Source organism: Psychrobacter sp. ASPA161_6 (assembly GCF_051970285.1).
In the GTDB taxonomy this organism is placed as follows: domain Bacteria; phylum Pseudomonadota; class Gammaproteobacteria; order Pseudomonadales; family Moraxellaceae; genus Psychrobacter; species Psychrobacter glaciei.
Window position 1 is genome coordinate 865074 of record NZ_JBEFNJ010000001.1, and the last position, 57671, is coordinate 922744.

A 57671-nucleotide genomic window follows, 5' to 3' on the forward strand; every position below is an offset into this window, starting at 1 on the left:
GCCGTACAGCACTACTGCCCAATTGATACTGTCCGTATTCATTTGTACGTAAAAACCCAAGCGTGGTCAACGTATGGATAAGGCGAGTAACGGTCGCTTTTGGCAGATTTGTCATCTGACACAATTGCTGATGGGTGAGTCGTTCATGATGCTCAAAAGCGGTCAGCAATATCAATCCGCGACCCAGTGCCATCACAAATTGTCGGTCATTATCCTCCTTACTCTGGCTCATGATTCCATGTATGCGTTCGAGTAGCGGAGTAGCTGTTGATAAGGGTTTCGTCATTTTATACTCATCTTTTTTTTATAAAGGTTTACAGCGTGGCTAAATTTTGCTTAAATGGTTTTAAATTATGAAACTAAGTTTCGCACAGCGGAATAACGAAGTCAATGACTTGTTAGACCAAACGATGTATCAATCACTACTCGTCAGTCAGGATGACTGATACCAAGGAGATCCACATGGCAACATCTACTAGCCCACGCTTTGATTGGGAAGATCCTTTTTTATTACGCGACCAGCTCACTGAAGAAGAGCGCATGGTCACGGACAGCGCCCGTCAGTTTTTTCAAAAAGAGCTGATGCCGGGCATCGTTGAGGCCAATCGTAATGAAAATTTCGATCGTAATATCATGCGTCAAATGGGTGAAATGGGCTTACTTGGCGTGACTATCGAAGGTTACGGCTGTGCTGGTTTATCCAGTGTCGCCTATGGTCTGATTGCCAAGGAAGTGGAAGCCGTTGACTCCGGATACCGCTCTGCGATGAGCGTGCAGTCAAGCCTAGTGATGCATCCTATTTGGGCATATGGCACCGAAGAACAAAGAGAGCGTTATTTGCCTAAGCTTGCTTCAGGCGAATATGTCGGTTGCTTCGGTCTGACTGAGCCAGATTCGGGTTCTGATCCGTCATCGATGTCGACGCGTGCACGTACAGTCGATGGTGGTTACGAGTTGACGGGCAATAAAATGTGGATTACCAACAGTCCTATCGCCGATGTATTTGTCGTTTGGGCAAAAGATGATGCAGGCGAGATTCGCGGTTTTGTTTTAGACAAAGGTATGAAAGGATTATCTGCACCCAAAATTGAAGGCAAATTCTCATTACGTGCCTCAGTCACGGGCGAGATTGTCATGGACAAAGTATTCGTCCCTGAAGCCAATGCTTTCCCAGATATCCGTGGTTTAAAAGGGCCATTTGGCTGCTTAAATAAAGCCCGTTATGGTATCGCTTGGGGTTCAATGGGTGCGGCTGAGTTCTGCTGGAAAGCGGCTCGTCAGTACACGCTAGATCGTAAGCAGTTTGGTCGTCCGCTAGCGGCAACGCAGCTGGTACAGTTGAAGCTTGCCAATATGCAGACTGAAATCACCTTAGGTCTACAAGCTGCGCTACGTGTTGGCCGTTTGATGGATGAAGACAACGCAGCGCCTGAGATGATTTCACTCATTAAGCGTAATAATTGTGGTAAAGCATTGGATATCGCTCGTATCGCGCGTGATATGCATGGCGGTAACGGTATCTCTGATGAGTTCCATATCATTCGTCATGTGATGAACTTGGAAGCTGTCAACACTTATGAGGGCACGCATGACATCCATGCGCTTATCCTAGGCCGTGCACAGACAGGCATTCAAGCGTTCTTCTAAGAGTTTTTAGCTAATAATTTTTGGTACAACTGTATTTTATGACGTACGTTACTGCTTGGCTTTTTATCAAAAGAGCATTAACAGTAGCGTACGTTTTTCAGTTGTTCTTCATGATTTAACTGCTTTGTAATTACATCCTGAAGAACAATTTTATAATTAGAAAATCAAAAAATACGCGACAGAGTAAGGGAATCTCATGACAGATATGACAGATATGACTGATATGGCTAATATGCCAGAGGGCGCATTGCATGGTATCAAGGTGCTCGATTTATCGAGAGTACTGGCAGGGCCTTCTTGTACGCAAGTGTTAGCTGATCTTGGTGCCGAAGTCATTAAAGTTGAGCGTCCACATATCGGTGATGAAACGCGTCATTGGGCACCGCCAACATTCAGTGATGACACCTCCGCTTATTACGCCACTATTAACCGCAATAAAAAATCACTGACGGTAGATATCACTACGCCAGCAGGGCAGACCATTATCAAGCAGCTGATCGCTGACAGTGATATTTTGGTCGAAAACTTCAAAGTCGGTGGTCTGAAAAAATATGGCTTGGATTACGACAGTCTCAAACAAGATCATCCACGTCTGGTTTATGCGTCATTGACGGGTTTTGGTCAGACAGGTCCCGATGCTGCGCGGCCTGGTTATGACTATATTATCCAAGGGTTGTCAGGGCTGATGAGTATCACGGGTCCAAGCGATGGCGAACCGCACAAAGTTGGCGTGGCAGTGGTCGATTTGTTTGCAGGCTTGCAGCTGACGATTGGTATTCAAGCAGCACTATTGGCGCGTCAAAACACTGGTGTTGGTCAACACGTTGATGTAGCACTGCTTGACAGTGCGCTGGCGATGTTAGCTAATGTCGGTATGAATCATTTGGCCTCCGATAAGATACCACCGAGATTGGGTAATCAGCATCCCAATATCGTGCCTTATCAAGTGTTTGCAGGTCGGGGCGAGCAGCATTTCATTTTAGCTTGCGGCAATGACAGCCAGTTTGCCAAATTGTGTGAGGTGCTAGGTGTCGATTGGCATACCGACGAGCGTTTTGCGACCAATCCCCAACGTGTTGCCAATCGTACGCTGCTATGTGATGAGCTGGTTAATAAGTTTGCTGAGCAACCACGCAACTATTGGTTAGAGGTTTTAGATCAAGCAGGCATTCCATGCGGTGCGATTCATAACGTGGCTGAAGCTTTGGCCATGCCGCAAGCACTGGCACGTGAAATGATAGTTGATTTCACCGCGCAAGGCAGTCCTGTGCGCGCACTGGGCAATCCTATCAAACTATCCGCATCGCCGGTCACTTATCGTACGCCACCACCACAATTGAGCGAGCATACCGATAGTACGCTTGCTGATTTGGGCTATGACAGTGAGATGATTGCTAAGCTAAAAGCGGATGGGATTGTTTAGGGCATATCCTCAATTTAAACGGCATCGATCAAATGCCAAGTTAGCTTTTTGATTTTTTGCTCAAAAAGCTAAGCCAAATTCTCCGCCTTAAAACCCAAACGCTGTTCAATTTGTTCAGCCAATTCAATCAGCACAGCACTCACCTCAGCATACTTAGACTCGTATTCTGCCTGCAAAAAGCTAACCGCCATACCTGCAACGGCATTGCCTGAAGCATTGCGGATATAAGTTCCCAAACAGTACATACCTTCGCGTAATTGCCCGTCATCGAGTGAAATACGACTGTCATGAATGGCGCTTAACTCAGCAGATAAGCTTACAAAGTTATCGACACCATTTGGTGTGAGCGGCTGAGGAAAGATACCTTCATACAAAGATTCGATGGTTTGCATTGAGAGCGTAGATAACAGCGCTTTACCAGTCGCTGAAAATACTGCCGGTACGCGCACACCAGCACGGAAGGTAAAACCAAGCGGGGCAGGCGTTTCGTGACAAGCTAAAAAAACAACTTCGCCCAAGTCCAATTTAGACAAGGTTACAGTATGTTGTAGCAAAACAGGATGTTGGACGATGAGGTCTTTAAATAACTGTATGACACCTTGCTGCTGCTCATACTTGCCAGCCCAATACATCAAATAGGAGCCTAAGTGAAAGCGGCTGTCACTATCTTTATAGATGACATGCTTGCCCAATAAGCTTTGCAATATATTGTGGGTTGAGCTACGCGGCAGTTTTAATTGCTTAGCGATATGAGCGGCAGTCAAGGGTTGTTGACTTGCCGTAATTAAATCTAAGATTTGAAAAGTTTTGTCCAATGCTGGAACGGCTGTTGTGCTCATAAGTTGCCTATCAGAAAGTAAAAATAGAAATAGTGAAGATAATATTCAAAATAATCTTAATAAAGGTTGCAAAGAGTGGCGCATCATTCTTATAATGATGTCTCATATATAGAATTAACGTTCAGTATATTGAACAAATTACAGATGAGCAATAATTATTACTGACTGACCGTTTTGATTTTATTCTCCTGTAATGAGCTGCTTAACAATGGATGGTGTTGCCGTATTTTTAAAATGGCATCGTTTTTAGTTTTCACTTTGAATCGCCACATTGTTCAATAGCTTACTCATAATAAATGCGCAAATCACGACCAACATGGAGTGTTACGATGCCAAAAAATACGCTAACCCTATCAAATCCAGATTTACTCAAACAATCTTGCTTCATTAAAGACGGCTGGCATGCTGCTAGTGATGACGCTGTGCTTGATGTAAACAATCCTTTTAACGGCGACCTCATCGGTACCGTACCAAGTCTCACCACAGAAGATGTCAACGAAGCCGTTGCTTATGCTCATGACGTCCAAGCGGATTGGGCAGCAAAAACAGCCAAAGAGCGTGCAGAGTTATTGCAAAAGTGGGCTGATCTAATCGATGCCAATAAAGAAGATTTGGCCATCATTATGACCGCTGAGCAAGGCAAGCCGCTGACTGAGTCACGCGGTGAAGTGGGTTATGCCAACAGCTTTATCCGCTGGTTTGCCGAAGAAGGCAAACGTGTCTATGGCGATGTGATTCCTGCCAATAGCACACAGCTACGTCACGTCGTCCTTAAGCAGCCAGTCGGTGTTTGTGCCGCTATCACGCCTTGGAACTTCCCAGCGGCGATGATCACGCGCAAAGTTGCTCCTGCACTAGCAGCAGGCTGTACGATTATCGTCAAACCTGCTACTGAGACACCATATTCTGCATTGGCGCTAGGCGTATTGGCTGAGCAAGCGGGTATTCCAGCTGGCGTCATTCAAGTAGTGACTGGCAAATCTTCGGTCATTGGTGAGATCTTAACGGGTGATGCCCGCATTCATAAATTGTCATTTACAGGCTCTACAGAAGTAGGCCGTACGCTGATGGCACAATGTGCACCGACTATCAAAAAGCTATCGTTAGAGTTAGGTGGCAACGCGCCATTTATCGTCTTTGATGATGCCGATCTCGAAAAAGCTGCTACCGGCTTAATCGCTTCTAAATATCGTAATGCTGGTCAGACCTGTGTCTGCGCCAACCGCGTATACGTGCAAGACAGCATCAAAGATAAATTTTTAGACGTCTTTGTCAAAAAAGTCGCTGAGTTGAAGGTCGGTAACGGTTTAGAAGAAGGCGTCGATATCGGCCCTCTTATCAACAAAAAAGCGTTAGATAAAGTACAAGCCTTGCTCAAAGATGCGCTGGATAAAGGGGCAAAACTGGTCACTGGCGGTAGTGTCAACGCCGCTTCAGAACTGACTTATAACCCAACGGTTATTACAGATATCAGTAGTGATATGGATATCGCCTCTGAAGAAATCTTTGGACCGATTGCGACCATCTTTACGTTCAAGGATGAAGCAGAAGTTATTCGTGCTGCTAACGATACTATTTATGGCTTGGCCGCTTACTTCTACAGTAGCGACTATGCACGCTCATGGCGCGTTACCGAAGGTCTGGAGTATGGCATCATCGGTCACAATACTGGTTTGATTTCTACCGAAGTTGCCCCATTTGGCGGCGTCAAGCAGTCTGGATTTGGCCGCGAAGGTTCAAAATACGGTATCGAAGACTATGTCACGACCAAATACTGGTGTTCTGATATCAGCTAATAACATTGGGATGTTTTTGGTGCTTTGAGAGAAGTGCTCTTTGATATCCCTCGCATATTTATTAAATCGCCCATTATTACAAACCGCCAATCCCTAAATGGCACTTATGTTACGAACAAAGAAAAGGACATTTCTATGACGACTACCAATCAATCATTACTTGAGCGCCGCAAAGCTGTTTTACCAACAGGGTTGGGTGTTGCCTTTCCTATCTTTGCAGAAAGAGCAAAGAACTCAGAAGTTTGGGACGTGGAAGGCAATCGTTATATCGATTTTGTTGGTGGTATTTCAGTATTGAACACCGGTCACAGCCATCCAAAAATCACCCAGCGTGTCCATGAGCAGCTCGACAAATTTACCCATACTGCTGCACAAATGATTAACTATGAATGCTATGTTGATTTGGCTGAAAAGCTGTGTGAAAAATCCCCTATTAGCGGTGATACCAAAGCTTTCTTTTTAACCACTGGCGCAGAAGCGGTAGAAAACTGTATCAAGATTGCTCGTGCTAAAACCCGTCGTCCAGGCATCATCTCTTTCGTTGGTGGTTGGCATGGTCGCACCATGATGTGTATGAGCTTGACTGGTAAAGTCTTGCCATACAAAAAGAATTTTGGCCCGATGCCAGGTCCTGTGTTTCATGCGTTGTTTCCAGCAGAAGAGTTGAACGTCACCGAAGCACAAGCGCTACATAGTCTTGAGATGATTTTTCAAGCAGATATCGATCCTAGTGAAGTGGCTGCGATGATTATCGAGCCAGTACAAGGTGAGGGTGGTTTCCATCAAGTGACACCATCATTTGCCAAGTCTTTACGTGATATCTGTGACGAGCATGGCATCGTCTTGATTTTTGATGAAGTACAGTGTGGTTTTGCCCGTACGGGTACGTTGTTTGCCACTGAGCAATTAGGCGTTGAGCCTGATTTGATGACTGCTGCCAAGAGCTTGGCAGGTGGTTATCCTATCTCTGCGGTCATCGGCCGTGCTGACATCATGGATGCTCCGCAAGTAGGCGGCTTGGGCGGTACTTATTCTGGCAATCCACTTGCTTGTGTAGCAGCGCTTGCGGTCATGGAAGTCATCGAAGAAGAAAACTTGCTTGAGCGAAGCATTGAGATTGGTGACAAAATCGAAGCTTTCTTAAAGGATTTAAACTTAAGCAGTATCGGTCATATTCGTCATAAAGGTGCAATGCTAGCATTTGAATTGATCGATAGTGAAGGCAAGCCTGATGCCGCAGCCGCAAACAATCTGAAAGCAAAATCATTTGAGCAAGGTTTGCTACTAGCGTCTTGTGGTATGTATGGTAATGCCATTCGTGTGATGGTGCCATTGACGGTTGAAGATGAAGTATTGCAAGAAGGCCTTGATATCATTGGCGGTATATTAACGGCTTAATAAGTATTGAGCCAATAGTTGATAGAGCAGCAAGATTGCCCCTATGGCACTCGCTTTGAGTACATTTTTTACAACGGCGCCTTGCAAGTCAAGACGCCGTTGCTGTCTCTGCTATTTGAATATCGAACAAATAGTGTAGTCAAGGAATTTTAGAATCGCTACAAGGCGACCGACCGCAGATAGTACACTGAGTACATCTAGGGCGGGTAACACCGTAGCGGTTTAAAAGTGCTCTGACTATACGTAACAGCTTGGATCAAAAGGTATATATGATAATTATGATGGGTGCTATCCCACTAAACAAAACATAGTGTGGCCGTAAAGGGTTAACACGGATGACACACAGACAAGGAGCAAGTTATGTCTGAATTAAAAAAAACGTTAGGGACGCTAGATATTATCGCCTTAGCATTTGGTGCTATGGTTGGCTGGGGCTGGGTGGTTTTAGCTGGCGGCTGGATTTTATCTGCCGGTACGTGGGGCGCAATGCTGGCGTTCTTTATCGGTGGTTTGGCAGTGATACTGATTGGTGTGACTTATGCTGAGCTGGCGGCCTCCATGCCGATTACGGGCGGTGAGCATACTTATACCCATCGAGCGCTTGGGGTAAATGTGTCCTTTATTTGCTCATGGAGTATTCTATTTGGGTATTTCTCAGTGGTCGCCTTTGAGGCGGTTGCCTTGCCGACAGTCGTAGAGTATTTTATCCCCAACTATAACCAAGGCTATCTCTGGACGATTGCAGGTTGGGATGTCTATGCTACTTGGGTAGGCGTCGGGATGTTGGGTTCAATCATTGTAACTTGGCTCAATATTCGTGGTATGGAAGTCAGTGCGTGGTTCCAAAAAACGGCGGTATTGGGCATTTTATTCGTTGGTACGTTACTGTTCATCGGTGCCGTCTTATTCAATCCTGAGAGTTCAAATTCGATACAAGCGCCAGCCTTTATTGGCGGTGCCGCAGGGGTCATGGCTGTTATCGTGATGGTACCCTTTATGTTTGTGGGCTTTGACGTCATTCCACAAGCAGCAGAAGAGATTGATTTGACTCGTCCTAATATTGGCAAGTTTTTGATTCTCTCTATCGTTGTTGCAGTGATGTGGTATGTGGGTATCGCTTGGAGTGTGGGCACGACTTTACCACTTGTACAAGCAGAAAACTCAACCCTCGCTACTGCTGATGCGATGACCAATGCATGGCAAGGAAAATGGGCAGGTATCTTGTTGGTTATTGGCGGTGTACTGGGTATCTTGTCAAGCTGGAATGCTTTCTTGATCGGTGGTAGTCGTCTGCTTTATGCCATGTCAAAAGCACGTATGTTGCCAGCCTTCTTAAGCAAGCTGCATCCAAAATATAATACGCCATCAAATGCAATCTTATTAATCGGTGGTTTGGCGACACTAGCGCCATTGTTCGGTCGTAAAATGCTGGTGTGGATCGTAGATGCAGGTGGTTTTGGTATCGTTATTGCTTATACCTGTGTGGCGATATCATTCTTAGTTCTACGCTACCGCGAGCCTGATATGGTACGTCCATTCAAAATACCCGCAGGCAAGCTTGTCGGTATGGTCACGATTGCGCTCAGCATTGGTATGTTGATGTTGTATATGCCAGGTATGCCATCGGCACTAACCGCTATTGAGTGGTGGATTTTCTTTGGTTGGACTGTTTTAGGTATTGCATTATATGGCTATGCAAGAGTGAAATATCCAGGCATTAGTGAGTCGATTATGGCAGAAGAGCTGCGTGAATTAAAAATTGTCAATCAATTGTGGTTAAAAGACAATCCACCTAAGCGCTAAGTTTTTCGATAAGATGTTTTTTCATCAATGATCACTTAACAAAAAGCCTAACATTAAATGTTAGGCTTTTTTATGCTGTCCCATCCTAGAATGAGTTGATATATTTAGGACAGTATAAATTAGCTTAAAGTCGTTTTCTCTTCTTTATTAATTAGATAGTAGTCTTAGTTATTTTTTTGTAAATAATGAGCTATAGCCAATGAAAAGCAATATCGATACATCATGCACTGCTGATATCAATTTTTCTTGCTTGCTGTGCCTGCGCAGACAGAGGCTACGAAAAATTGATATCAGCAGTGCCGTAGCGTTTTTAGGGTGTTTTGACTATAGCGTAATATTCGTATATTGACATCTAATGATAAATAAGTAAAATAGCTTACTCTTGTTTACTTTTATCATTGTCATGGAGGTTAACTATATGATCAGAAGTGGAGATAAACTAAAATGTACCTGTGGTAACGATTTTTTTGTAGAAGGTTCGGTTTATACTGTCGGTAATATTATAAGCGATAGGTTTTTCCAAATAAATATTGGTGCGAATGATGAGCATTGGTATGCAACAAAAGACAGTGAAGGGATATACGTTCGCTTTAATGAAGAAGGCCATCTAGTAAATGATGCTTTTTTCGCTTTAGAAAAATATCAGTACTAGCTTTTTATTGGGAAAGCTATGAGATTCAAGCGTCAGACGATTGATCGAAGTATTGCTACTGGCTGACACCATAACTAATGAGCAACAAGACATTTTTCTAGTTTTTGGCAGTGTGCTCGACATCGCATCATCTAGCTATGTAGAGACAATTTAGCATAGAAATAATGAATAAAAGTTTTCCAACAAAAAAGGCCTAATATCGAATATTAGGCCTTTTTTTGGAATAAATTACTCTGTCGATTAAGACTTATCACGAATCAACTTATAGTTTAAAAATTCAGTGATACCAAGGGTACCAAGCTCGCGACCAAATCCAGAGCGTTTAACGCCGCCGAATGGGGTATTGGCCTCACTACCAGAAGGCGCGTTGATAGTCACCATACCGACATCTAATTGCTCAGCAATCTCTGCTGCCAATGCTGCGTCCTGAGTTTGAATGGAAGCACCTAGACCAAATGGTACGTCATTGGCAATTTTGATAGCATGCGCAATGTCATTCGCTTTGTAGATAACGGCGACAGGACCGAATAGTTCCTGACGATAGACATCCATTGAGTCATCAACATCTGCCAATACCGCAGGGGCAAACCAAGCACCTGGCTTGTCTTTAACGATGCCACCCTCGACTAATACCGTTGCGCCGGCTTTGACAGCACTGTCTAACTGCTCTTGCAAATTGTTTGCTGCCGCCTTCGAAGACATCGGGCCAATGAAAGTATCTTCATTTTGTGGATCAGCTAGGGTCATGCCACGTACGGCGTCGGTAAAGCCTTTAACAAACTGGTCGTACACGCTTTCGACGATGATTAAGCGTTTAGCAGCATTACAAGCCTGTCCAGTGTTACCAAAACGACCTACGATTGCACCTTGTACGGCCTGCTCGATGTCAGCATCCGCCGCAACGATAAAGGCATCAGAGCCACCAAGCTCTAAAACGACCTTTTTGAGGGCGCCACCAGCTACTTTTGCAACCGCTTGTCCTGCACGTTCAGAACCTGTCAACGAGACGCCTTGCACTCTGGTGTCTTCAATAATAGTCGCTGCTTGATCGTTGGTAGCGAAGACATTGTTATACACGCCATTAGGTAAGCCGGCGTCTTTTAGAATATCAACGATAACTTCTGCGGTGTTAGGGCACTGCGGCGCATGTTTTAGGATAATGGTGTTACCTGCCATCACGTTTGGTGCCACAAAACGAGCTACCTGATAATGCGGGTAGTTCCATGGCATGATGCCAAGTAAAACGCCAACTGGGAGCTTTTCTACTGAGGCTGAACCGTCTGCAACATCAATTGTATTTGGTGCTAATAGTTGCTCACCGTTATCCGCATAATAGCGATAAATTTCAGCAACCAGTTGGAGCTCACCCTTTGCTTGTGCGAGAGGCTTGCCCATTTCGTTGGCAACGATACGTGCTAGCTCATCTTGGCGCTCAATATAGATGTCAGCTATTTTATTCAATAGTGCACTACGTTCGCTAAGCGAGGTCTTTTGCCAGTCTTGATAAGCATTATTTGCTTGCTCAATAGCGTTTTGGATATCTTGTTCAGTGGCGGTAGGGTAAGTGGCTTCTACTTCACCAGTGGCTGGGTTATTGACTTGATAATCGCTCATAGTTATGTCCTTTTTTAAAATATTATTGGGTTCAAAATCCATTTGGGTCTATATTTTTATGCGAGTGCTTTTGGTTAATACTTTTAGTTGCTACTTCTAATTGATGGTTTTGGTTGCTGCTGCGTAATGCAATGAATATTGCCGCCACCAAAAACAATCTCTTTCGTTCGTACTCCCACTACCTGATGTTGAGGAAAGACTTTTTCAAGCTGCTCGATGGCGAGTGCATCATTTATATCATCATATTGCGGTACGATGACAGCGTCATTACAAATTAAAAAATTGGCATATGAGGCAATACAGACGTCACCCGTTAAGCGTGGTTTGGCATCATCAGATTGTTCAATATCATAATGTTCAGGCAAGGTGACAGAGTTCTTGGTACAGCATAGCTTATGGATTTTTAAACGTCTGCTTTTTGCATCAGTCATATTAGATAGCTGCTCATAGGCCTTTTGCGTGGCTTCATAAAACGGATGCTTAGGGTCGTCAGTAAACAAGCAAACCACTTCACCAGGGCGCGCAAAGCAAGCGATATCGTCAATGTGACCTGTAGTCTCATCAGGATCAATACCGTCATCAATCCACAGCACTTTTTGTATATTAAGATAAGCTTTTAGCTTATCTTCAATTTGAGCTTCGGTTAGGTGCGGGTTACGCCCTGGGCTTAGCAGACACATGCGCGTAGTCAGAACGGTGCCTTCACCATCGACGTGAAATGCGCCGCCTTCCATGACAAAGTCATCCGTTCGATAGCGTTTGATATCTAGATGGTCACATAAGCGTTCAGCCAGCTTATCATCGTCATCCCACGGCGAGTATAGTCCATCATAGTCGCCGCCCCATGCATTAAATGTCCAATCACAAGCGCGTAGCTCACCTGCTTCATTGATTAAAAATGTCGGGACAGTATCACGCGCCCAAGCATCATTGCTGGGTATGGATATGACGTCGATATCAGCAGGTAGACTATCGCGGCATGATTGATAATCATCAGGATTGACCAATATGCCAACCTCACAAAATCTGTTGATTGCCAGTGCAACATCAGCATAAGCTTTCTGAGCAGGAATGGCTTGCTGTCGCCAGTTATCAGCACGGTAAGGCCACACCATCCATATTTTTTGTATCGGCTCAAATTCTGCTGGCATGTAAAAGCCGTCTTGTTGTGGTGTTGAGCCAGTGATTAATCGGTTCGGTAATAATGACATATAGAGCACCTTATTTGACGATAGCGCGAGTGAGCTTGCTTGTTAACAAACCTTATCCATGAGTCAACAACGTGCCATACATCGATGGACGACGATCACGAAAAACGCCCCATTGCTGACGTTCGATAGCCAGTTGATCTAAGTCAAAAGTTGTACTAAGCATCTCTTCTTTATCTTTAGATGCTTCTTGTATAATCTCGCCACGACCGTCGGTAATAAATGAGCTACCGTAGAACGCCATGACGCTATCGTTTCCGTTATCGTTTCCATTTTGAGTAATCGTCTCAGTGCCAATACGATTGGCTGCTACGACTGGCATGAGGTTAGCGGCAGCATGACCTTGCATACAGCGCTGCCAATGACCTTTTGAGTCGATGTCCAATGTTGGCTCATCACCAATCGCAGTCGGATAAAACAGTATTTCTGCACCCATCAATGCCATGCTACGAGCGCATTCAGGGAACCATTGATCCCAGCAAATACCGACACCGATTTTGGCATACTTGGTTTGCCAAACCTTAAATCCTGTATCGCCGGGGGTAAAGTAAAATTTTTCGGCATAAGGAATGCCATCTGGTATATGCGTTTTACGATAAGTGCCAAGTATCTCGCCATCGGCATCAATCACGGTCACGCTATTAAAAAAGGTATTGCCTGATTTTTCATAGAAGCTAATCGGTAATACCACTTCTAATTCTTTAGCCAACTGTTTGAAGTGATTGATGGCCGCATTATCCGCAACTGAAGTCGCCAGCTTAAAGTAATCAAAGTCATGAATTTGGCAGAAGTAGGGCGTCTCAAATAACTCTTGTAGCAAGATGATATTGGCACCCGCTTTGGCGGCTTTAGTGACCAACTCAGTTGCAGTGGCGATATTTTGTTGTATATCCCAACCACATGCCATTTGAGTCGTAGCAACGGTAACATTTCGCATGATCTAAATCCTTATCGTATTTATTAATGAGTACCATATAAAAGGCTTGTTTTGACTGATTAACGAACCATCTCTCATTGCCCGCTAATCAATGATTACAATAATAGTGCTAAGGTTGGCTTAAGCCATCATATAACCCAAGCCTAAGAAGGTGACGACGGATAAGCCCGCACCGAGCATGGCATAGGGGAACTGGGTAAAAGCGTGCTGCATGGGGGAGCAGCCAGCCCCTTGCGCGGCAAGTAGCGATGAATCACTAAAGAAACAAGCATGACTACCAAATGAAGAAGCAGATAACAATGCGCCAATCATAAGTGGGGTGCTAACGCCTAGAGCGAGCGATATTGGAAAGACAATGGGCATAGCAAGGACATATAAACCCCAGCTTGATGACGTGGCAAAAGTTAAGAAAGCCATGACGGCAAAGATGACGGCAGGGAAAATAATAATCGTCATATAAGGCGTGATAGCCTCAATCACATATGAAGTCATACCAAGCTCATCATTGATGGCTTTTAAGAAAAAACCACCGATGACAGTTGAGAGTGGATAAAGCATGACTTTGAAGCCTTTGAAAATGGCTTCAACTTGCGTCTCAAAACTTAAAATTCCTTGCATCCAATAGACAACGACGGTCACAAAACAGGTCAGTAATGCACCGCGTAATAGATCGACTTCGAAGTAGACCGTAGAGACAATCAGTAAGATCATTGGGAAAGCAAAGTTTGCGATATTGGCTTTGAACGATAGCTTACGTTTGGCTTGGACGTTTGAGATCAGTTGCTCTTCGACAAAAGCTTCAGGAACAGGATTACCGGCTTTGGCACGTGCCTCGGCTTTTTTCATCGGACCCCAGTCACCCAAAATGCCATACGCCACCAAGAATACAATCAAAAGTGCAAACCAAGCATACGCCATATAAGGAATCGCGCTGATATAAAGCCCGATACCTTCACCATCGCCAGCCACGCCGTTTTCTTCTAAAAGACCTGCAAAGTAGACTGCCCAAGTAGAAATAGGCACGATAATACACATCGGTGCGGCGGTTGAATCGACGATATAAGCAAGCTTTTCACGAGAAACGTTATAGACGTCAGTGAGTTTTTTGACGGAGGTAGATACTGCTAAGCAATTCAAATAGTCATCGATAAAAACCACCACGCCCAAAGCAAAGGTGGCCAATAATGACTGACGGCGCGACTTAATGATTTTTTGTAGCCATTCACTAAAGCCATCTAGACACCCACTAATCTCCAGCAGTTGAATAAGACCACCCATCAGACCACAGACGAGAACAATCCAAATAATGGTCTCATTACCCAGCACCATCGACATGTTGTCTGCAAAAGGGGAGACCAAATCAAAAGGATTGAGCATTACGAGGCCCGCGACACAGCCTGCGATCATGGATTCAAATGGTCGCCTAGAGACAATAGCAGTGACTAATACCAATAAGGTTGGTAGTAAAGATAAGGCACCCCAAGATTGGTCTGGGGCACGGCTGGTAGATAGCCAAGCAAAAGCCAGATAGATAACGACGGCTACTATGACGGTGAGAAATACTCGCTTATTATGATACTGTCCTTCGACCGCATCATTGAGCTTCATGTTCATATTTACGCTCCCTGTAAAACCTCATTGTTTTTTAAACAAGCTCTATTCTATGGTTGACGTGCGACAGACAGTAACGAATCAACTTTCTATCGCGCCCCATCACAACAATCCGTTGCTATGATAGGTCAATGTAACGACCGCTTTTAAAATAAAAACACTCTGTTCAATGTTTATCATTCAAGGCTTTTATGCGTTTACATGCCAGTGGTATCTTTTAGCGCATACCACCATGAGCCCATAACCGAGTAAGGGACTCGCAGCGCTCGACCACCTGGGAACGGAATCCAAGGAATTTGGGCAAAAGCATCGAACTCTTTGGTTTTACCATTGATGGCATCAGCCAAGATTTGGCCAAATAAGTGCGAGCCTGTCACGCCATGACCACTATAACCATGGGCGAAATATACTCGCTCATGTAGTTTGCCCATTTGTGGTACGCGAGAAAAAGACAAAGCAAAGTTCCCACTCCACGCATAGTCGATTTTGACATCGCGTAACTCTGGAAAAATCTTATTCATGTTTGGTCTGATTTTAGCTGTGATATCAGCGGGGTCTTGACCACCGTATACCGTACCGCCGCCAAATAACATGCGCTTGTCTACTGAGAGACGATAGTAATCAAGAATATAGCGAACATCTTCGACACAAACATCAGTTGGGAGTAGCTGGTCTGCTAAATTACCCAGCGGCTCGGTGGCGATAATCTGAGTCGATACAGGCATGACACGGTCAGTCAGTTTAGGGATAACTTTATTGAGATAGGCATTGCCGCATAGCACCGCTTGCTTACAAGTCACGGTGCCAAACTCGGTAATGACTTTGATAGCATCGTCAGCATACTCAATATCGACCACTAAGGTGTTCTCATAAATGGTGCCGCCGCCTTGCTCAATGGCCGCCGCTTCACCCAATGCAAGGTTTAGTGGATGAAAGTGTCCACCGGAGTGATCGATTACGCCGCCTACATAAGCATCTGATTTTATATGCTCTTGGATACCATGCTTATCGAGCATTTCCCGATCATGCATACCGTGGCTTTCCCACAGTGCATGCGTCTCTTGCAAGTCTTTTAGCTGTCCATTATTTAATGCCGCAAAAATATTTTTTTCTTTGAGATCGCAGCTGATATCGTAGTCGCGGACAAAACGGCGAATGATTTTGCCACCACGGGTCACGAGCTGACCGACGAAGTTTGCATTTTCTTGACCATAAGATTTTTTGATCTTTTGCAGGCTAGCATTTAGACCGTTGACGATTTGCCCGCCATTGCGACCTGATGCGCCCCAACCAATCTGCGCACCTTCAAGGACAACGACTTCGTGGTCGGTTTCAATGAGATGCAGAGCAGTTGATAGGCCACTGTAGCCGCCACCCACCACACAGATTTCTACTTGAATGTCATTTTTTAGCGTCGGTCTATCAGGCTTTGGATTACGACTGGCAGCATAATAGCTATCAGGATATTGCCCTTTGTCTGAATAATGCGGGATGTTGCGTGTGTTATTAGAAGGTGGGTTTTGGTTCGTTGCCATGTTGCTATTTGGGTTGCTATTCGAGCTGCTATTTGACATATCAAACATCCTGTAAATAGGTGAGGTATTCAAGGTTGGTCACTTGCTGAGCAAAGCGTTTGGCTTCTTGCTTTTTGACCGCGATCAACAGCTCAATCATCTCGCTTGGGAACAGCGAATCAATGATATCACTGCTTTCAAACTGACGGATGGCTGAGAGCCAGTCTAGTGGCAAGGTCTTAAGTTCTGCTGCATTGTAAGTGATGCTATTAATGGGCTCAGGCGCTTCCAGCTTGTTTTCGATGCCATACAGCATGCCTGCCAGTACCGCGCTACAGACCAGATAAGGATTGGCATCTGCCCCAGAGACACGGTGCTCGATACGTCGCGCTTTTGAGTCACCACCAGGGATACGCACGGCTGCGGTGCGGTTTTCATAACCCCACGACACATTGTTTGGCGCTAGCGTACCGGGTGTAAAGCGGCGATAAGAATTCACATGTGGGGCAAATAATAGAGTGCAATCTGACATGGTCTTTAGCAGACCAGCGACCGCGTGACGCAACATATCTGAGCCTTCCTCTGATCCATCATCGAAGACATTATTGCCATCTTTGTCTAATAAGCTGCAATGCACATGAAAGCCATTACCAGACTGTAGACCAAAAGGTTTCGCCATGAATGTCGCGGTGAGCTTGTGACGAGCTGCCACGGCCTTGACCACTTGTTTAAATAAAATCGCATCGTCAGCAGCTTTTAATGGGTCGTCCACATGTAATAAATTGATTTCAAATTGACCACAACCATTTTCGGCCAGTGCTGCATCAGCAGGAATATCGAGTTTATTGCATTGCTCATAGACTTCATCTAAGAATTCATCAAATTGCAATAAGTCATTGATACTTAAAATAGAAGTTTTATTCAGTCTTAATCCACTTTTGGGGCGAATGGGGGGCTTAGGTGTCTCTCCCTCGGTATAGTCAACCAAATAAAATTCTAGTTCGGTTGCCATCACTGGCGTCAGTCCCAATGCTTTGAATTTTTTGCTGATATAGTCCAAAACATGGCGGGCATCACCGTAGTAAGGCTCATTGTCTTCGGTATATAACCAAATAGGTAGCAGCGATGAGGGTGCACTGGTATTGAGAAGCGGATAGGCAGCACGGCCAGTTGGACGGGCAATGGCATCGATATCACCATTACATTGGGAAGACTCGATAACATCCGCACCCCATATATCGACACCCAAGATTGACAGAGGTAATCGGATTGCCCCGTTTTCTGCTTTTTCCATTTGATCAAAAGGGATGCGCTTACCACGAAGCAAGCCATTGATATCGCCTGCTGCAACATAGACGTATTCTGTGTTGTGTGCAGATTTGACCATTCCATTGGTTGTCATCATGTCTATTCTTCCTATGAATTTTTAGAATTGCTGGGTTTGTTGCTGCTACATCTTTGCTATTAGGTCTGAATGCGCTGTTAGTGATATTTATAACGAATACTTAATAAATAAGCGTTTGATAAATGGTCAGCTGAATATGATACGTTTTCACCAAAGCCGACATTTTTTATCAATGGTATTAGCCACTTAGAGATAATTTTTTTAATAGTATTATTAAAACTAAAAGTTAATCTCTGTTTAGCAATATCGGTAATGACTTCCAATATATGGATGAAAACTATAGTTGTCAATTTTTATTTAAAATTATCTTAAAATAACCCAAAAATGCCTTTTTAATACTAATATCGATATTAATGAAGTTTATAGTTTACATTTCGTGAGGCATTGTGTTAAATTTTAGCTAAATAAGGGATATAAATAATATGGATGGATTAAGTCTATTCATTATAACTAGGGAAGATAATATGAAAAATTCCAGACCTATCATTGCTATTGTGTCCTGTCACAAGATGGTTGATGGACAGCCAGCACAGGCGGTATATCAAAAATACATCGATGCAGTAAACTTCTACGGTGGCAATCCCATACTGCTGCCGAACACAGCTGCCGACAGCGAAAACTTTGATGCACTGCTCGAAATGGTAGACGGGATTTTATTGACGGGCAGTTACAGCAATGTCGCGCCAACTCGTTATGGCGCGACGCACGTCGAGGCAAAACAAGACTTAGGCCGTGATGAGTTGAGTTTCAAATTGTTGGCTTATGCAGATGAAAGAAACATGCCTCTGTTGGCAGTTTGCCGAGGTTTGCAAGAGATGAATGTTCATTTTAATGGCACGCTGCATCCTGACTGGCGTGAAGTCGATGGGTTTTATGAGCCGCATTTAGAGGACAATACTCAGCCACTTGAAGTGCAGTATCAGCCAGTTCATGACGTGATTATTCAACCAAATGGCAGGCTTGCCGCCTTTGGTGAAAAATGGCACGTTAACTCGCTACATAAACAAGCAATCAATAAAGTAGGCGCGCGTTTATTGGTTGAGGCGTCAGCGCCTGATGGCTTGGTTGAAGCGATCAGCTTATTGCAACATCCATTTATGATTGGTGTACAATGGCATCCTGAGTTAAATTATGTGCAAGATAACTTGTCCAAATTTCTATTCACGGAATTTATTCACCATGCCAGAGAACCACAAACTGAATAGCACGACTAAAAGTAAGGCAGAAACTGCCGTCACTGATATTGATAATATTGAGAACGATGTTAATAGTATCGATGACAAAGATATAGTTGATATCGAAATAGATGATATCGATAGCGATGATGAACTGATGGATGCTGACACGGCGTCATCTTCTGAAACAGATGAGTCGTTGAAGGAAGACATTGGCAAAAAGATTAACCAGCTGCGTCTAGCGAAAGGTTACTCGCAACGTAAATTGGCCAAAATGTCTGGATTGACGAACACGTCTATTAGCTCTATTGAACGCAATAAGGTCAGTCCAGCGGTCAATACTCTAAAGGCTATCTTGACAGTACTAGGTTCTGATCTGACCACGTTTTTTAGCGACGAGTGGAAGGAGCCTAGGGCTAGAGTCATTGTGACGCCAAAGGATTTATTAGAGCTCAATGAACCCAATAGCAGAGTGTCGTTAAAACAAGTATATAACTGCAGTACGACAAGAAACCTAGGGTTTTTGATTGAGACCTATCAACCCAATAGCTCAACCGAAGAAAAAATTGCTCACGAAGGGGAGGAGATTGGTACGGTTATCGAAGGTAAGATTATTATCCGTATCGAAGAAAGTACTTATTTGTTAAATCAGGGCGACAGCTACGTGATTGATACCACTCAGCCGCATACCTTTATCAATCCCACCGATAGCGTGACCCGCATTGTCAGCGCACATACACCAACGACGTATTAAACCCATGCTATAGTCAGAGAACGGCTAAACGGCTACGGCGTTACCCTCCTTAGATGTACTAATTGTACAATCTGCAGTCGGCTGCCTTGTACCCGTTTTAGACTTCTTTGACTAGGGCCTGTTGAACATTCAACTATTAGGGCTGCTGATTGCTAAAATTGCACCAAATATTTTATCAAATCAGGAGTAAACCTATGATAATGTTGAGGTTGGTTCAGAGCAGATTGATAAGGCTACTTCTATTTTTGAAGTAGCCTTTTTTTAATTAAAATGTACTGTCAAAAAGTGCATATCCACTTTTACACGTATTGAATGATACATGGCGTCTATGGCTCTTGATGGTCTTCGGCTATCTCTGCTGTATCCACTATTTTAGACGTTTCTTTGCTCAGTTTGACTGTTGCATTTTTATTGACGGGTTCGACGTTTTTGACGGCGACACTAAGAATAGGCTTAGCAGGTTTTTTGAGACTTTTTTTGATTCGTCGTACTGCGATAGCATCGGCTTTCGCTTGTTCTTCTGCAAGTGCATCATCATACAGACCTTGATATACCGCCAGCGTTTCTTCGATCATCTCGCGCATGGTAAATTTGTTGGTCATCTCTGGACGCGTTACACTTTCTAGCTGGTTCCTAACGGCTTTGCATAGGGCATTGGCATTGTATTTTTTTACCAAGCCTTGCGGGTAGAGCGGCTGTAGAATTTCACTAAATGCTGCCTGATCCCAGCCAATAACGGGCGTGCCTAAGTGGATGGCTTGGAGGGCATTAATACCAATAGATTCAGGCTCATTTGCAAGCGCCATGACGATGTTGGCCGCCGATAGCCATTCCCGCATATCATTACGCTTACTACCCACATAAGTAATGCGCTCAGCCAGCTCCAACGTATTGCTACGTTGGCGAAAATCTTCATGCGCGACATCACCATCTCTAAAATCATCGTCCATAATGATGGCATGAATATTAGGAAACTGTTCCTGCAGATTGCCCAATATGTCGATGAGCCATTCTTGACCGTATTCGTTACCAATCACTGTCGGAAACACCAGCCACTTTTTATGCTCAAGCTCAGGATATTCAGCGAAAGTGTGCCGTAGCCAATAGACAGATGGATTGTGCCGATAAGGATAGCGACGGGTGTCGATACCGCGGTAGATGCGCTTAATGATCGTAGGATCGACATCTTCGCGGCGCAGTCCCTTTTTTAGATAATTGGTGACACTATCAGACACCGTAATAATCGTGTCGACATCGAGCAACGCTTGTGAGTATTTATTAATAGGATAAAAACCATACATGGTCGATACCAATTTTGGCAAACGCCTGACTCGTGCGCGGCGCAGTGCCAAATGTAATATCCATGCAGGTGTACGCGAATGTACATGAATCACATCAGGCTCGTACTTTTCAATCAGATGTCGAAGCGATGAGACTTGCAGCAACGACAGCCAAGATTTTTTATTCATGTGTAGCTGATGGTATATATTGCCATCACGTTTGAGACGCCTAACCAAATCATTGTCTTCATCAGCGCTTGAGACAATGATAGACGTGTGCTCATTTTTGACCAATGCACGCCCAAGATGAAAAATGCCGCGCTCGGATTCATCATGCTTCAAAGACGACAGTAAGCGCATAACTTTCATAATAGCGTGGGTCACCGGTTAGTAATATCAATTTGCTATTGTCAGTTAAAAGCGCTAAAAACTCAACCATCAAGATAAAAAGATGATGACAGACAGCTGGTTTTTAAAATATATAAGTATAAATGCTGGGATTAAAATCCTATAAGAGCCATTAGCGTCGTTTTTGCAGGTGCTCAGCATCGGGCAGTACTTGCTTTTCGCTTAGGTATTTCCAATAGCGCTGCGGTAGATACTGTTTATGCAACTTAGGGTTTTTGCGCTCTTTGATATTGACGTTGGTAAAGTAACCTTGCCAAAATCTTTGATAGCGCTGCTCGTCAGGACTATGGATACTGGCAGGATTGCGCAGTACCGCATCATCAAGGTCAGTGATCGTTTGCAGGGCAGCGGGGCGTTTGGGCGTACTATTACTTTTATCATAATAGATGCCATAGTTACGAGTCAGATCGTAAATAGCCCAATGCTGGTCTTGATAACGCTGACGAAAATGCTCTCCGATTAGAGGCAACACATTAAAGTCAGGCTCAACACGGGCAAAATAAATATCATCGGTCGTATGCTCAAAACGCACAAACGCTTCCATGCGATGCTTCTCACGACCGACGGATTTGACGGTTTGTACTAACTCCAAAACACTCAGGTTACCGAGGTCTTCCATAATATGGCGGCTAGGGTAGTCAATAGCGTATTTAATCACCTGAAACAATGTCGTACCGATATTGTCTTTTTCTGATAAAAATCCCCACAGAATATTTCGCATACCTGAACGCCCCAATAGCTTATGTAGCTTGGTTAATACGCGTTCAGCATGGTCTTCATCTGTAGCAACACTGCTCGCTTCAGAGATCAATGAGGGCACATAAGAATCTTGAGCAATTAACTGTAGGGATTCATCTTCTTGTAACCGATTGGCATAGACATAAAAAACGGCACTGAGCCAACCCTCAAAACTTGGCTCATAAAGCACAATACTGGGCGTTAAGTGACCGATAATATAGTCGTGACTTTGCATCAGCTGTGACATTTATGTTCCTATTTAGAATAGTGGCAATCAAAACCGTACTCATTAAAACAGCGCCAACTGACCGCTGCGCTGATCTTTATACTTAGTTTGCGTTTGCGCCAGTACGTACTGACGGAAGTTATCGCGGGTTAAGTGGGCGAGATGTTCATTTTTACCGGTGGTGGCGATAAAATATTTGGCACGGTTGACCGCCGCGCCCATCTTTTTTAAATGATATAGCGTCAATTGATTAAACTTGCGTGCTTTCACTATCTTTTTAGCCGTCTTAGTACCGATACCGGGAATGCGTACAATCATCTCATAAGTCGCGGTTTGAATATTAACCGGAAAATGCTCGCGATGGCGAATCGCCCAAGCCAATTTTGGATCGCAATCTAAATCCAAAAATGGTGAGTCTGGTTCGACGATTTCATGCGCGCCAAAACCATAGAAACGCATCAGCCAATCGGCTTGATAGAGACGATTCTCTCGCACCATCGGCACAGGCGTTCCAATCGCTGGCAAACGGCTGTCAGACAGCATCGGTACATAGCCGGAATAATAAACACGCTTGAGATCATATTGCTTATAAAAATGACTCGATAGCTGAATCACCTGCAAATCGGTTTCATTACTCGCACCAACAATCATTTGACTGGTTTGACCTGCGGGCACAAATTTCGGTGCTTTTTTATGCGTTTTACGGCTCTCACGGATGGTAATTATTTCTTCTTTGACCGTCTCCATCGGTGCTTTTAATTCATCATGCGACTTCTCTGGAGCGAGTAAAGCTAAGCCCGATTTGGTCGGAATTTCGATATTGACGCTCAAACGATCAGCATAAAGCCCTGCTTCTAACAGCAATTCTTTTGACGCGCCCGGAATGGTTTTTAGATGGATATAGCCGTTAAAACGCTCACGAGTACGTAATATCTTGGCGACCTCGACCAAGCGCTCCATCGTATAATCGCCGCTTTTAAAGATGCCTGAGCTAAGAAACAACCCTTCGATATAGTTACGACGATAAAACTGCATGGTTAAATCAACGACTTCCTCAACACTAAAAGCTGCGCGTGGGGTGTCATTACTTTTGCGCGAGGTGCAATAAGCGCAGTCGTAAATGCAATGATTGGTCAGCAGAATTTTGAGTAAACTAACGCAGCGCCCATCTTCGGTATAGCTATGGCAAATACCAGTTGCTGAGGCGTCACCGAGGCCACCGCCTTGGTTTTTACGGGTACCAGCAGAGGAGGAACAAGAAACGTCATACTTAGCAGCGTCCGCTAAAATATTAAGCTTGCCTTGCAGTCGTTCGTAATTGATGGTTGCCATAAGCGCTATTTACCAATGCAGTAATGAAAGACTATTTTATCAAAACTAAAGGTAAGTCACTGTAATAATGAGAGAAATGTCGATTTTATACGACAACTGTTGTCGTGCTGTTCATGAGATTTTTAATTAGAGGAGCAGAGATTAGGCAACGTTTGAACCACTTCCTCTGAGAAGTTTTTTTTAACAATCAGATGTCCTTTTTTATCAAATTCAACATCGTACTTGGGATAAATCGCAGATTCACTATTGCCATGAGTTGAAGGTAAAGCTACTTCTTTATCGGAGAAAAAATGACGGGCAACCCATAGATTCTTGTCATTATCATATTCAACAGTACATCTGCTTTTTGCATCGATATCAAAATACAAATCGAAGTATTGTTCCTCACCGCCACGACCAAATAGCATATTAGCACCGCACGGATTGCCGCAGCCAACATAAACATGATAAGTATCTTTATCGATTTTTTTAAGTGAAGTATGATTCCAACCGTAGCCACCCATTCCATCCATAAGCATCGTTTCTTTTACTTGACCGTCTTCAGAGGTTTCGCTTTTAAGGATATAACCATCATCGCAATATTCATGACCATCTTTACTCATATATGCAGTACAAATTTTCGACATATAAAAGCTAGTGTCAAATTTTGGTTCGGTAGCTTCAGCCCAAGATGTAGCGCTTACAATACAGCTGCAAATGATAAAAACCAGTGAGAAGAGGAAGAGAGAGGTGAGCTGATACATGCAAATAATGACCGGATATTTGTTTTGATTTAAGGCAGTATAGCAAAAGACTGGTTGTTAAAGAAAAATGTACACGCATAAAAAAGGTCTTGTAGACTAGATGACTAGTCGACAAGACCTTTTATAAAATTTAGAATTTATTAAGTTCTATTACTGTATTTACTGAACCTTCGCACGTATAACGACAGTTTGGGCTGCATTAGAACCAAGGTTGACCAAGTTCCATTTAAGTCCAGAGTAGTTTTCTTTGATAACGACAGTATTGCCCACTTGTTGAATGGTTTGATAGCTGTCGCCACCCGTTGTCGCAAGCGTTGGTAGTGAGCTGTTTAATGACACCAGCTGCACGCCATTTGGTAATGACACCATCGCATTGATGTCATTGACTGGCTGCGCGGTGGTGTTGGTATAAGTAGTGTGGTATTCGATGACGTCACCGGGGGCGATATGATTGGCAGGCACAGCCATTTCATGACCGTCTTTATTCTTTAGTATTTTCATGACTTTGGTTTGTGCATTAACGACATCTGGTGTACTAAACGTTGGTGTCAGCTGTAAAGTATCTAAAGTAGTCGTTGTTATTCGATTGCTTACCGGTTGATTGGTGATAACTGTCGTCGCTGGTGCATTAAGAACAGGCAACTGAGTAGCAGTTGCAACAGGTAATACTTGGGTCACGGTACTGATGGGCGTAGTGATAACGTCGACATTGGAGACGGTATTGGTCGCTCGATTGGTCACAGGTACGCTAGTGACGGTTGTGCTGCCCTGAGTAATGACCGTATTGTTCATACCATTACTAACACCTTGGCGAACCACATAGCGTGGTACAGTCGTTACTTGAGTCACCGCATAAGGCATGCCATCTTGCATCGTGATACCGTTCGGTGTGGCAGTGATAGTGGCTGTTTTGCCATCAGAGTATTGCTCGACCACAGTGGTGCTGCCGCCAGCAGATGAGCTAATAGCGATTTCAGGTGCGGCATGCGCTGAAGATGCAGCAAGTACTATACCTGCTAATAGTGCCGATACAGTATGGGTTATTGCTGTTGGTGTACAAGATTTCATGGTCATAATAGACTCCTCAAAAATAACAGTAAGTATAGTCACTTCACTATAAAAGTATTACTGCGTTAACCTCGCTTGAAGCATTAAATATACCTCGACACTCGGCTGCCTTGTACGACTTTTAAATTGAATCAACTACAAGACAACAATAAATCACATCTAAATAAAAAACCCCCGTTAAATGACACCATAAAGTATGCCAAATAACGAGGGTATCAGTACTGACGATAGCCAATATTAACTATCAATCCATCATTATTTTCAGAAAAAGTGCAGCAAAAATGTGCCACACTGCAAACTCAAACAATTATGCGCTAAAACAAATAGACTAGAAAAGCGGCATTGTGTAACCGGCATTGTATGAGTCGTATTGTTTTTGGCGAGTCGATGGATCTATTCAGTTGGTGATTATTTGAATGATTATTTCAGTGGTTATAAAAAGAGCTGCTGTCTAAAAGTGACGGTTAATAAAGGTAGCAATAGACTTTTATCCTTATTTTTAAAATGAGGACACGCGCTAGTCGTAGATAACTTTCATCAATTCGTACTCGACCACACCTTTTGGCGTTTCGATACGTACTTCATCGCCTTCAAACTTACCGATCAGACCACGAGCAATCGGTGAGTTGACCGAAATCTTGCCCGCTTTAAAGTCGGCTTCATCATCACCAACGATTTTGTATTGCTTTTCTTCTTCGGTGTCCATGTTTTCAATGACCACGGTCACACCGAACACCACACGACCTTCTTGCGTTAACGTCGCTGGGTCGATGACTTGAGCACCGCCAAGCTTGGCTTCGATATCACGAATGCGGGCTTCACAAAATCCTTGCTGCTCGCGAGCGGCGTGATATTCAGCATTTTCTTTGAGATCGCCGTGTTCGCGTGCTTCAGCAATCGATGCTGTGATGCGTGGACGGTCGATGCTTTTTAACTGTTTCAATTCGGCTTCTAAAGCCGCGTGTCCTTGCGGAGTCATGGGATAACGTTGCATGTTTTTTCCTTAAACCAATAACACCACACCACCTCCTACTCCTAGTGAATAGTGAGATGGTGTTGGGATCATTGCAATGGGTATAAAATATAAAAGGGTGATGTTGAGCGTGTTTGACAAATACATTATCTGTCAATTATAAGTCATTAATTTCAATACCATACGCACTTAAGCTTACGTAATAAAAAGCATAGTCGCAGTTTAGCCACTATGCTTTTGGGTCTATCATGTTGCTTTTTGGTTCTACCATGTCAAAGGTATCGTCTTTAAGCACTGTTGTCATGTTAAAACGATTAATCAGTCTCGAATAAGCGATTGAGTAAGCCTAACGGTTATGCTTAATCTACTGAAATTATTCAGCCACGTCAATAGTCTTTGCTTGCTCATGCAAATCTTGCAGTTTGTAAACTTCAAATGGCAAGTCAATCGTATAAGATTTACAAACCGCATCTGCCGCACCCAAGGTGGTGACATAGAATACTTTGCCTTGTAGCGCGCTACGGCGAATAGAGAATGAATCCTCTTGTGCCTGCTTACCTTCAGTCGTGTTGATGATAAGGTCGATCTTGCCATTTTTCAAGGCGTCAACGATATGTGGGCGGCCTTCAGTGACTTTGTTAATTTGCTTGCACTCAATACCGGCGTCGCTCAATATCTTTTGCGTACCCGTGGTTGAGACGATGTTAAAACCAAAGCCTGCGAGCTGACGAGCGATTGGAGCGATTTGCGCTTTGTCGCTATCACGCACCGAGATAAAGACGGTTTTGGTTTCGCCTTCAGTCGGCAAGCCTGGCAGACGCTCATTACTACCGATGACCGCTTTGTAGAATGCTTCCCCAAAGGTTTTGCCCACGCCCATGACTTCACCGGTTGATTTCATCTCAGGGCTTAAGATTGGATCGACACCAGGGAATTTAGCAAACGGGAATACCGCTTCTTTGACCGCAAAGAATGCCGGAACAATCTCAGTGGTAAATCCTTGGTCTTTTAGCGAGGTGCCAGCCATACAGCGAGCCGCGATTTGCGCTAACGACGTACCGATACATTTAGAGACAAACGGTACGGTACGGGCGGCACGTGGGTTTACTTCTAAGATATAAACCGTTTCGCCTTTTACCGCAAACTGTACGTTCATCAGACCGATGACGCCAAGCTCTTTCGCCATGGCAACGGTTTGCGCGCGCATGACATCGCATAACTCTTTAGATAACGAGTAAGGCGGCAATGAACAGGCTGAGTCACCAGAGTGAACACCGGCTTGTTCGATATGCTGCATGATACCGCCAATCACCACATCGGTGCCGTCGCTGACACAGTCAACATCGACTTCGATGGCATCGTCTAAGAAGCGATCGAGCAATACAGGGGCTTCGTTAGAGGCTTGTACAGCCGTGCGCAGATAATGTCTTAGCTCATCTTCGTTATAAACGATTTCCATCGCGCGGCCACCAAGTACATACGATGGGCGTACAACCAATGGATAGCCAACGTCTTTTGCCTTGACCAAACCATCTTCTAAGCTCGTCGCTAAGGCATTGGTTGGTTGAATAAGATTTAATTGCTGAATCATATGTTGGAAGCGTTCGCGATCTTCTGCACGGTCAATCGCATCAGGACTCGTACCAATGATTTTGACGCCAGCAGCTTCAAGAGCACGGGCCAGTTTCAAAGGTGTTTGACCACCAAACTGTACGATAACACCATCAGGATTTTCGATACGGACGATTTCTAGCACGTCCTCTAATGTGATTGGCTCAAAGTAGAGACGGTCAGAGGTGTCATAATCGGTTGAAACCGTTTCAGGGTTACAGTTGACCATGATGGTCTCGTAGCCGTCTTCGCGCATGGCAAGGGCTGCGTGCACACAGCAATAGTCAAACTCGATGCCTTGACCGATACGGTTAGGACCGCCACCGATGACCATGATTTTTTTGTTATTGGTTGGGTTGGCTTCACATTCGCTGTCGTACGTTGAGTACATATAAGCGGTGCTGGTGGCAAACTCTGCCGCACAGGTATCGACACGCTTATAGACTGGATAAACGTTTAAATCCCAACGCTTTTTGCGTAGCTGCTTTTGTGAGATACCCAGCAATTTAGCCAAACGTAAATCTGACAAACCTTTACGCTTAAAGCTGCGTAGGTTTTTCTCATTTAAGCCGCCAAAACCTAACGCTTTAACTTGCGCTTCGGTCTTCACGATGTCTTCGATTTGTACCAAGAACCATGGGTCGATTTTGGTTAAGTTAAAGACCTCATCGACGCTCATACCGATACGGAAAGCATCCGCAATATAATAAATGCGTTCAGGCGTTGGAATGGTTAAGCGATTATGAATCTCGCTACGAGCTTTGTCAGTACTAAGGCTACCGTCTTTGATAGCGGCAAAGTCAATTTGCTCATCAAAACCATCATTGCCGGTTTCCATACCACGTAATGCTTTTTGCATCGATTCTTGGAAGTTACGACCAATCGCCATGACTTCACCAACCGACTTCATCTGCGTTGATAACACGCTATCGGCTTGTGGAAATTTCTCGAAGTTAAAACGTGGGATTTTGGTGACGACATAATCAAGCGCAGGCTCAAAGCTGGCTGGCGTTTTGCCACCGGTAATGTCGTTTTGCAATTCATCTAGCGTATAACCAACGGCCAATTTAGCCGCGATTTTCGCAATCGGGAAACCAGTGGCTTTTGAGGCTAGGGCAGATGAGCGTGATACGCGTGGGTTCATTTCGATGACGACCATGCGACCCGTATCAGGGTTGATACCGAACTGGACGTTTGAGCCGCCTGTTTCCACACCAATCTCACGCAGTACGGCTAATGACGCATTACGCATGATTTGGTATTCTTTGTCTGTCAATGTTTGTGCTGGTGCAACCGTGATAGAGTCGCCTGTATGCACACCCATTGGGTCAAAGTTCTCAATCGCACAGATGATGATGCAGTTGTCGTTTTTGTCACGAACCACTTCCATCTCGTACTCTTTCCAACCGATGAGTGACTCATCGATAAGCAATTGATGGTTTGGTGATAAGTCAAAACCGCGCTCGCAAATCTCGATAAACTCATCGCGGTTATAGGCGATACCGCCACCTGAACCGCCCATGGTGAATGACGGACGAATGATGCATGGATAGCCCATTTTCTCTTGGGTCGCAAAGGCTTCTTCCATGGTTTCAGCGGTTTCAGCGCGTGGACACTCAAGACCAATACGCTTCATGGCTTTATCAAATAAGTTGCGATCTTCTGCCATCTCGATTGAGTCTTTGGTTGCGCCAATCAACTCGCAGTTGTACTTGGTCAATACGCCATGCTTGTCCAACTCTAGTGCACAGTTTAGTGCTGTTTGTCCGCCCATGGTTGGCAGGATAGCATCAGGACGTTCTTTGGCGATGATTTGCTCAACCGTTTGCCAAGTAATCGGCTCGATATAGGTGGCATCCGCCATGGCAGGGTCAGTCATGATGGTCGCAGGGTTTGAGTTGACCAGGATGACGCGGTAACCTTCTTCTTTTAGTGCTTTACACGCCTGCGCGCCTGAGTAGTCAAACTCACATGCTTGGCCGATGACGATAGGGCCTGCGCCAATGATAAGAATGCTTTTTATGTCGGTACGTTTTGGCATAATTAGGGCTACCTTCGTTTAAGTGATGTTTTAATGGAGGTGTACATAATGGTTTTATATACTGCCGCTTGAACCATTATTAACGATCCAAGCTTTCAGGCAGCTTGCTTATCTTTTTTTCAGTAATGGCTTAAGCTTTAGCAGTTGCCATCATATCTGCAAACTTATCAAACAATGGCGCGCAATCATGTGGGCCAGGACTGGCTTCTGGGTGACCTTGGAAACTAAAGACTGGCTTGTTGGTCAGCTCGATACCTTGGTTGGTACCATCGAATAATGAGCGATGGGTAGATTTAACGTTGTCTGGTAGCGTGTCTTCATCAACCGCGAAACCATGGTTTTGACTGGTAATCATAACCGTGCCAGTTGCTAAGTCTTGTACTGGATGGTTAGCGCCATGATGTCCTGTTTTCATCTTGATGGTGTTTGCACCGCTGGCAAGACCGACCAGCTGATGACCTAAACAGATACCAAAGGTTGGCACGTCAGTTTGCTCAATGATGTGACGCACCGCATCGATGGCATAATCACAAGCAGCAGGGTCACCAGGACCGTTTGATAAGAAGATACCGTCTGGATTCATCGCTAGCACGTCTGCGATAGGCGTTTGTGCTGGTACAACGGTCACATGGCAGCCGCGATCAACCAGCATACGTAGGATATTGGTTTTGGTACCAAAGTCATAAGCGACTACATTGAATTTGTGCTCAACGTGCGTGTTTAATTGCTTAAAGAAACCACCTGTACCACTATCGTGGCTGCCAACAGCATCACGGTTGAGTAGGGTATCTGATAAGTCCCATGAACCCGCTGTCCATTCGAAGTTCTCTTTAGTGCAGCATTCTTTTGCCAAGTCCATGCCTTCGATACCAGCAAACGCTTGCGCCAGTTTAATGGCTTGCTGCTCGTCATCTGTGCTGATAGTCTCGCCGTTAGAGGCGGTCATGATACAGCCGTTTTGAGCGCCTTTATCACGTAGTAGGCGAGTCAATTGACGCGTATCAATTTCAGCGATAGCGACGGTATTATGACTCTGCAAATAGTCGCTTAATGACTCTGAGTTACGAAAATTTGAAGTAACCATGGTGGCATCACGGATAATAAGACCATCTGCCCAAACTTTGTGACCATTGCCAGACTCTGTGTCCTCGCTATTAGTACCAGTATTGCCAATGTGCGGATAGGTGAGGGTGACTAGCTGACGCGCATAACTTGGGTCAGTTAGGATTTCTTGATACCCTGTCATGGCTGTATTAAAAACCACCTCACCGACACGATGACCGAGACTGCCGATACTGATACCACGAAAAATCGTACCGTCTGCTAATGCCAAAATTGCTTGTATTTCTGCCGATGAATTCAAGGGTTGCCTCCGCTATTATTGGTGAGTGCCATCATGTTTTGCTGGTCGAAATATTGCTCCGTATCCCTTTATTTACGGTATCTGACTATTGCCACATAAAGATAATAAAAGGGCGATACACAAAATTTTTCCACAAAAAAGCGAGAAGACATTATTGATGAAAACTACAAAACCCACTAGATAGTGAATAGGTAACTTGCATCATGTCCGCTCGCTTAGGCACAGATTTTGCGTATTATATACAAAATAGGGTGCTATGGCTAGCCGATTCCTTGGATTAATAGTCATTACATAGACAATAACAATAAATCAGAAAATAGCCTAAGTAGCCATAAGTTATTTCTTCTTTTATCAAATTCGAAATCAAGCGTCCATTAATAGCGCTGGATTTTAGCAGTGGGCTTTGCCACAATGGACAGCGCAGCGATAAACCCAATTTTTATAACTATAATGAAGATGACAAGGAATCGTTATGATTTATCAATATTTAGACAAAACCCCTAAGTTTGCAGTGCCATTCAACGGTTGGGTGGCAGACTCAGCACAAGTGATCGGTGATGTATATTTAGGGCATAAAGCCAGTGTGTGGTTTGGTGCGGTGATACGCGGTGACGTTGGTCACATTCATATTGGTGATTATAGCAATGTGCAAGAAAACAGCGTTATTCATACTGATTTAGGTATCGCAGCCAACATTGGCGATTATGTCACTGTTGGTCACCTAGCCATGCTACATGGTTGCGAGATTGGTGATAACAGTTTGATTGGCATTGGTGCTGTGGTACTTAATAATGCCAAAATCGGCAAAAACTGTCTCATTGGAGCCAAAGCCTTGATCACTGAAGGTCAGATTATTCCAGATAATTCACTGGTGATGGGCGCGCCTGCAAAAGTCGTCAAGACGCTGACTGATGAACAAGCCGCCATGCTAAAAATGTCAGCATACCACTATTCTGAACTCTGTGAGACTTATAAGGAAGGTCTGACTGAAATAGCGATGCCAGATTAACGGGATAGGATGGTTCTGGTTCGATTTAAGCCGTGATTTAATTGACGTTTTTATTAGGGCGTGGCCTAAACTATTTATATTTTTTCTTCAGTTCTTGGTATTTTTTAGCAAACAACGATAAGGTCTCACCATGCAGGAAAATCCAGCACAAAACCAACCAAATCCACAAAAACAACTGGCACTATTTGATTTAGATCACACACTACTCGATGTCGACAGCGACTATCTATGGGGTGAGTATATCGTCAATAATGGGCTGGTAGATGAGGCGCAATATCGCACGGCTAACCAAGCATTTTATGAACAGTATATCGAAGGTACGCTAGATGCCACAGAATACAATGAATTTGTCGCGCAATTTTTGACCACATTGCCATTAGCACGGTTGCATGAGCTGCGTGAAGACTATATCAAAAGCGAAATCGAGCCGCATATTCGCCCAAAAGCGATGGAAGTACTGTGTCAGCATGTTGAGCAAGGGCACGATGTGGTTATTATTTCTGCGACCAATGATTTTGTGGTCTCTGCCATTGCCAAACGTTTCGGTATTGAAGGCGCCAATGTGTTATCAACACCGCTCGAGATAAAAGATAATCGCTATACAGGTAAGTTAGCGGACAAGCCCAATTTTAAAGAAGGTAAGATATATCATCTAGACAAATGGGTGAATAAGCAGCAGTTAGCTGGGGTTACCTTTGATAAAACCTATGCCTACTCAGACTCCAAAAACGACATTCCGTTGCTCGAATGGGCAGATGTGGCGATTTGTGTGTCACCTGATGATGCCCTACATGCACATGCGTTAGCGCATCGCTGGGCAGTGGAAGACTGGTCAATTTAGGCAACCTAAAGCGCGTTAACGTAGAGGCAACCATAATTAGCCAAGCGTTTAGCATCAATCTCATTTAAAATAGCGGCAGATTCGTTAGACACTTATTTAAAAAAACAGGAATATTTATGGAAATCAATCCGTATCAAGAACAAATTAAAGATTTATCAGAGCGTGGGCAGGATTTGCGGAGGTATCTTTGACTTCGATGGCAAGCAAGAACGCTTAGAAGAGGTCAATTTAGAATTAGAAAACCCCGATATTTGGAACGATCCAGAGCGTGCGACCAAAATTAATAAAGAAAAAAGTCATCTTGATGGAGTCATCGATGTCGTCGTTTCGCTTGAGACCACATTAGAAGATGCGTCTGCGATGCTAGAGCTGGCGGTAGAAGCAGAAGATGAGTCGTTGCTTGCTGACGTGCAAAGCGAGCTGGATAATGCTGAAAAACGCGTTGCTGATTTAGAGTTCCGCCGGATGTTCAGCGGTGAGATGGATCCGAATAACTGCTACCTAGATATCCAGTCAGGCAGTGGCGGTACCGAAGCACAAGATTGGGCAGAGATGCTGCTGCGCATGTATACGCGCTGGGCTGAAGCGCATGGCTTCAAGGTTGACGTTATAGAAGTATCATCAGGTAGCGTCGCTGGTATCAAGTCGGCCACGATTGAGATTAAAGGTGACTATGCCTTTGGTTGGTTACGTACCGAAATTGGCGTGCATCGCTTGGTACGTAAGTCACCATTTGATAGTAACAATGGTCGTCATACTTCATTTGCTGCCGTTTTTGTCTCGCCTGAAATTGATGATAATATCGAGATTGATATCAATCCAGCAGATTTGCGTATCGATACTTATCGCTCATCGGGGGCTGGGGGTCAGCACGTAAACACGACAGATTCTGCGGTACGTATCACCCACGAGCCAAGTGGCGTGGTGGTCACTTGTCAGAACGAGCGTAGCCAACATGGTAACAAAGCCACCGCGATGAAAATGCTACGTGCTAAGCTCTATGAGCTAGAGATGCAAAAGCGTATGGAGTCACAGCAAGCGGTCGAAGACGGTAAGTCAGACGTTGGCTGGGGTAGTCAAATACGCTCGTACGTGCTCGATGACTCCCGTATCAAAGACTTGCGTACCGGTGTTGAGACCTTTAATACCGGTGCAGTGCTCGATGGCGACCTCGATCAATTTATCGAAGCAAGCCTAAAAGCGGGTCTATAAAGCTGGACTGTAAAAATAGAGTATAAAGAAAGATTTAAAATATCAACCAACACTTAATTAAGGAAAATTATGCCAAGCGTTAATAATTATTTTGAAAACAAAGTGACTTCTATCGCCTTTCAAACCGCAACTAAGCCTGCTACTGTCGGTGTAATGGAAATTGGTGAATACGAATTTGGCACCAGCGAATTTGAAACCATGTCAGTTGTTAGCGGTGCCTTGACGGTCAAGCTGCCAGAGAGTGATGAGTGGCAAACCTTTAATGCTGGTGAGCAATTTACCGTTGAAGCCGATAAAAAGTTCAATGTTAAAGTAGAAGTCGAAACCGCTTATTTATGTGTGTATGGTAAATAATAGTCTCTAAGTTTTAGTCTTATCAGAACAATCAACGCCAAGTATTTTATGCTTGGCGTTTTTTTGTGAGTATTTTTTGAGAGAAATTTAGTTATCTTTAGCCCATTTAGGTGACTATCGAGTGAATTGAAGACACGTCCTAATCAAGGTTATAAGTTTTTACGGTATTGCACCATATCCGTTTGGGTGGCGATTGCGTCATAGAGTTTACGCGCTGCGATGTTGCCTTCTTGAGTGGTCCAATAGACACGGTTACAGTTTTTCTGGCGTGCAAAGTCATAGACCTGTTCAATCAATGCGCGTCCTACGCCTTGCCCACGTACAGATTCATTAACGTACAAGTCCTCCAAGTAGCAACATTCGGTACTATTCCAAGTATTGGGGTGCAGCACCACATGGGTAATACCTACCAGCGTATCATCCTGCCATGCTCCAAATCCATAAATATCTACATTGCTATCTAGCAAATTGCGCCATGTTGTATCAGTCGTGCTCATTGGCAAATGGGTTTCATAAAATGTTAGATAGCGTTGCCACAACACTAACCAAAGGTCGTAATCTGCATTAGATAATGGCATGATTTTTATAGAAGGATTTTCCATAGGTTTTTACTCGGTTTTATTGATAGACATATGTTTAATTATAACTCAGTAAATCATAATTGATAAGCATTTTATGGTGCATTTTTTACACAGCATTACACTTTGTCTGTGTCAAATAAACAGCAAAAATAATCGCAGTTAATTATGCTAAAACAATTACTTTTCAAAGGTGTAGGACTCTATGACTAAGGCAGGCGAGCAGACAATGATAAGAGATGTGCGCCATGATTATGAGTATCTTGCCAGCCGCGCTAATCTGCGTTATGTGAGTGACGATGAGCCAGGTTATGCGCGTAGACGTTGGGGTCGTGGTTTTACTTACCGTGATGCAACGGGCGCAACGGTCAAAGATAAAGCGTTGCGCCAGCGATTTGATGCGTTGGTGATACCGCCAATGTGGTCAGAGGTTTGGATCTGCCAAGATGAAAAAGGCCATCTACAATCGACAGGACGAGATGAAAAATCCCGTAAGCAGTATTTGTATCATCCGTCATGGAATAACATTCGTGATCAAGCCAAATTCGATGCGATGATAGGCTTCGCAGAGGCGCTACCCAATCTACGAGCACAGGTCGAAAAAGACTTAGAGGCAGAATCATTGTCACGTACCAATGTGCTCGCCGCAGTGGTTAAGTTACTTGAGACAACCTTGATTCGTATCGGTAATAGTCGCTATGCCAAGCAGAATAAAAGCTATGGGCTGAGCACACTACGTAGCAAACACGTGAGCGAAACAGACAATGGACTGGCGTTTGATTTTGTCGGAAAAAGCGCAAAGGAGCATCATATTGAGCTGCAAGACGAGCGTTTGATAGATATTGTGCAGGCATGTTCTGAGTTGCCGGGTTATCAGATATTCAAATACTTAGATGACGATGGACATAAGCAAGTCGTCGACAGTTCCGATATCAATGATTATTTGCGAATGCATACTAGCGGTATGGACTGCGAAAGCAAGCTATATAGTGCAAAGGATTTTCGCACATGGATGGCAAGTGTGCTCGCAGCAAGCTATCTACATGACGAGCTACAAACGATAGCAGGCGCTAGCATACTTGCCAGTGCACCAGAAAGCGCTGAGCGTCAACAGCTGGTCACTGATATGGTAAAAAGCGTGGCAGCAGAGCTGGGTAATACACCGACCGTATGTCGTGCCTCGTATATTCATCCCATTGTCATTGAGCGTTTTTTGGCAGGGCAGTTTTTTGAGACTTACAAACAAGCGCGCCGTGGAAGGACGAAAAAATATCAAAGTTGTGAAGAAAAGGCCTTGATTGGATTTTTAAGCACACTAAATTAAATTAATAATCTATACATAAAAATAAAAATGATACGTTATGTATTGAAATAAGTGCAGAAATGCGTTACTAATAGAGTCTGATAAATACGAACATATTAAACGGTCTATAGGATGTGGCCGTTTTACAATCATAAACACCATTTTACCCGTTACCTGCTATTGCTAAAGGATTAGCTTATGAACACCGCCTCTCAAACCGCTACGATCGCTGATACAGACGCTTCAGTTACGCCAAAAAACTATACCGATTATTATAATAACTTCGACATGAATACACTGCTGTCAGAAATCTTTGGCGAGCATGTAGATGATCGTTTAAATGCCTATATGGCTTGCTGTGGTCGTCATGTACGTGATGGTCGTGCTGACAATGCCGCGCTAGTACACGAAGATACTGCAGGCAATATAACGCGCATGAGCTTTGGTGAGCTTGATAAAGCGAGCGCTCAAATTGCTAACTTACTACAGTCGTATGGCGTAAAAGCGGGTGATAAGGTAGCGACTATGCTACCACGTACGCCTGAGCTGCTCACTGTGGTATTGGCAACATGGCGCATCGGAGCGGTATATCAGCCGCTATTTACCGCTTTTGGCTATGATTCAATCAAGTATCGGATGGATAAGGCCGACACCAAGGTTGTATTTACCAATCTAGATAACCGTAGCAAATTTGAAGATTTGGCGGAGCAAACCAAAATGGTACTGGTCGGTAGCGTAGAAGACGCCCAGACATGGGGTGATGATCACTATAACCAGTCTATGGCAGCACAATCGCAAACGATGGAGCCAGTATCGCTCGATACCGATGCGCCATTTTTGCAGATGTTTACCTCAGGCACGGTTGGTAAATCAAAAGGCGTGAGCGTCCCGTTAGCAGCGTTACCTGCCTTTTACTTGTATATGCGTTATGCCATTGACCTACGTGAAGATGATCATTATTGGAACATGGCGGATCCCGGCTGGGCGTACGGTCTATACTACGCAATCACAGGGCCTTTATTGCTTGGCGTTACTACGTATTTTAATGAAGCGGGCTTTGATGCTGCCAATACACGTGATTTTATGGTGCGCCATCAGATCAACAATTTGGCCTCTTCACCAACCGCCTTCCGAATGATGAAATCTAGCGGCATTTTCGACAATGTTGATGAAGACGCTCATAAGGATACCAATGCCAAGTTATCTCTACGCTGTGCCAACTCAGCAGGGGAAACGCTCAATACCGAAGTCGTCAGCTGGGTAGAAACCTATCTGACGTGTCAAGTGAAAGACCAATATGGGCAAACAGAGACAGGCATGACGTGCTGCGCTCATCATGCACTGGCGCATGAGTGTCCAGTTGGCTCTATGGGTATGGCACTGCCAGGGCATACGCTCGTCGTATTAGATGATGATATGAATGTACTGCCGGATGGTGAGCAAGGGCAGCTAGCCGTTGTGGTCAGTCAGTCACCCGCGTTTTATTTTCAAGGGTACAGCTGGAATGAGAAGCAAGCCTTTGCAGATGATTATTACTTAACAGGCGATGTGGTTGAGCGTCATAATGACGGTAGCTATTGGTTCTCAGGACGTGATGATGACATCATTATCACCGCAGGTTATCGTGTAGGGCCTACCGATGTCGAAAATACCGTATTAGAGCATGAAGCGGTTGCAGAGTCAGCAGCAGTTGGCGTGCCAGATGAAGTGCGTGGACATACAATCAAGTCTTATGTGGTGTTAAAAGATGGCATCGAAGGCTCTGAAGAAATCGCTCAGCAAATTAAAGATTTGGTACGCAAGCGTCTATCGACTCATGCTTATCCGCGTGAGGTCGAGTTCGTGAGCGAACTACCAAAAACCCCAAGTGGTAAGATTCAACGCTTTTTGCTGCGCAGTCTATCTGCCGGATAAGGACGTTTTGCAATATATAGTATTAGGGCGCGTCATCAATTAGCACATGAATACATTTAGTGGTCTTAAAATGGCTAAATTTAGCCAAACATCGTCAGAAATCTTGTCAATATGTTCATATTTACGGCAATTTATTCCTTGTTTGGCTGCAATTTTCCTCAGTTTAAGCCTCACAATCTAAATGATGACACGCCCTAGATAGTATTTCGTTAAAATAGAGATTCTTTATGATGAGGCTATTTAACATAAGCTGATTAACATAGACTGACAATGAAAATATCAAATAATAAATAGTTAAGGAACATTCATGCAAATTCAAAAAAACAGCTTTTTGGTCACAGGTGGTGCATCAGGATTGGGTGAAGCAGTGGTTCGTGCGCTAGTCGCTCAAGGTGGCAACGTTATCATTGCTGACTTGAATGAATCAGCTGGGCAAGCACTGGTCAACGAGCTGGGAGATAACGCACGTTTTGTACGTTGTGATGTCACCAGTGGCGATGAGGTGCAAGCGGCTGTTGCTGTTGCTGAAGAAGCGTTCGGCGGTCTCCACGGCTCGATCAATTGCGCAGGTATCGCTGTCGTACAAAAGCTGCTAGATCGTGAAAACAATCCAGCAGATCTTGAGGCTTTTAGCCGCGGGGTTAATATTAATCTGGTCGGTTCATTTAACGTAGCGCGCTTAGTCGCGTCTAGTATTGCCAAGAGAGTGGCTAATGCCAATAACGTAGAAAAAAGCAACAAAGAAAAGAACATAGATCAAGGTATTATTATTAATACTGCGTCTATTGCGGCCTTTGACGGGCAAATGGGGCAGGCAAGTTATGCATCGTCCAAAGCTGGCGTCGTCGGTATGATGTTGCCACTGGCTCGTGAGCTGGCACGTCACGGCATTCGAGTGATGACTATTGCACCCGGTATTTTTGCCACACCAATGATGGATTCGATTCCCGAAAAGGCGCGTGAGCAATTAGAGTCTGGCGTGCCTTATCCCAAACGTTTGGGTGATCCTAATGAATTTGCCAAATTGGTCACCCATATTATTGATAATGCTTACTTAAATGGTGAAGTCATTCGTCTTGATGGTGCCATTCGTATGGTCTAATGATATTAGTTTCTTATAAAGAATAAGATTTTCGTGATGTGATTCACGAAGTTTTCACAAAAATTGGCATGGTGCTTTGATATATTATGACTCACTGTTATTGAGCGTTGGTTATAAGGATTAAAGCCTATGTCATTTTTTCTTCCACATGCTAGCAAGCGTGCAAATTGGTTACTGATTGCAATAGGAATTAGTCTTGCTGCTATTATTAGCACTAGTGCCATTGCTGCGGTTAAGCATATTGTAGAAAAAAAGCAACCCATTGCTGATAACGTTATTATCGATAAAGTCTTTGTCGATAAATCTGAACGCCGTTTGCAATTATTGAGCGGCGATGATGTAATTCGTACTTATCATATTGCATTGGGCGACAGTCCGATAGGACACAAGCAGCAACAAGGCGATGAACGTACACCCATAGGCGACTATACTTTAGATTATAAAAATGAAAACTCTATTGCCCATCGCTCCATTCATATTAGTTATCCAAATGCGGCTGATAAAGCGCAAGCCAAATCACTTGGTGTCAATCCGGGCGGTGATATTATGATTCATGGTCAGATGAATGGCTTTGGTCATTTAGCATGGCTCAATCAAAAACGCGACTGGACAGATGGTTGTATTGCCGTGACCGATGATGAGATGGATGAAATCATGGCTGCAGTCAAGGTAGGTACCACGATTGAAATCGTAGAGTAGAGTGATTGAATTTTCGATGACACGGTTTAATTCTATATCAATCAGATAGGGTGTCAGACTCGCTTATTTTATTCTTTGTCGTACTTTTACTTGCCTTCTGCTCGCTTTTTTATAGCAATGCTTTCCTCTTCATACCTTTTAATTCCTCTTAAAAATACACTTAAATGATATTAATCAATAGTCAATGCTAAATATCATTGCTTATAGTAAGGTTTTATTCGATAATTGGCTTGAAATAAGAACATATATACCTTATATAAATGACAGATAACAGTAGTCGCTAGACTATAAAGCATCTGCTGTAAATACTAATTATAAAAGGATGTGAATATGAGATTTGAGAAATTTACCCAAAAACTGCAATCCGCTATCCAAGAAGCACAAAGCCTAGCCCTAGGTCGCGATCATACAGGTATCGATCCTGTGCATCTGCTTGCCATATTGCTACAAGATGAATCTAATTTGTCTATCTGCCAACAAGCAGGTGCGTCTATTCCAGCGTTAAAGAACGGTGTCGCAAAGGCATTGGACAATCAAGCGACCATTTCGGAGCCGACAGGTGACGTTAACTTAAACCCAAATGCAGTCAAAATCTTGAACTTGGCCGATCGCCAAGCGCAAAAAGAAGGCGATGATTTCATCGCCACTGAATGGGTGATGTTGGCACTCGCTGAGCAGGGCGAAACCAAGAAAATATTCGAAAGCGCTGGCGTAACAGCAAACAAATTAAAAGTCGTGATTGAGCAGCTACGCGGTGATGATACGGTGAATAACCAAAACGCAGAAGATCAGCGTGATGCGCTGAATAAATATACGATTAATCTGACTGAACAAGCAGAGCTTGGCAAGCTAGATCCAGTGATTGGTCGTGATGAAGAGATTCGCCGTACCATTCAGGTGCTGTCACGCCGTACCAAAAATAACCCTGTGCTCATTGGTGAGCCGGGTGTTGGTAAGACGGCTATCGTCGAAGGCTTAGCGCAAAAAATTATCAATGGTGATGTACCAGAAGGTCTACGCCGTAAAGAAGTATTGTCGTTAGACTTGGGCGCTTTGATTGCAGGGGCAAAATTCCGCGGTGAGTTCGAAGAGCGACTCAAAAGCGTGTTGAGCGATTTGGCCAAGCAAGAAGGCAACGTCATCTTATTTATCGATGAGCTGCATACCATGGTCGGTGCGGGTAAGTCTGAAGGTGCGATGGATGCTGGCAACATGCTCAAACCAGCATTGGCACGCGGTGAGCTACATTGTGTCGGAGCGACGACACTGGACGAGTATCGCAAGTACATCGAAAAAGATGCGGCACTTGAGCGTCGGTTCCAAAAAGTGTTGGTCGATGAGCCAACGGTCGAAGACACCATTGCGATTTTGCGAGGTCTTAAAGAGCGTTACGAGCTGCATCATGGGGTTGATATTCAAGACAGCGCCATTATTGCTGCTGCGCGGATGAGTCACCGTTATATCACTGATCGCAAGTTGCCAGACAAGGCGATTGACTTAATCGACGAAGCCGCGAGTCGCTTGCGGATGGAGATGGACAGCAAGCCTGAATCGTTAGGTAAGCTTGATAGCCGTTTGATTCAGCTAAAAATGCAGCGTGAAGTGCTCAAAAACGAAGAAGATGCAGGTGCGCAAGCAGAGCGTAAAGCACTCAATGCGCAAATTGAAGAGCTAGAAAAAGAATACGCTGATCTCAATGAAATTTGGCAAGCAGAAAAAGCATTGGTCAAAGGTAGTCAGCAGCTAAAAGATGAATTGGACAAAGCCCGTATTGCGTATGACAAGGCCAGTCGTGAAGGCGATTATGAGACCATGAGCAAGCTGCAATACGAAACCATTCCGCAGCTAGAGCGCCGTATCACTGAGTCTGATCTGGCAGAACAAAAAGAGCAGACAGGTGAAGGTAGTGGGGTAAAACTGCTACGTAATAAAGTGACAGACAACGAGATTGCGGAAGTGGTTGCGGCTGCGACGGGTATCCCAGTCAACAAAATGATGCAGGGCGAGCGTGAAAAAATGCTGGCAATGGAAGAAAAACTTCATGAGCGCGTCATCGGTCAAGATGAAGCAGTTGAAGCAGTAGCAAATGCAGTACGCCGTAGCCGAGCTGGCTTGTCTGATCCGAATCGTCCTTCAGGCTCGTTCTTATTCCTTGGACCTACGGGTGTCGGTAAGACTGAGCTGACCAAATCATTGGCAAACTTCTTGTTTGATAGTGAAGATTCGATAGTCCGTATCGACATGAGTGAATACATGGAGAAACACAGTGTCAGTCGATTGGTTGGTGCGCCTCCAGGCTATGTGGGTTATGAGGAAGGCGGTGCGTTGACTGAAGCTGTTCGCCGTAAACCTTATAGTGTGATTTTGTTCGATGAAGTAGAAAAGGCGCATCCTGATGTGTTCAATATCTTATTGCAAGTATTGGACGATGGGCGTTTGACGGATTCACAAGGTCGTGTGGTGGATTTCAAAAATACCGTGATTATCATGACCAGCAACTTGGGTTCGCATAAAATCCAAGAAATGGTTGGTGAAAGCTACGAGGATATCAAAGCTGAAGTCATGGATTCTGTTGGTCAGCATTTCCGCCCAGAGTTCGTCAACCGTATCGATGAGATTGTGGTCTTCCATCCGCTTGGTATGTCACAAATGGCAGGTATTGCTACTATCCAACTGGATCGTTTGCGTCAGCGCTTGCATGAGCGTGAGATGAATATCGAGCTATCAGCGGATGCGATGAATAAGTTGGTAGCCGTGGGTTATGATCCTGTGTATGGTGCGCGTCCGCTCAAACGTGCCATTCAGCAAGAGATTGAAAATCCATTGTCATTGAAGCTATTATCGGGTGACTTTGTCGCTGGTGATATCATCAAAGTCGATGTTGGCGCAGACGATAGATTGTCTTTTAATAAGCTAAGAATGAGCTAATCAATCTAGCATTGAAGTTTTTATGAGCTAACTATACTCTCAAACTCAACCCCTTATCTGCGAGCGTAGATAAGGGGTTTTTACGTTTAGGGGCGCGTTTTGCGCTACTATTCTTTTACTATTTAAATATCTCTTAAATATCAGGACTATGCTATAAATAAATGACTAGGGTCTGTTGAACATTCAAATATTAGGACTGCTGATCGCTAAAATTGCCCCAAACCTTTTATCAAATCAGGTGTAAACCGACGATAATGTCGAGACCTTAGCTAGGTTTGCAACAACATTTGGGGTGATTTTAGCATCAGCCCCAAGTATACAAGCAGGGGCAGGACTATTTTTTGCCAATACATGGCGAAATTGTCTAACCTAGAACGACTAGGCATCAAAAATTTCACTGCGTATTGTCTAAAAAATAGCCACTGCCAGTTCCATGTTTGAATGTTCAACAGACCCTAATAATATAAGTGCAAATTGGATAAAGAGGAAAAATGATGACAACCAATATTGAACGTCTAGGCAAACCTTTGACATCGCCGTTAATCATCGCGGCTCTATTGTTCAGCACCTCGGCTTGCTCCAATCCTTCATCGGTAAATACCAGCCCCGATGCGGCAGAATCCAAAGAGACGCAAACCTCTGAAGCCGATGTAAAAGTTAGTGATGCTCAAGTCAGCGTAGAAAAGCCTGACTTTTCTATGGCAGAGATTGCAACCTTTGATGAGCCTTGGGCTATGGCTGCATTACCAAGTACAGATAGCAAATCTCCTAGATTGCTGGTGACACAAAAAACAGGCGAGCTGTTCATTGTAGATACCGCGACGGGTGCCAAAACGAGGGTCGAGGGTGTTCCCGAAGTCGCTTATGGTGGCCAAGGTGGATTGGGAGACATCATAGTAGCACCAGATTTCGCTACTTCTAATACAGTGTATCTCAGCTATGTGGAAGCAGACACGGGAGTTGACAGCAATACATTTGGTGCTAAAGTCATCAAGGCAACGCTCTCAGGACTAGAGACAGATACGCCAACTTTACAAGCCATTGCGCCAATCTGGGAGCAATCTCCAAAAGTAAAAGGGCAAGGACACTATAGCCATCGATTGCTGTTTTCACCTGATGGACGCTATCTATATATCAGCTCAGGCGAGCGCCAAGAAAAAACCCCAGCACAAGATATGAGTGTCAACTTGGGTAAAATTATACGCCTAAATGCTGACGGCGCTATCCCAGCAGACAATCCATTTTTGGACAATACGAATGACATCGCCAAGCAGTTTTGGACGATAGGTCATCGTAATGTGCTTGGCATGGCATTTGATGACAGTGGACAGCTTTGGGCACATGAAATGGGGCCAAGAGGCGGCGATGAATTCAATCTCATCGAAAAAGGTAATAATTATGGCTGGCCAGTTGTGTCCAATGGACGCAATTACTCAGGTCTTGATATCCCTGATCATGACACCAAGCCTGAGTTTGCTGCACCCAAAATCACTTGGACGCCAGTCATATCTCCATCTTCCATTAGCATATACGCGGCGGGTAGTCATAATGACTTTCCTAGTTGGCAAGGCAATGCGCTGATTAGTGGCTTATCTTCTAAGGCACTTATCGTAGTCGGCTTCGATGAAGGCAATACCGCTACTGAACACTATCGCTACGATATGGGCGAACGTATCCGCAGTGTGCTGGCAGTAGATGGGCAAGTGTGGGCATTGGAAGATGGTAATGGGGGGCAATTACTTAGACTACTGCCTAAGTAATATCGTAATAAAACCAATTTTGATTTTATATTTATGTAGTTATTCTAAAAAAAATTGTTAAGTCTTTTAGAGTAAATTAAAGGTTTTATCAAGTTTTATTTTGTAATTGATTGATAGTTAAGGCCTATTTTGTTAAGGTAATGTTCCTTGAATTTTGAGACTTGCACATGGAAGAAGTAAAAGTAGGCAGATTAGGACCTTTTCCACGGGTGAGTAAACCTGTGTTTATAACATCGACGTTGTTAATTGTCGGATTTATTATTTTTGGCGCTTTGTTTACGGAAACGGCAGGGGCGCTTTTTAGTTTTTTACAAAATTTTATTACTGACAAGTTCGGTTGGCTATTTATTATCCTAGTCAATACAGCGCTTGCCCTCTGTATTTACTTAGCAATGAGTCGCTATGGTGATATTCGGCTAGGCAATCAAACAGAGCGACCACAATACAATCTGTTTTCGTGGATTGGTATGTTGTTTTCTGCAGGTATTGGTATTGGTCTGGTCTACTGGGGTACAGCGGAGCCGTTGTATCACTTTATGGCACCACCAATGGGCGAGGCCGAAACGGTAGCAGCTGCAAAGCAAGCGATGAATATCTCATTTATGCATTGGGGATTACACGCTTGGGCCATTTATACGATTGTGGCGCTGTCTTTAGCCTATTTCCATTTCCGTCGTGGCTTGCCATTATCGATTCGATCAACCTTGTATCCTTTGCTCGGCAAAAGAATTTACGGCCGATGGGGACATACTGTCGATATCTTAGCCGTGTTTGGTACGATGTTTGGTGTGGTCACCTCGCTCGGGCTTGGGGTGATGCAGATCAATTCTGGACTCGAAAAGCTGTTTGGTACGCCTAACAGTCTTACGGTTCAGTTTGGCTTGATCGCTTTCATTACAGCGCTTGCAGCGGCTTCGGTCTTGATGGGTCTAGATAAAGGTATTAAGCGACTTAGTGATATCAATATTGGTTTCACCATCGTCTTATTGGCGTTTATGGTTATTTTAGGGCCGACACTTTTCATCTTTGATAGCTTTATTGAAAACATCGGCAACTATCTGACAGTGATTGTTCCTTTAGGTACGTGGGGCGAGTCTTATAGTGGAACAGATTGGCAGAGTGGTTGGACGATATTTTATTGGGCATGGTGGGTTAGTTGGGCACCATTTGTTGGTATCTTTATTGCCCGTATCTCTCGTGGTCGTACGATTAGAGAGTTTGTACTTGGTGTACTACTCATTCCTATGATGATTTTGTTTTTCTGGTTTACGACCTTTGGCGGCGTTGCTGTTCACATGGAGCTTGCCTCTGCTGTGTCCGGTATCAGTCCAGGATTGGTTGAAGCGGTACAAGCGGATACTGGTAGTGCAATCTTTAAATTGGTTGAGTACTATCCATTAGCAAAACCAATTACGCTACTGATTGTAGTGATGATTATGCTGTGGTTCGTAACCTCATCAGACTCAGCCAGTTTTGTCATTGACATGTTGACTGCTGGTGGCGATACCAATCCACCAAAAATACAGCGCTTGTTTTGGGCAACCACAGAAGGCGTTATCGCAGCTATCTTGCTGGCGGCTGGTGGACTGTCTGCCTTACAAGCGGCGGCTATCGTAGCAGGACTACCATTTGCCTTAGTGATATTCGTCATGATGTATGCATTGTTACGTGGTCTTAGTCGCGATCGCTTGATTCTATATCGAGCGCAGCAGCAATTCATCACGGATGAATCAGCAGACCATAATTCAGCTAACGAATTCGTTGATGAGCATTTGCTAAAAGGACCACCCAAGATAGTGAAAGGTGACTAATAAGTAAAATAGTCATGTGAGCTGTTTCAATAGGAGCCCTAATTTATTCGTAAATTGGGGCTTCTTTATTGGATAAAGATATTTAAATTTATTCAGTATAAATTCGAATTGTTGAAAATTATTACCGAAGTGTTACTACCATTTCTATACATTTGGCAGTGTTTACAAAGCGTTATATTTGATAATTCGTTCATACCTTGGTATGGTTACGCACTTTTTTTGGGGATATACTTATGGATCATGTAAAAGTTGGCCGATTAGGCCCTTTTCCGCGGGTAAGTAAACCTGTATTTTTGACTTCAGCGATTTTGATACTTGCCTTCATTATCTTTGGGGTATTATTCAACGAACAAGCAGAAGTGGTATTTAACCAAGCAAAAGCATTTGTCTCTTTACGCTTTGGCTGGTTCTTTATTGTGGTGGTCAATTTAACGTTGGTCATGAGTATTTATATGATATTTAGCCGCTATGGCGATATCAGGCTTGGTCATCAGAATGAGAGACCAGAGTACAATCTGGTTTCTTGGATTGGTATGCTGTTTTCAGCAGGTATCGGTATTGGACTGCTGTATTGGGGCACAGCCGAGCCGCTGTATCATTTCATGGCTCCACCATTAGGAGAGGCGGAAACAGTCGCCGCTGCTAAGCAGGCGATGAACATCTCGTTCCTGCATTATGGTCTACATGTATGGGCGCTCTATGGCATGGTCGCGCTATCCTTGGCTTATTTTCATTATCGAGTAGGGTTACCATTGGCTATCCGCTCCACCTTGTATCCAATATTGGGTAAAAAAATCTACGGTGGTTGGGGTCATACGGTCGATACGCTTGCCGTATTTGGTACGATGTTTGGGGTAGTGACCACGTTAGGTCTTGGTGTTTTACAGATTAACTCTGGTCTTGAGACACTGTTTGGTGTGCCCAATAATATTACGGTGCAGATTATTTTGATCGGCTTTATCACTATGCTAGCAGGGTTATCCTTGTTCATGGGACTAGATAAAGGCATTAAGCGTCTTAGTGATACCAATATATTCTTCACGGTGATATTGCTCAGTTTTGTGATTATCTTTGGGCCTACTCAGTTTATCTTTAATAGCTTTGTAGAAAATATCGGCAACTATTTGCATGAAATTGTGCCATTAGGTCTGTGGACAGAGTCTTATAGTGGAGAGGAAAACTGGCAATCCTCATGGACGATTTTTTATTGGGCATGGTGGATTAGTTGGTCACCATTCGTTGGAGTGTTTGTTGCCCGTATCTCTCGAGGTCGCACCATCCGTGAGTTCATATTAGGGGTTTTATTAATTCCTATCACGATTCTATTCTTGTGGTTTACCGCCTTTGGTGGTTCTGCGGTGAACATGGAGCTGATGGCAGCGGCAGATCCTAACCTTGTCAGTCCGGGTCTTATCGAAGCCGTTAAAGCAGATACCGGTAGTGCTATCTTTAAGTTAATGGAGTCTTATCCACTAACAGAGGCGGTCAACCTACTCATTGTAGTCATGATTGTACTGTGGTTTGTGACCTCATCAGATTCAGCCAGTTTTGTCATCGACATGCTGACCTCAGGTGGCGATACCAATCCACCAAAGATTCAACGTTTGTTTTGGGCAGGTGCTGAAGGTGTTATCGCCGCTGTATTATTGGCAGCAGGTGGTTTAAGTGCACTGCAAGCGGCCTCCATTGTTTCGGGCTTTCCTTTTGCTATTGTGATCGTCGTGATGATGTATTCATTGCTACGTGGATTGAGCCGAGATCGTTTGATACTGTATCGTAATCAGCAATGGTTCACCACTGAGGAGTCAGCAGAGCACAATTCTGCTAATGAATTCCGTGATGAAGACCTACTTACAGGTCCACCAAAAATCGTAGACTCTAATGATTAAAACGCTTTAGATATTTGCTAAAAATCCCAGCCTTGTGCTGGGATTTTTTATGCCGATATATTTTTATATTTTCAATAAGTGGAAAGCCATCGTCTGCATTCATTTTTTGCGTAAACGATTGCTTCAGTGCTACACAGTTAAAGTATAGTCAGTGAAAAGTAATATCGATACATCAGCAGTATCGTAGTGTTTTTGAGGTATTTTGACTATAGTTTAAAGTGAGTACAAGGCAACTGAGCACAAGTAGATTACTGATAGACAACACACGCAAATAAAAATAGCGCACTCAGGTCATGAGTACGCTATTGGTTTTTCAGTCAGATTTAAGCTAAAACCATACTGAGCTGTATTTATCTTGAGATTAGTATGCGCCTTCGCTGTAGATAAGCTCATAGCTATGGCTGTATATCTCGACGATGTTGCCGAACGGGTCTTCCATATAGATCATACGATATGGCTTTTCACCCGGGTAGTAGTAGCGTGGTTTTTCCATACGCTTTTTGCCACCTGCTGCAACCATACGCTCAGCCAGCTCTTCAACATTTGGATCTTGGACACAGAAGTGAAAGATACCTGTTTTCCAGTATTCAAAGTTGTTTTCAGGATCTTCTTGATTTTTAAATTCAAAAATCTCAACACCGATACGGTCACCAGTCGATAGGTGCGCAATACGGAAGCTACCCCAACCAGAACCGAATACTTCAGTACACATTTCACCAATCGGACTGTCATCTTCAACAATCTCAGTTGGCTCCATGATGGTGTACCAACCCATCACTTCAGTATAGAATTTTACGGCAGCGTCCAAATCAGGGACTGACAGACCGATGTGCGAAAAGCTTCTTGGATAAACGTTGTTCATAGCTTGTGCTCCTGTTTGCTGTACTCTTGTTTAACGTGAGGCCAGTATACAAACGCACTGTCATTATGTAAAATTATCAAATATTATATAAATAAGTATGAAACGTAATGATGAATATCACATGGTTGCGTACTTTCTGTACGCTCGCGGAAGTTGGTCACTTTACGCGTACGGCTGAACGTCTATATATGACGCAGTCTGGTGTGAGCCAGCACATACGTAAGTTAGAGGAGCAGTTGGATACGGACTTATTGATTCGTCAAGGAAAGCAGTTCTCATTGACCAATGCAGGTGAGCAGCTCTATAAGGAGGCAGGGGATATATTGCAGCGCTTATCCAATCTGGAGCAGCGAATTGGCGAGGACCCACCTTATGAAGGATTGGTGCGGTTGATGTCACCGGGAAGTGTTGGACTTAAGCTATACCCAAAGCTGTTGACGCTACAGCAGCAGCATCCAAAATTGGTGATTGATTATCGCTTTGCACCCAATTCTGATATCGAGCGGGCGCTTGCCAATCACGAGATCGATATTGGTTTTATGACGGATATCTCAGATGATGAGACAGTCAGTTGCCAGCCTATGGCGCAAGAAGCGTTGATACTGGTGACGCCAGCGAGCATGGTAGAGCCGAGCTGGGAGCAGCTCACTGAGCTTGGCTTTATCGATCATCCAGACGGTGCCCATCATGCAGGCATGCTACTGACTGCCAATTATGAGCAATTCCAGCATATCAATGATTTTGAGAAAAAAGGTTTTTCTAATCAAATTGGTCTAATTTTAGAGCCGGTCAGTAAGGGAATTGGCTTTACTGTTTTGCCAGCGCATGCAGTGGCAGCTTATCCAAAGCCTGAGCTTATCAACAGTCATTATCTGCCAGTTGCCGTTAGCGAGACGCTATACCTTGCGTTAAGACGGCAGCATGCGCTCTCTAACAGAGTGAATACAGTCATTGAGGAAGTAAAAAAATGGCTATAAAGGCATGACAGGCGTATACAAATTTTCTTAGGCAAAATATATAAATGCGGGAATAAGGATTTTACTAAGCTATTTTATCAAACCAAGCCTTGCTGCTTTGAGCAGTCATAGAGTCGAAGCTTACATAAATCCCTTGGTCACCTAAAGTGGCATACCAATGATCATCGTTGCTACCGGTTAGCAACTGGAAGTACTTATTGTTAACGATTCTATAGTCAATCCCACCTAAAAGTGTTATAAACTAACTATCAAATTCAATTGTTATTATAAAGACCATGACTTACTCGCTAGATTTTCGCAAACAAGTACTAAAAAGCTTAGACGAGGGTATGACCTTTGCCGAGGCAGCTGAGTTTTATAATCTGAGCCCAACCACCATACAAAACTGGAAGCGGCGTGTTCATAGTAAAACAACCAGGCAAACCAAACCCTATAAAATACCAGATGATGTGCTACTTAATGATGTCAAAGAACATCCCGACGATTACCAGTATGAGCGAGCACGTCGTCTAAACTGTAGTAAAACAGGCATTCATCATGCCCTAAAGCGTCTAGGCATCAGTCAAAAAAAAGACTTTAGAACATCCAAAAGCCTGTCCGATCAAAAGAGCGATATATCAGAATAAGCTTGAGCACTTTAAGCAGCAAGGCTACCCCATTGTATATATGGACGAAAGCGGCTTTGAGCACGAGACCATTCGCTCTCATGGCTATGCACCGATTGGTGAGCCTTGTATCGATAGCTACAACTGGCAAGGTAAAAGGCGAACCAACGTTATCGGTGCTCTATATGAAAAGATGCTGTTTGCCCTAGATTACTTTAAGCACAACATCAACAGCATCGTCTTCTATCACTGGTGCAAACACAAGCTAATCCCAAGTCTTAAAACCAAATGCGTGATTGTGATGGATAATGCCAGATTTCATAAGAGTAAGCGTATTCAAAAGCTACTGAATAGGCATGGTCATCGCATTTTATGGCTGCCACCCTACAGCCCTGATTTGAACCCTATTGAGAAGAAATGGGCTCAGGTGAAGTTTCTACGCCAAGGCTGGATGGAAAACGACTTATCCAAATTGTTTTATGATGTTTGTCCTAACCATAACAATTTTATTTTGAGCTGACTATACCTACAGTATAGACTTCGCCTTCTAAATAAAAGTCATTACCTTGTGTGCAGATTAATTTATCGTCAGTGCTTATCATATAGTTCTATCTCATTCATGAAAAGATAAAATGATAATAGCAACTTAACTAGTAATAATAAAGAGGCTTTGATAAGGAGTATCTTATTGTTAAGTATATGTTTTTTAGCTTATTTGTTGCTGAAACATATCATTATAAAAGTGGGTGCAATAGTAAGCGATTGAGCATACAATCCTAAATATATAAGTGCTTCTATGTTATCTGATTTTTAATAGTGAACGATTGATTTTCATAAATAAAAGTTATCTACATCGCAAATTTTTTCGCGCCAAGCACACAAGCTAATGCTCCCAATGTACTTATTACCATGCCAAGACTAACGGTCTCATGTAGTAATCCTGCCGCTAGCATAAGACCCATAAAAGGCTGTAGCAACTGTAATTGCCCAACAGCAGCAATACCCCCTAATGCCAATCCACGATACCAAAACAAAAATCCGATAAACCTACTGAACAAAGACACATAGAATAATCCTGCCCAAGCGGTAATATTGATGTCTGTGAATGTCTTTGGCCACGTTAGCCACGTGACGGGAAGTAGCATTGGTAATGATAAAACCAAAGCCCAACTAATCACCTGCCAGCTGCCAAGAGTGCGTGATAACCGTGCGCCTTCTGCATAACCTAGAGCACAAGCGATGACAGCGCCTAGCATTAGTAAGCCTCCCAACAAAGGCGTATGACTACTGCTCATAGCCGCGTAACCAGCGACAAAGGTGCTACCTAACAGGGCAAATAACCAAAATAAAGCGGGTGGGCGTTCATCACCGCGCCAAACGGCAAATATAGCAGTGAATAGCGGTAATATTCCTAAAAATACAATGGCGTGTGCCGAGGTGACATGCTGTAAAGCCAGTGCGCTTAATAAAGGAAAACCAATGACCACACCTAGAGCGACAACACTTAGAGCGGGTAGGTCAGCCTTGGTGGGTGGATGCTGTTTGAATATTATTAAGACGACGATAGCGAGCAACGCGGCTAACGTCGCACGCGTTCCAGTCAAAAATAGAGGGTCAAAACCCATTACTGTTAAGCGGGTAGCTGGTAAAGAGCCTGCAAAGATAACGACGCCGATAAACCCATTCATCCAACCTTGAGTTGTGTTTTTCATAAACCTACCACTGTATTTTTGATACGTTGATTAAAGCAAATGTTTGGTAGGTTATCTACGTACAATACAGTACAATTATACCGAACTGTTTGGTGTCAATGGCCCATACAGTATGAAGCGTATTTACTAAAGGTAGGCTGGTATCACTATGTTTGATCATTGAAACCAGATAAATGCTATTTTAAATCTATCTGACTTTGAGCCAACTCATGGTAGCCAAGCATAATAACTTTTTCGGCGAAGCATGACTTGGTAAAGCATAAATAATGGCATGGTAAGGAATAGAGAATTATGAAAATTGGATCGACTCGTATTGAGATGGTAATAGCGGATGTAAAAGCAAAGATTGCTACTGTCATCTACATGCCCGGTACACGTTTACCCTCAGTACGCGCCGCTGCTAAAAATCACAGTTTTTCACCGTCGACAGTCGTAGAAGCTTATGAGCGGCTGCAAGCTGATGGGATTATATACTCGCGTCCAGGTGCTGGCTTTTACGTTGCCGAGTCTACGCCACCACTATCCTTGGCAGATATTGCTCCAAAGCTTGATCGAGCCGTAGATCCGTTATGGGTATCGAGGCAATCGCTTGAAACTTCTGATAATGCTTTGAAGCCAGGATGTGGCTGGTTACCGCCTGACTGGCTATATGAAGAAGGTATGCGTCGCGGATTGCGTAGTGTGGCAAAGGGCAGTGCGAGTGTGATGAGCGAGTATGCCACGCCATTGGGATTATTAGAATTGCGCCAACTACTTACTAGGCGTATGGTAGGTTTGGGGATAAACGCGGAACCGTCGCAGGTCATGTTGACTGAGTCTGGTACGCAGGCCATAGATTTGATTTGTCGTTTTTTATTGACACCAGGTGATACCGTAGTCGTAGATGATCCTTGTTACTTTAATTTTCATGCGTTATTAAAAGCACATCGGGTAAAGGTGGTAGGAGTACCTTACACCTCTACTGGGCCGGATGTTGATGTATTCGCTGCAGTATTAGATGAGCATAAGCCGCGCCTTTATATAACCAATGCCGCGATACATAACCCTACGGGCGCCACATTGTCACCAGCCACAGCCTATAAAGTGTTGCAACTGGCACAATCCGCTGGGTTATATATCATTGAAGATGACATTTTTGCGGACTTTGAGGTTACTCCAGCAACTAGGTTGGCAGCATTAGATGGTTTATCGCAAGTATTCTATATCGGTAGCTTTTCTAAAACCTTATCTGCATCATTGCGCTGCGGTTATATTGCGGCACCAACTGCTTGGGTAGAGAGTCTATTAGACTTAAAAATAGCCACAGGTTTTGGTGGTGGGCAGCTGGCGGCAGCAGTGGTTTTATCTGCATTGACAGATAGTGGTTACCGCAAACATATGAATGCTATGCATCTACGCTTGGCAAAAGCACGCTCGCAAACGTTACCACGCTTGGCTAAATTGGGTATAGCGCCCTGTCTATTACCACAAGCTGGCATGTTTCTTTGGTGTCAGCTACCTGATGGCAACAACGCGGCTGAATTAGCAAACGCTTGCTTAGCAAAGGGCGTGTTATTGGCTCCGGGTAATGTCTTTAGTCAAGCTCAGAACGCTGAGAATTTTATGCGTTTCAATGTCGCACAAGCATCAGACGCTAGGATCTATGAAGTGTTGGCTGAGTCATTGGATTAAGAGATTGAGCCGATGTGTGCGCTGAATGAATTGACATAAAAAAAGCCAGCAACACAAGGTTGCTGGCTTTTTATAGACTGAGTCTAACTATTTCAAAGATTACTCTTCAGAATAATCGTCATTCTCGTCTGTAGCTTCTTCAGCTGTATCTTGGTCATCGCCATCTTCAGATAGGATAGTGACTAAGATGCTAGCAGTAACGTCATGATGTAGTTGAATATCAACATTATATTCGCCCACTTGACGTAGTGTGCCTTCAGGTAGCTTGATTTCAGCACGGTCTACTTCTAGACCTGAGTTAGTCAATGCTTCAGCGATATCACGAGTACCGATAGAGCCGAATAGCTTGCCTTCGTCACCTGATTTAGCACGCATGATAACATTAACGTCAGTCAATGCATCAGCACGTTCTTGAGCAACAGCTACTTCTTTCGCTTCTTCAGCTTCAAGTTCGGCACGACGTGTTTCGAACTTTTCAATGTTAGCTTTATTAGCAGGTAGAGCTTTGCCCAATGGGATAAGAAAGTTACGTCCGTAACCTGGTTTTACATCGACAGTTTCACCGAGTTTACCAAGGTTGACGATACGCTGTAACAAAATAATTTGCATGAGTCATTCCTAGTTAACGGTTAACCCTGATGGTTATCAGTGTATGGAAGTAGCGATAAGTAACGAGCTTGCTTGATAGCAGTAGCTAGTTGACGCTGATATTTAGTAGATGTACCGGTAATGCGGCTTGGTACGATTTTACCATTATCACTGATATACTGTTTTAGCAATTCAACATCTTTATAATCGATGTGAGTGATGCCTTCAGCAGTGAAACGGCAGAATTTGCGACGGCGATAGAAACGTGCCATGAGTATTCTCCTTTAATTAGTCTTCACTGTTGTCGTTGTCGTCATTATCGTTTTCACGACTGTCTGGACGACGAGTAGTTGCTTTGCGTGCGCGTTTTTCATCGGCATTCTTGGCTAACTGCGACTCTTCAGTGACAGCGTCGTCACGGCGCATAACTAGACTACGAATGATCGCGTCGTTATAACGGAATAATTCTTCAAGCTCAGCCAAAGTCTCACCGTCAGTTTCAATGTTGAAAAGAACGTAATGAGCTTTGTGAATCTTGTTGATTGGGTAAGCCAGTTGACGACGGCCCCAATCTTCTAAACGATGGATAACACCGTTGTTGTCTTGAACTAACTTGATATAGCGTTCAACCATGCCGACCACTTGGTCGCTTTGGTCTGGGTGTACAATTAACACCAGTTCGTAATGTCGCATTATGACTCCTTACGGATTAGTAGCTATTAACCCTATGTTAATAGCAAGGAGATTTATAAGGTAAGCTGTATTCCCATCAAATATAACAAAATATAATAGGAAAAAAGCTTAGTTTATAAAGCGCCGTATTATAACAGTACGCAACGATTAACACAAAGGTTAATCGTTGCGTAGCTGCCAATAAAAACATGAAAACAGTAAATTTCTTTGTATCAATGATCTGTATCAATAAAAAGCTACGATGAAACGCTACTTTTTGACATCATCTAAGACTTAGTTTTGATAAAACGCTCAAAACGTTGCTATTTTACTTTGGGCTGTTTTACCAATTGACTGCTATCTGCTTTTACCACCAATGTTTTGGCAAGCTTGTCATGCCAGCCGATATTTTGCGGGCTTTTTGAGGCCATATAATAATGAATGGCGACAATCACAAAACCTAAAAAGCTGGTGAATGAAAACAGTAAATTGTAAATAATGAACAATAGCAAAGTACGTGTGCCGATAAGCTTGATAAAAGAAGGCAGACGATGCGTGGTTTGATCCACGACGCGAATACCTGTAATCAGCTTGCCCAGTGATTGACCACGCATGGTGATAAATACTAACTGCAGGGCAAACAAGCCAAAAACCATGACTTGCGATATCATCAATGTGCTACTTGGAAGGCTCTCCATCAGCGTCATTGAATATTGATAAGCGGCATCCATGTCTTGGATATTTTGAAACTTGCTATAGTCCACATCCATTTTGGTTAATGCTAATCCAAGTGGAAAGATGGCTAGCAAGTACAATAAGCCATTGAGCGCAGTTGCCAATATGCGCGACATGATCGGGGCTAGTACTACATCGCCAACGACTTTATCTTTGGCTGTGATATTCTTATTAGCAGCCGTTTTATTTAATGACACATTATTATGCGGTGTGTGATGACGGTTGCTGGTCATATCTGCTTTGGCATTGTCTTTTGGACGTTCAGGCTTACCATATAGTCTGTCTAACGACACGCTTTTTCCGTCTTTAGTGCTACTGGTTTCAGTGTCTTCGGGAAATACGGTGACATTATTGACGATAGAGTCATTAACCTCAGGGCTGCTGATGCTAGTAGGTCGATAAACCCCTTGATTGTTCGTCAAGTTACCAACTCGCTGCCATTGGTCTAAGCCGTCGTGCCAGATCAAATCATCCAGTAAAACCTCACCAGACGTCAGCATAATATTGAGCTGATCCAAATTATATGGACCGGCTTGTACGTTATTTCGAGCTAAGAAAATCTGCATAATTGCCTGCATAGTTAGTCATATATTAAGTCGCTACTGTAAGACATAGTATTAGGGTCTATTCAAGATTTTTCAAATAGACCCTAATGGTTGTATCTTCAATGACTGTGTGAATTACCGCTGTGACTTAAATTACGGCTTACTTTGCTTCTTCACCAGCTAAGAAGAACCAAGTATCTAGTACTGAATCAGGGTTCAATGACACTGAGCTGATACCTTGCTCCATGAGCCAGAACGCAAGATCTGGATGGTCTGATGGACCTTGACCACAGATACCGACATACTTACCCGCTTTGCGGCAAGCATCAATCGCCATAGACAGTA

48 protein-coding genes (2 of these 48 cut by a window edge) are annotated in these 57671 nt (G+C 43.8%); 24 read left to right on the forward strand and 24 right to left on the reverse strand.

Translation table 11 applies throughout. The features are described 5' to 3' along the window. A protein-coding gene (locus ACTQ9T_RS03575; protein ID WP_440464090.1) for an IclR family transcriptional regulator crosses the window boundary here: on the reverse strand, positions 1-286 show its beginning. 542 nt of this gene lie to the left of the window's left edge; the window shows 286 of its 828 coding nt (coding positions 1-286); its start codon is at positions 284-286; the stop codon falls past the left edge of the window. 176 nt (positions 287-462) lie between these two features. Here ACTQ9T_RS03575 and ACTQ9T_RS03580 point away from each other — a divergent pair, with 176 nt between their 5' ends. Both ACTQ9T_RS03580 and ACTQ9T_RS03585 read left to right on the forward strand, forming a co-directional pair. Beyond that, positions 463-1647, forward strand: coding sequence for an acyl-CoA dehydrogenase (locus ACTQ9T_RS03580; protein ID WP_440464091.1), 1185 nt, complete (start codon positions 463-465; stop codon positions 1645-1647). Between the two features lie 196 nt (positions 1648-1843). Beyond that, positions 1844-3070 (forward strand): CaiB/BaiF CoA transferase family protein, encoded by a 1227-nt coding sequence (locus ACTQ9T_RS03585; RefSeq protein WP_440464092.1) that lies wholly within the window; start codon positions 1844-1846, stop codon positions 3068-3070. A gap of 68 nt (positions 3071-3138) precedes the next feature. On the opposite strand, the gene ACTQ9T_RS03590 is transcribed toward ACTQ9T_RS03585, so the two are convergent. Beyond that, complete coding sequence (locus tag ACTQ9T_RS03590; protein ID WP_352309366.1) at positions 3139-3909, reverse strand: IclR family transcriptional regulator; 771 nt, start codon at positions 3907-3909, stop codon at positions 3139-3141. A gap of 329 nt (positions 3910-4238) precedes the next feature. Between ACTQ9T_RS03590 and ACTQ9T_RS03595 the strand changes: the two genes are divergently transcribed. The 4 genes from ACTQ9T_RS03595 (at position 4239) to ACTQ9T_RS03610 (ending at position 9558) form a co-directional block, all read left to right on the forward strand. After that, entirely contained in the window at positions 4239-5705 is a 1467-nt protein-coding gene (locus tag ACTQ9T_RS03595; RefSeq protein ID WP_010198637.1) for an NAD-dependent succinate-semialdehyde dehydrogenase, read from the forward strand. A 135-nt stretch (positions 5706-5840) separates the two neighbouring features. Next, on the forward strand, positions 5841-7103 hold the full coding sequence (gabT, locus tag ACTQ9T_RS03600) for a 4-aminobutyrate--2-oxoglutarate transaminase (protein WP_440464093.1): 1263 nt from the start codon (positions 5841-5843) through the stop codon (positions 7101-7103). 360 nt (positions 7104-7463) lie between these two features. Next, positions 7464-8906 carry an APC family permease gene (locus tag ACTQ9T_RS03605; protein ID WP_010198643.1) on the forward strand — a complete coding sequence of 481 codons (1443 nt, stop codon included), beginning with the start codon at positions 7464-7466 and terminating at the stop codon, positions 8904-8906. Between the two features lie 418 nt (positions 8907-9324). After that, positions 9325-9558 (forward strand): hypothetical protein, encoded by a 234-nt coding sequence (locus ACTQ9T_RS03610; RefSeq protein WP_440464094.1) that lies wholly within the window; start codon positions 9325-9327, stop codon positions 9556-9558. Between the two features lie 240 nt (positions 9559-9798). Here the strand turns inward: ACTQ9T_RS03610 and ACTQ9T_RS03615 are convergent, their stop codons facing one another. The 6 genes from ACTQ9T_RS03615 to ACTQ9T_RS03640 all read right to left on the reverse strand — a co-directional run bounded on the left by ACTQ9T_RS03615 (position 9799) and on the right by ACTQ9T_RS03640 (position 17847). Next, positions 9799-11172: an NAD-dependent succinate-semialdehyde dehydrogenase gene (locus ACTQ9T_RS03615; protein ID WP_440464095.1), complete on the reverse strand. Its 1374-nt coding sequence runs from the start codon at positions 11170-11172 to the stop codon at positions 9799-9801. Positions 11173-11255: 83 nt separating this feature from the next. Then, on the reverse strand, positions 11256-12383 hold the full coding sequence (gene aguA / locus ACTQ9T_RS03620; RefSeq protein WP_440464096.1) for an agmatine deiminase: 1128 nt from the start codon (positions 12381-12383) through the stop codon (positions 11256-11258). A 52-nt stretch (positions 12384-12435) separates the two neighbouring features. Continuing rightward, on the reverse strand, positions 12436-13317 hold the full coding sequence (aguB, locus tag ACTQ9T_RS03625) for an N-carbamoylputrescine amidase (RefSeq protein ID WP_440464097.1): 882 nt from the start codon (positions 13315-13317) through the stop codon (positions 12436-12438). Between the two features lie 120 nt (positions 13318-13437). Continuing rightward, on the reverse strand, positions 13438-14931 hold the full coding sequence (locus tag ACTQ9T_RS03630) for a Na+/H+ antiporter NhaC family protein (protein WP_010198659.1): 1494 nt from the start codon (positions 14929-14931) through the stop codon (positions 13438-13440). Positions 14932-15125: 194 nt separating this feature from the next. After that, entirely contained in the window at positions 15126-16502 is a 1377-nt protein-coding gene (locus ACTQ9T_RS03635; protein WP_440464098.1) for an NAD(P)/FAD-dependent oxidoreductase, read from the reverse strand. 1 nt (position 16503) lies between these two features. Continuing rightward, positions 16504-17847 (reverse strand): glutamine synthetase family protein, encoded by a 1344-nt coding sequence (locus ACTQ9T_RS03640; protein ID WP_189581276.1) that lies wholly within the window; start codon positions 17845-17847, stop codon positions 16504-16506. A gap of 464 nt (positions 17848-18311) precedes the next feature. Between ACTQ9T_RS03640 and ACTQ9T_RS03645 the strand changes: the two genes are divergently transcribed. Further along, positions 18312-19052, forward strand: coding sequence for a gamma-glutamyl-gamma-aminobutyrate hydrolase family protein (locus ACTQ9T_RS03645; RefSeq protein WP_440464099.1), 741 nt, complete (start codon positions 18312-18314; stop codon positions 19050-19052). Next, the gene (locus ACTQ9T_RS03650; RefSeq protein ID WP_440464100.1) at positions 19027-19776 is read left to right on the forward strand and encodes a cupin domain-containing protein; all 750 of its coding nucleotides are present in this window, start codon (positions 19027-19029) and stop codon (positions 19774-19776) included. Before ACTQ9T_RS03645 ends, ACTQ9T_RS03650 begins: the two co-directional genes overlap by 26 nt. A 326-nt stretch (positions 19777-20102) precedes the next feature. Here the strand turns inward: ACTQ9T_RS03650 and ACTQ9T_RS03655 are convergent, their stop codons facing one another. From ACTQ9T_RS03655 to carA, 8 genes are all read right to left on the reverse strand, one after another. Further along, positions 20103-21425: a glycosyltransferase gene (locus tag ACTQ9T_RS03655; RefSeq protein ID WP_240215612.1), complete on the reverse strand. Its 1323-nt coding sequence runs from the start codon at positions 21423-21425 to the stop codon at positions 20103-20105. Positions 21426-21576: 151 nt separating this feature from the next. Next, a complete protein-coding gene (locus tag ACTQ9T_RS03660; RefSeq protein WP_440464101.1) occupies positions 21577-22449 on the reverse strand; it encodes a TIGR03915 family putative DNA repair protein in 873 nt (290 codons plus the stop codon). A 42-nt stretch (positions 22450-22491) separates the two neighbouring features. Further along, positions 22492-23760 carry a putative DNA modification/repair radical SAM protein gene (locus ACTQ9T_RS03665; protein ID WP_194618825.1) on the reverse strand — a complete coding sequence of 423 codons (1269 nt, stop codon included), beginning with the start codon at positions 23758-23760 and terminating at the stop codon, positions 22492-22494. A gap of 122 nt (positions 23761-23882) precedes the next feature. Continuing rightward, the gene (locus ACTQ9T_RS03670; RefSeq protein ID WP_440464102.1) at positions 23883-24503 is read right to left on the reverse strand and encodes a hypothetical protein; all 621 of its coding nucleotides are present in this window, start codon (positions 24501-24503) and stop codon (positions 23883-23885) included. Between the two features lie 159 nt (positions 24504-24662). Further along, positions 24663-25577, reverse strand: a complete 915-nt coding sequence (locus ACTQ9T_RS03675) for a hypothetical protein (RefSeq protein ID WP_440464103.1) — start codon at positions 25575-25577, stop codon at positions 24663-24665. Positions 25578-26088: 511 nt separating this feature from the next. After that, positions 26089-26565 carry a transcription elongation factor GreA gene (gene greA / locus ACTQ9T_RS03680; protein WP_189581294.1) on the reverse strand — a complete coding sequence of 159 codons (477 nt, stop codon included), beginning with the start codon at positions 26563-26565 and terminating at the stop codon, positions 26089-26091. Between the two features lie 352 nt (positions 26566-26917). Further along, on the reverse strand, positions 26918-30196 hold the full coding sequence (gene carB, locus ACTQ9T_RS03685) for a carbamoyl-phosphate synthase large subunit (RefSeq protein WP_440464104.1): 3279 nt from the start codon (positions 30194-30196) through the stop codon (positions 26918-26920). A gap of 130 nt (positions 30197-30326) precedes the next feature. Next, positions 30327-31559, reverse strand: a complete 1233-nt coding sequence (gene carA, locus ACTQ9T_RS03690; RefSeq protein WP_440464105.1) for a glutamine-hydrolyzing carbamoyl-phosphate synthase small subunit — start codon at positions 31557-31559, stop codon at positions 30327-30329. Positions 31560-32031: 472 nt separating this feature from the next. On the opposite strand from carA, the gene ACTQ9T_RS03695 reads away from it, so the two are divergent. From ACTQ9T_RS03695 to ACTQ9T_RS03710, 4 genes are all read left to right on the forward strand, one after another. After that, complete coding sequence (locus ACTQ9T_RS03695; protein WP_440464106.1) at positions 32032-32568, forward strand: gamma carbonic anhydrase family protein; 537 nt, start codon at positions 32032-32034, stop codon at positions 32566-32568. Positions 32569-32698: 130 nt separating this feature from the next. After that, positions 32699-33409, forward strand: coding sequence for an HAD family hydrolase (locus ACTQ9T_RS03700; RefSeq protein WP_440464107.1), 711 nt, complete (start codon positions 32699-32701; stop codon positions 33407-33409). A gap of 116 nt (positions 33410-33525) precedes the next feature. Then, a protein-coding gene (prfB, locus tag ACTQ9T_RS03705; protein ID WP_141629700.1) for a peptide chain release factor 2 occupies positions 33526-34621 on the forward strand; the annotation gives its coding sequence in 2 pieces (ribosomal slippage) (positions 33526-33597 and positions 33599-34621; 1095 coding nt in all). Between the two features lie 69 nt (positions 34622-34690). Continuing rightward, a complete protein-coding gene (locus ACTQ9T_RS03710) occupies positions 34691-34975 on the forward strand; it encodes a pyrimidine/purine nucleoside phosphorylase (protein ID WP_440464108.1) in 285 nt (94 codons plus the stop codon). Positions 34976-35124: 149 nt separating this feature from the next. Here ACTQ9T_RS03710 and ACTQ9T_RS03715 read toward each other — a convergent pair whose 3' ends face one another. Then, the gene (locus ACTQ9T_RS03715; RefSeq protein WP_440464109.1) at positions 35125-35577 is read right to left on the reverse strand and encodes a GNAT family N-acetyltransferase; all 453 of its coding nucleotides are present in this window, start codon (positions 35575-35577) and stop codon (positions 35125-35127) included. Between the two features lie 181 nt (positions 35578-35758). Between ACTQ9T_RS03715 and ACTQ9T_RS03720 the strand changes: the two genes are divergently transcribed. From ACTQ9T_RS03720 to ACTQ9T_RS03755, 8 genes are all read left to right on the forward strand, one after another. Further along, positions 35759-36877, forward strand: a complete 1119-nt coding sequence (locus ACTQ9T_RS03720) for a DNA topoisomerase IB (RefSeq protein WP_440464110.1) — start codon at positions 35759-35761, stop codon at positions 36875-36877. A gap of 177 nt (positions 36878-37054) precedes the next feature. Further along, a complete protein-coding gene (locus ACTQ9T_RS03725; RefSeq protein WP_440464111.1) occupies positions 37055-38770 on the forward strand; it encodes an AMP-binding protein in 1716 nt (571 codons plus the stop codon). A gap of 307 nt (positions 38771-39077) precedes the next feature. Further along, a complete protein-coding gene (locus ACTQ9T_RS03730; protein ID WP_440464112.1) occupies positions 39078-39872 on the forward strand; it encodes an SDR family NAD(P)-dependent oxidoreductase in 795 nt (264 codons plus the stop codon). A 129-nt stretch (positions 39873-40001) separates the two neighbouring features. Continuing rightward, positions 40002-40571: a L,D-transpeptidase family protein gene (locus ACTQ9T_RS03735; RefSeq protein WP_440464113.1), complete on the forward strand. Its 570-nt coding sequence runs from the start codon at positions 40002-40004 to the stop codon at positions 40569-40571. A 330-nt stretch (positions 40572-40901) separates the two neighbouring features. Further along, positions 40902-43499, forward strand: a complete 2598-nt coding sequence (clpB, locus tag ACTQ9T_RS03740; protein WP_440464114.1) for an ATP-dependent chaperone ClpB — start codon at positions 40902-40904, stop codon at positions 43497-43499. Between the two features lie 494 nt (positions 43500-43993). Next, complete coding sequence (locus tag ACTQ9T_RS03745; RefSeq protein ID WP_440464115.1) at positions 43994-45259, forward strand: PQQ-dependent sugar dehydrogenase; 1266 nt, start codon at positions 43994-43996, stop codon at positions 45257-45259. Between the two features lie 167 nt (positions 45260-45426). After that, positions 45427-47070 carry a BCCT family transporter gene (locus tag ACTQ9T_RS03750; protein WP_189581353.1) on the forward strand — a complete coding sequence of 548 codons (1644 nt, stop codon included), beginning with the start codon at positions 45427-45429 and terminating at the stop codon, positions 47068-47070. Between the two features lie 233 nt (positions 47071-47303). Beyond that, complete coding sequence (locus tag ACTQ9T_RS03755; RefSeq protein ID WP_440464116.1) at positions 47304-48959, forward strand: BCCT family transporter; 1656 nt, start codon at positions 47304-47306, stop codon at positions 48957-48959. 361 nt (positions 48960-49320) lie between these two features. On the opposite strand, the gene ACTQ9T_RS03760 is transcribed toward ACTQ9T_RS03755, so the two are convergent. Beyond that, positions 49321-49821: a lactoylglutathione lyase family protein gene (locus ACTQ9T_RS03760; RefSeq protein WP_110923075.1), complete on the reverse strand. Its 501-nt coding sequence runs from the start codon at positions 49819-49821 to the stop codon at positions 49321-49323. 107 nt (positions 49822-49928) lie between these two features. Here ACTQ9T_RS03760 and ACTQ9T_RS03765 point away from each other — a divergent pair, with 107 nt between their 5' ends. The 3 genes from ACTQ9T_RS03765 (at position 49929) to ACTQ9T_RS03775 (ending at position 51923) form a co-directional block, all read left to right on the forward strand. Then, positions 49929-50798: a LysR family transcriptional regulator gene (locus tag ACTQ9T_RS03765; protein WP_440464117.1), complete on the forward strand. Its 870-nt coding sequence runs from the start codon at positions 49929-49931 to the stop codon at positions 50796-50798. A gap of 275 nt (positions 50799-51073) precedes the next feature. Then, a complete protein-coding gene (locus tag ACTQ9T_RS03770) occupies positions 51074-51424 on the forward strand; it encodes an IS630 transposase-related protein (protein ID WP_025653320.1) in 351 nt (116 codons plus the stop codon). Further along, a complete protein-coding gene (locus ACTQ9T_RS03775; protein ID WP_037025933.1) occupies positions 51411-51923 on the forward strand; it encodes an IS630 family transposase in 513 nt (170 codons plus the stop codon). Before ACTQ9T_RS03770 ends, ACTQ9T_RS03775 begins: the two co-directional genes overlap by 14 nt. A gap of 328 nt (positions 51924-52251) precedes the next feature. Here the strand turns inward: ACTQ9T_RS03775 and ACTQ9T_RS03780 are convergent, their stop codons facing one another. After that, positions 52252-53115 (reverse strand): DMT family transporter, encoded by an 864-nt coding sequence (locus ACTQ9T_RS03780; RefSeq protein WP_440464118.1) that lies wholly within the window; start codon positions 53113-53115, stop codon positions 52252-52254. A 291-nt stretch (positions 53116-53406) separates the two neighbouring features. Here ACTQ9T_RS03780 and ACTQ9T_RS03785 point away from each other — a divergent pair, with 291 nt between their 5' ends. Continuing rightward, entirely contained in the window at positions 53407-54786 is a 1380-nt protein-coding gene (locus tag ACTQ9T_RS03785; RefSeq protein WP_440464119.1) for a PLP-dependent aminotransferase family protein, read from the forward strand. Between the two features lie 99 nt (positions 54787-54885). On the opposite strand, the gene rplI is transcribed toward ACTQ9T_RS03785, so the two are convergent. From rplI to ppsA, 5 genes are all read right to left on the reverse strand, one after another. After that, positions 54886-55395 (reverse strand): 50S ribosomal protein L9, encoded by a 510-nt coding sequence (gene rplI, locus ACTQ9T_RS03790; RefSeq protein ID WP_440464120.1) that lies wholly within the window; start codon positions 55393-55395, stop codon positions 54886-54888. A 20-nt stretch (positions 55396-55415) separates the two neighbouring features. Continuing rightward, positions 55416-55646 (reverse strand): 30S ribosomal protein S18, encoded by a 231-nt coding sequence (gene rpsR / locus ACTQ9T_RS03795; protein WP_010198808.1) that lies wholly within the window; start codon positions 55644-55646, stop codon positions 55416-55418. A gap of 16 nt (positions 55647-55662) precedes the next feature. Beyond that, positions 55663-56067, reverse strand: coding sequence for a 30S ribosomal protein S6 (gene rpsF, locus ACTQ9T_RS03800; protein WP_010198801.1), 405 nt, complete (start codon positions 56065-56067; stop codon positions 55663-55665). A gap of 302 nt (positions 56068-56369) precedes the next feature. Next, positions 56370-57359: an RDD family protein gene (locus ACTQ9T_RS03805; protein ID WP_415196776.1), complete on the reverse strand. Its 990-nt coding sequence runs from the start codon at positions 57357-57359 to the stop codon at positions 56370-56372. Positions 57360-57486: 127 nt separating this feature from the next. Continuing rightward, positions 57487-57671 carry the end of a phosphoenolpyruvate synthase gene (ppsA, locus tag ACTQ9T_RS03810; RefSeq protein ID WP_189581369.1) on the reverse strand. The gene runs 2200 nt beyond the window's last position, so the window shows 185 of its 2385 coding nt (coding positions 2201-2385); its start codon lies beyond the right edge, outside the window; the stop codon is at positions 57487-57489.

Bases quoted from the DNA above. Each gene is read 5' to 3' on its own strand.
- ACTQ9T_RS03580 (WP_440464091.1), top strand. From the start codon at position 463: ATGGCAACATCTACTAGCCCACGCTTTGATTGGGAAGATCCTTTTTTA.
- ACTQ9T_RS03585 (WP_440464092.1), top strand. From the start codon at position 1,844: ATGACAGATATGACAGATATGACTGATATGGCTAATATGCCAGAGGGC.
- ACTQ9T_RS03590 (WP_352309366.1), bottom strand. From the start codon at position 3,909: ATGAGCACAACAGCCGTTCCAGCATTGGACAAAACTTTTCAAATCTTA.
- ACTQ9T_RS03595 (WP_010198637.1), top strand. From the start codon at position 4,239: ATGCCAAAAAATACGCTAACCCTATCAAATCCAGATTTACTCAAACAA.
- gabT (WP_440464093.1), top strand. From the start codon at position 5,841: ATGACGACTACCAATCAATCATTACTTGAGCGCCGCAAAGCTGTTTTA.
- ACTQ9T_RS03605 (WP_010198643.1), top strand. From the start codon at position 7,464: ATGTCTGAATTAAAAAAAACGTTAGGGACGCTAGATATTATCGCCTTA.
- ACTQ9T_RS03610 (WP_440464094.1), top strand. From the start codon at position 9,325: ATGATCAGAAGTGGAGATAAACTAAAATGTACCTGTGGTAACGATTTT.
- ACTQ9T_RS03615 (WP_440464095.1), bottom strand. From the start codon at position 11,172: ATGAGCGATTATCAAGTCAATAACCCAGCCACTGGTGAAGTAGAAGCC.
- aguA (WP_440464096.1), bottom strand. From the start codon at position 12,383: ATGTCATTATTACCGAACCGATTAATCACTGGCTCAACACCACAACAA.
- aguB (WP_440464097.1), bottom strand. From the start codon at position 13,317: ATGCGAAATGTTACCGTTGCTACGACTCAAATGGCATGTGGTTGGGAT.
- ACTQ9T_RS03630 (WP_010198659.1), bottom strand. From the start codon at position 14,931: ATGAACATGAAGCTCAATGATGCGGTCGAAGGACAGTATCATAATAAG.
- ACTQ9T_RS03635 (WP_440464098.1), bottom strand. From the start codon at position 16,502: ATGTCAAATAGCAGCTCGAATAGCAACCCAAATAGCAACATGGCAACG.
- ACTQ9T_RS03640 (WP_189581276.1), bottom strand. From the start codon at position 17,847: ATGATGACAACCAATGGAATGGTCAAATCTGCACACAACACAGAATAC.
- ACTQ9T_RS03645 (WP_440464099.1), top strand. From the start codon at position 18,312: ATGAAAAATTCCAGACCTATCATTGCTATTGTGTCCTGTCACAAGATG.
- ACTQ9T_RS03650 (WP_440464100.1), top strand. From the start codon at position 19,027: ATGCCAGAGAACCACAAACTGAATAGCACGACTAAAAGTAAGGCAGAA.
- ACTQ9T_RS03655 (WP_240215612.1), bottom strand. From the start codon at position 21,425: ATGAAAGTTATGCGCTTACTGTCGTCTTTGAAGCATGATGAATCCGAG.
- ACTQ9T_RS03660 (WP_440464101.1), bottom strand. From the start codon at position 22,449: ATGTCACAGCTGATGCAAAGTCACGACTATATTATCGGTCACTTAACG.
- ACTQ9T_RS03665 (WP_194618825.1), bottom strand. From the start codon at position 23,760: ATGGCAACCATCAATTACGAACGACTGCAAGGCAAGCTTAATATTTTA.
- ACTQ9T_RS03670 (WP_440464102.1), bottom strand. From the start codon at position 24,503: ATGTATCAGCTCACCTCTCTCTTCCTCTTCTCACTGGTTTTTATCATT.
- ACTQ9T_RS03675 (WP_440464103.1), bottom strand. From the start codon at position 25,577: ATGACCATGAAATCTTGTACACCAACAGCAATAACCCATACTGTATCG.
- greA (WP_189581294.1), bottom strand. From the start codon at position 26,565: ATGCAACGTTATCCCATGACTCCGCAAGGACACGCGGCTTTAGAAGCC.
- carB (WP_440464104.1), bottom strand. From the start codon at position 30,196: ATGCCAAAACGTACCGACATAAAAAGCATTCTTATCATTGGCGCAGGC.
- ACTQ9T_RS03695 (WP_440464106.1), top strand. From the start codon at position 32,032: ATGATTTATCAATATTTAGACAAAACCCCTAAGTTTGCAGTGCCATTC.
- ACTQ9T_RS03700 (WP_440464107.1), top strand. From the start codon at position 32,699: ATGCAGGAAAATCCAGCACAAAACCAACCAAATCCACAAAAACAACTG.
- ACTQ9T_RS03710 (WP_440464108.1), top strand. From the start codon at position 34,691: ATGCCAAGCGTTAATAATTATTTTGAAAACAAAGTGACTTCTATCGCC.
- ACTQ9T_RS03715 (WP_440464109.1), bottom strand. From the start codon at position 35,577: ATGGAAAATCCTTCTATAAAAATCATGCCATTATCTAATGCAGATTAC.
- ACTQ9T_RS03720 (WP_440464110.1), top strand. From the start codon at position 35,759: ATGACTAAGGCAGGCGAGCAGACAATGATAAGAGATGTGCGCCATGAT.
- ACTQ9T_RS03725 (WP_440464111.1), top strand. From the start codon at position 37,055: ATGAACACCGCCTCTCAAACCGCTACGATCGCTGATACAGACGCTTCA.
- ACTQ9T_RS03730 (WP_440464112.1), top strand. From the start codon at position 39,078: ATGCAAATTCAAAAAAACAGCTTTTTGGTCACAGGTGGTGCATCAGGA.
- ACTQ9T_RS03735 (WP_440464113.1), top strand. From the start codon at position 40,002: ATGTCATTTTTTCTTCCACATGCTAGCAAGCGTGCAAATTGGTTACTG.
- clpB (WP_440464114.1), top strand. From the start codon at position 40,902: ATGAGATTTGAGAAATTTACCCAAAAACTGCAATCCGCTATCCAAGAA.
- ACTQ9T_RS03745 (WP_440464115.1), top strand. From the start codon at position 43,994: ATGACAACCAATATTGAACGTCTAGGCAAACCTTTGACATCGCCGTTA.
- ACTQ9T_RS03750 (WP_189581353.1), top strand. From the start codon at position 45,427: ATGGAAGAAGTAAAAGTAGGCAGATTAGGACCTTTTCCACGGGTGAGT.
- ACTQ9T_RS03755 (WP_440464116.1), top strand. From the start codon at position 47,304: ATGGATCATGTAAAAGTTGGCCGATTAGGCCCTTTTCCGCGGGTAAGT.
- ACTQ9T_RS03760 (WP_110923075.1), bottom strand. From the start codon at position 49,821: ATGAACAACGTTTATCCAAGAAGCTTTTCGCACATCGGTCTGTCAGTC.
- ACTQ9T_RS03765 (WP_440464117.1), top strand. From the start codon at position 49,929: ATGATGAATATCACATGGTTGCGTACTTTCTGTACGCTCGCGGAAGTT.
- ACTQ9T_RS03770 (WP_025653320.1), top strand. From the start codon at position 51,074: ATGACTTACTCGCTAGATTTTCGCAAACAAGTACTAAAAAGCTTAGAC.
- ACTQ9T_RS03780 (WP_440464118.1), bottom strand. From the start codon at position 53,115: ATGAAAAACACAACTCAAGGTTGGATGAATGGGTTTATCGGCGTCGTT.
- ACTQ9T_RS03785 (WP_440464119.1), top strand. From the start codon at position 53,407: ATGAAAATTGGATCGACTCGTATTGAGATGGTAATAGCGGATGTAAAA.
- rplI (WP_440464120.1), bottom strand. From the start codon at position 55,395: ATGCAAATTATTTTGTTACAGCGTATCGTCAACCTTGGTAAACTCGGT.
- rpsR (WP_010198808.1), bottom strand. From the start codon at position 55,646: ATGGCACGTTTCTATCGCCGTCGCAAATTCTGCCGTTTCACTGCTGAA.
- rpsF (WP_010198801.1), bottom strand. From the start codon at position 56,067: ATGCGACATTACGAACTGGTGTTAATTGTACACCCAGACCAAAGCGAC.
- ACTQ9T_RS03805 (WP_415196776.1), bottom strand. From the start codon at position 57,359: ATGCAGGCAATTATGCAGATTTTCTTAGCTCGAAATAACGTACAAGCC.